Consider the following 45920-nt stretch of genomic DNA (forward strand, 5'->3'; position numbering starts at 1 on the left):
CTCTATAATTATAAGAAGAACTGTTAAAATTTAACCCCAAGGCCACGACAAACTTGTTAAAATAGAGGTTCCACGTGCCAAAACTGTTAAACCTGTTACGGTATTCTTTATTGTCGCTCAGCAAGTCTCCTTGCAGGCTTCCTTGCCCATTGTTTGTTTGGTATAGGTTTTCCCATGTTTTCCAGTTGTAGGTATCCGAGTACAGCTCGGCTCCTAATGTAAATTTGTTTTTTAGGGGGAGGGGAATGCTTCCGTTAAAAGAAGATCTAAAACCATAACTGTTGGTAAATTCATCTAAAATATTAAACGGACGGGGCTCGTAATGGTCTAAATACGAATAAAAAATGGTGGTTGTATTGTTTAGGTTGGAAGAAAAAGTATGCTTGTATGTTATTCCCGTTGTTGTTCCTTTATTGTCTTCGTAGCCTTGTGCATCCTTCCAGTTTGTTGCTGCCTTTTTTGGGTTTTCGTTAAAATCGGTTTCGCCTATGGAGCTTGCAATATGTGCATTGTAATCTATTTGGTTAAAGAGGAATTGTATGGAGTTTTTGTCGTCAAAATCATATCCCATATCCAGTAAAATGGTATTTCTTTTATAACTACTGTTCTCCCGGTATCCATCGGTTTGCAAATGGTCTGAAAGTAAGTTAATGTAAAAGGCTTCATTTCGATAGGCTGCCTGAACACTGTTTTTAAGCATTCCGTAAGAGCCAAAAGTTAAAGCTTCGTTTGCCAAGGAAGTGTTTTTTGCCGGCAATTTGGTTTGCAAAAGCATGGCGCCGCCCAAATTGGCCCCATATATACTGGCTTTAGGGCCTTTTATAATTTCTATTTGCTGAAGGCTTTCCGGGTCGTAAATATTAAAAGTAGACTCGCCTATACCGCTCGTAATAGGAATGCCGTTAAAATAGGTTTGAATTTTATTGGTACCATACGGGGTTCTTGCGCCCATCCCGCGTATGGTAAGCCTGTTGGTGTTTAAGCCTCCCGAAAAAATATACACACTTGGCGTTTCGTTTATTGCAGAAACGATATCGATGGGGGTGTACCTTTTAATTGTCGAAGTTCCAACAATATCGACAGGGGTTATGGTCGGTGGATTTTGAAGGAGTTTCGATTCCAAAACAACTTCAGATAAGGTGTCGTTTTTCTTTTCTTGTGCAACAATAAGGCCAACGGAAAACAATGTGAGCAAAATAGTTTTAAGCATGCCATAAAAATACATGTTTTTACACTAATTGGAATTGTTTTTTCAAGGCTTTCGGAAAAGTTTAAATAAGTACGGCAAAAAAGGGTTTTATGAAAAATTGAACAATACTTCTTTGTGTTTCCAGACTTTAATGATGAAAATTCCCAAAAAAACGATAGCTACTACAAATTTTAAAAAAGTACCGGTTAAAAAGCCCAAAAAAGAACCATAAGCGGCCTTCAATGCTGTTTTGTTATCGGCTTTGTTAATAAGCTCGCCCACAAAAGCGCCCACAAAAGGCCAAATAACAATACCGAACAAGCCCAGCACGGGAAATACAATAGAAACTATTAACCCAACCGTTGTGCCTATCATTCCTGCTTTTGTACCGCCGTAACGTTTGGTGCCGGCAATCGGGATGATATAATCCAGCACGACCACCCCAATGGCAACCACAAGTGTAATGCCCAACAGCCACCAGTTATTTGGAACTGCTTTTGTTAGGTAAAGTAACAAGAGTCCGATCCAGCTTATCGGAGCTCCGGGAAGCACCGGTAAAAAGCTTCCTAAAATGCCAATAATAATGCAGGCAAAACCAAGTACGACCAATAAAATATCCATTTCTTTTTTCTTTATTAGACGAATATAAGGAGTATTTGTTACATTTTTTAACTAAAAAATTAGTTTAAACTAAATATTTAGTTATATTTGTAAAAGCATTCAACTAAAATATTAGTTATAAAATGAAACAACTCACAAAGGCAGAAGAAGAAGTTATGCAAATATTATGGCAGTTAAAAAAAGCCAATGTTGCAGCTATTATAAACGAGTTACCAGAGCCAAAACCGGCATACAATACAGTTTCTACCATTGTTAGAATTCTGGAAAGCAAGGGTTTTGTAAATCATGAGCAGGAAGGAAAAGGTTATTTGTATTTCCCGGTTTTAAAAAAATCGGAATACAGCAATCAATCAATAAACAAATTGGTCGATGGGTACTTTCAAGGCTCCTTTAAAAGCATGGTGTCTTTTTTTGTAAAGAAAAACGATATCAGCTTAAAAGAAATGGAAGCTATTTTGAAAGAAATGGAAAACGAAAACAATAAATAACAAGATTATGTTACGGATAAAAATGATGTTGGCAAGCGTTTTATTAATGCTTATAGGTATTTTAACTTCTTGCGAAAACGAGCAGGATAGTAAAGTTGCAATTTCGGATCAAGCTATATTGGAACAGAAAATTGAGGAAATAGAAAAAGAAATAAAGGAAAACCCAGAACGGTTAACGCCCGAATTAAAGCAAAGATTGCAGTCCTTAACAGAAACTAAAATTGCTTTTAATGGAATAGTGTTAAACAAAGAAGGAAAAGGATTGCCCGGCGTGAATATTTTACTGGGAAACCAACGTGTTGGAGTAACCGATTACGATGGAAATTTCAGTTTAAAAGCTGTTGAAGGACAAAATATTACATTTAGCTATTTAGAATTACCGCAAAAAGATGTTGAAGTGATAAAAACTAAAAAATACAAAATCATTTTATAAGCCTTTCTCTAATTTAAACTTTGTAAAAAATGATGTTTTATATTGTACAAATTATTGCGTTTCAATTGCTGTTTTTAGTGATATACGATTTCTTTTTAAAGAAGGAAACTTTTTTTAATTGGAACCGTTTTTACTTGCTATTTACACCTTTGCTTTCCCTGGGGCTGCCTTTTATAAAATTGGAAAGTTTGCAAACCACTGCACCCGAAACTTTTGTGTTTCTATTGCCCGAAGTAACCGTAAGTGCACAAAAAATGGGAGAGGGCACCATGCAAAATACGGTTTTGCCCAATTGGGGCGTATGGCAATGGTTGTTTTTGGCAGGATGTATTTTAAGCTTTATTTGGTTTGCCTATAAACTTATTCAGATTTTACACCTAAAAAGGAAAGGAAAAATTCACTATTTTAAAAACTATACACGTGTTGAGGTTGAAAAAGAAAATACCGCATTTTCATTCTTTAAAAATATTTTCATAGGAAGTGCCATCCTTCAAAAAGAGCATTCACATATTATTGAGCATGAGTTAATTCATATAAAAGAAAGGCATTCGTGGGATTTACTGTTTTTCGAGTTGTTGCGCATAATTTTTTGGTTCAACCCACTGGTGTATGTCTATCAAAACAGAATAACCGAGCTGCACGAGTTCATCGCCGATGCCAAGACGGTTAATAATAATAAAAAGGAGCATTATAAGCTGTTGTTGCAAGAAGCATTTCAAACAGAAAATATCTCCTTCATCAATCAATTTTTTAATCATTCATTAATCAAAAAACGAATCGTTATGTTACAAAAATCAAAATCAAAAAAAGTACTGCAACTCAAATATCTATCGTTGGTCCCAATGGTTTTAGGAATGTTGCTCTATACTTCATGCGAAAGGGAAGACCCTGCAATTGCAGAACAAAAAATGTCTATTGAAGACCAGGTGCAGGAACTGGAAGTTTCCTTGCAAGGGAATAAAGAAGCTTTAACTCCAGAGTTGAAAGAAAGGATATTGTCATTGACTAAAACAACCCCGGACGTTATCGAAGTTGTTGATGATGGCGAAGAAAGCAATAAAATTATTGAGGTAATAGGAGATGTGCCATATACCAAAATAGCCATGAAGCCTAGGTTTAAAGACTGTAGTGACATACCCGAGAACCAACAATTCGATTGTTTTAAACAACAGATAGACAAGCATGTGCGCGCTACGTTTAAATATCCTGAAGAAGCACAAGCCAATAAAGAACAAGGACGCGTATATATTAATTTTTTGATAAATACTGATGGGTCTGTGGATGTAATAAATCATAAAGGGCCAACCAAAGCATTATCAGAAGAAGCCATTCGCATTATTGAAGCCCTGCCAACATTTATTCCGGGCAAAGATGCCAACGGAAAGGCAGTTCCGGTAAGTTTTGCCTATCCCATTGTTTTTAAGTTGAATTAGTATAAAATGAGGGTTTTTTTGACATGCCAGTTTATATGGAAAGCCGGGGATTGTGTCCCGGCTTTTTCTATTTTAATGTCAATTATGTGTAATCTACTTTAATTAACCTTTTTCAAAATAAAAAACAGTAATACAGCTATTTTATTCCTATTTACTTTAAAAAATTGTAATTTTCGATTTTAAAGTATTTTCATGCAGAAGTATTGGGGATTTCTTATATGCTTAATGTTGGTTTCTTGCGATTTTTTTACATCGCAAAAAGAAGCCAAAGACGAAATTTTAAAAAGAGAACGTAAAGAGATTAACTGGAACGATGTTGACAAGTACCCGCTTTTTGATAAATGCGACGAAACTGCTCCCAGAGACCAACAACGATTGTGTTTCCAAGAAACGTTTACGCTTCATTTTTTAAAAACACTTCAGCAAAAACACTTGGTGGTACATAAAAATCTGAACGATACCATTCGGGTTGAACTGCTTATTGGAAAAGAGGGCAATGTAACCATACTCAACATTAAAAAAAACAAAAAAGTAGCCAAGGAAATCCCCGAAATAGATACTTTAATTGCATATAGCGTAGAAACCTTGCCAAAAGTATACCCGGCATTGAAACGAAATATCCCGGTAAACATAAAAATTCAGTTTCCCATTATTTTAAAGGTTGAAGAATAAGCCGGGAAATTACATACTTTTGAATTACAATACAAATAAAGAGACTTGGCTAAAGAAAGAATTATATTAGGGATAGACCCCGGAACCACGATTATGGGTTTTGGATTGATAAAGTGCGCCGGCCAAAAAATGCAGTTGTTGCAGTTGGACGAGCTGATTTTAAAAAAATATACCGACCATTACTTAAAGCTTCAAAAAATATTCGAGCACACTATTGGGGTCATAGAAGCTCATCACCCCGATGAAATTGCCATTGAAGCTCCCTTTTTTGGCAAAAATGTACAGTCCATGCTTAAATTAGGGCGGGCACAAGGCGTTGCAATGGCAGCAGGCTTGTCCAGGCAAATACCCATTACCGAATATTCCCCGAAAAAAATAAAAATGGCCATAACCGGTAACGGGAATGCCAGTAAAGAGCAAGTGGCAAAAATGTTGCAAAGTTTGCTTGCCTTAAAGCAATTGCCCAAAAACCTCGATGCAACCGATGGTCTGGCGGCGGCTGTTTGCCATTTTTACAACAGCGGTAAGGTTACACTTGGGAAAAGTTATTCGGGATGGGAGTCTTTTGTAAAACAAAACGAATCAAGGGTAAAGAAATGAAGATGACTTTTGAAAACAGTGGCGAATTATTAATAAAGGCTTCAGAAGAAAACCTGTATCAGAATTTAATTATTCAGCTAAACAAAGATTTAAAGTTTGCCAATCTCGATGATGAATTTGAGGTGTCCATTCCTGCCGAAAAATTAAAAAGGGATTTGCATGAGCTTGTTTTTTTATTGATTAACGAAAAATTTGCCGATTACTTAAACCTGCTCTACATTATCGATGTTCCCGAAACCAAAGTAAAGGCACTGGATGGCAACAACGTGGTGAAATTATCAGAAGATGTAGCCTTTCTCATTTTAAAAAGGGAATGGGAAAAGGTTTGGTTTAAAAAGAAATACAGCTAGATGCCAACTTCATTTAAAAATAAAACATAACAAAAGGCATAAACGCACTTGCATAAATACTTTTATCGTCATCATAAAGTACATCATACCGAACGCCCATGGTTACGGGCCCGGTATTGTAGCCAGCGCCCAAAAACAAGGCAGGGTACCAATAATCTTCGGTGATGCTTCCGCCCCCAATAACGTCATAATCCCTATTTACCCGTAATTGTTCAAATTCGGCCGAGAGCTGTATTTCCCTAATTGGGTTAAACAGTGCAATGGCGCTTGCGCCATATACAAAAGCATTGTAATATTCGGCATCCGTATAGGTAAAATCAAGTCCGATACCAGTTGCAAATTGCGGGGTAACCTGATAAATGGCACTGGGCGAAATGGAGCCGCTAAAAAAATCGTCGCCAAAACTTATCCCTAATCCGCCACCAAAGCATACACGTTGCCAAAAATCTGATTGATTGTAATTTTGATTCATTTGTTGTGCCGATGCAAAATGCGTAATTCCTAACACGAAAACCAATAAAGTATATTTTTTGAAACAAGAGTTGTTATAAATATGCATATCAATAATTTTTATCTTATAAATATATTAAAACGATGTATCAATTTTCTCAAATATTGTATTTTTGTATAAATTTTGTCTGAGAAGAGACAGTGAAAAGATAACATGGATAAATATTCCTTTTTAAATGCGGCCAATACCGCTTTTTTTGCGGACTTATACGATCAATATTTAATTAACCCCGACAGTGTTGAACCAAGTTGGAGAGCTTTTTTTCAAGGGTTCGACTTCGGGATGGAAAATGCGGCAGGCGATGGCGCTGCTACCATAACCGAAAACGGAACGGTAAGCATAGAAGTTCCTGCAACCGGGGAAAAACTAGAAGTTTCCCAGGATGTATACAAGGAATTTCAGGTAATCCGTTTAATAGACGGTTACAGGAGCAGGGGGCACTTGTTTACAAAGACAAACCCTGTTAGAGAGCGGCGTAAATATTCCCCAACCTTGGCAATAGAGAATTTCGGTTTGGAAAAAGCCGATCTCCAAACAGTTTTTAATGCCGGGGAAATCCTTGGTATAGGGCCAGCTAAGCTACAAGTGATTATAGATCACCTGGAGGCTATTTATTGCGATGCCGTTGGGATTGAATATATGTACATTAGAAATCCTGAGCGCAAGCAATGGATCCAGGATTGGTTAAACGTAAACGACAACCATCCCCAATATAGTGCAGACGAAAAGAAAAATATTCTTAGAAAACTTAACGAAGCCATTTCTTTTGAAAACTTCTTGCATACCAAATATGTAGGGCAAAAACGTTTCTCATTGGAAGGAAACGAGTCGTTGATTCCAGCATTGGACAAGCTTGTTGAAAAAGCAGCCGATATGGGCGTTCAGCAATTTGTTATGGGAATGGCCCACCGCGGGAGGTTAAATGTACTAACCAATATTTTTGGAAAATCGGCCAAAGATATTTTTAGCGAATTTGACGGAAAGGATTACGAGCAGGCAATTTTTGATGGGGATGTAAAATACCATTTAGGCTGGACAAGCGACCGGAAAACCAGCGGGGGCAAAAAAATTAATATGAATATTGCCCCAAACCCTTCTCACCTAGAAACCGTAGGTGCAGTTGTAGAAGGAATAACCAGGGCAAAGCAAGATAGGCATTATAAAGACGATTTTGCCAAAGTATTGCCAATTGTGGTGCATGGAGATGCTGCCATTGCAGGGCAGGGAATAGCCTACGAAGTAGTGCAAATGGCCCTGTTGGACGGCTACGGTACCGGAGGCACAATACATATTGTTGTAAACAACCAAATAGGGTTTACCACCAATTATCTGGATGCAAGATCTTCTACCTATTGTACCGATGTTGGTAAAGTAACCTTGTCGCCCGTATTGCACGTAAATGCAGATGATGCCGAGGCTGTGGTGCATGCGGCTACTTTTGCTTTGGATTTTAGAATGAAGTTTGGAAGGGACGTTTTTATCGACCTTCTGGGATATAGAAAATATGGGCACAACGAAGGTGATGAACCCCGTTTTACCCAGCCAAAACTCTACAAGGCCATTGCAAAACATAAAAACCCACGTGATATTTATGCCGAAAAATTAATGACCGAAGGGGTCATAGACAAATCGTATGTAAAAAAACTCGAAGACGACTACAAGGCTTCTTTGGAAGAAAAGCTTGAAGACTCGCGCAAAGAAGACAAAACCATCATAACGCCGTTCATGAAGGACGAATGGAAAGGGTTTAACCCATGCCAGGAAGACAAAATGATGGAAGTTGTAGATACCACCTATCCAAAAGATAAATTAACGCAAATAGCAGAATCGATTACCAATCTTCCAAAGGATAAAAAATTCATGCGTAAAATCGAAAAGCTGGTCAAGGAACGTAATAAAATGTTCTTTGAAACCGATAAGCTGGATTGGGCCATGGGAGAATTATTAGCCTACGGAACACTTTTAGAAGAAGGATTTGCCGTGCGCATGTCCGGGCAAGATGTAGAAAGGGGGACTTTCTCACACCGCCATGCGGTAATAAAGGTTGAAGAATCTGAAGAAGAAATCGTGCTGTTGAACGAATTGAAAGAAAATCAAAACGCACATTTTGATGTCTATAACTCCTTACTATCAGAATATGGTGTTGTTGGCTTCGACTATGGTTATGCCATGGCCAGCCCAAATACATTAACTATTTGGGAAGCACAGTTTGGCGACTTTAGCAATGGCGCCCAAATAATGACAGACCAGTATATTTCTGCGGCCGAAGACAAATGGAAGCTTCAAAACGGATTGGTAATGTTGCTTCCGCACGGATACGAAGGGCAGGGTGCAGAACATTCCTCAGCTAGAATGGAACGCTATTTACAGCTGTGTGCAAAAGACAACATGTTTGTGGCAGATGTTACCACGCCGGCAAACTTATTTCATTTGTTCAGAAAGCAAATGAAAGCCGACTATAGAAAGCCACTAATTGTTTTTACTCCAAAAAGCCTTTTAAGGCACCCCAAAGTAGTTTCTTCAGTAGACGAACTTGCAAATGGCAGTTTCCAGACCGTAATAGACGATGCCGATGCCGATGCCAAAAAAATAAAAAGCCTTGTATTCTGTACAGGGAAATTTTATTACGATTTGCTTGCCGCTAAAGAAGAAAAAGGAAGAGACGATGTGGCCTTGGTAAGATTGGAGCAGCTTTTCCCTATACCAACCAAACGGATGCGGGAAATTATAGATAAATACAGCAATGCCGAGGAAGTGGTTTGGGCCCAGGAAGAGCCTAGGAACATGGGGGCATGGAGCCACCTTTTGTTGCATATGGAAGAAGCAAGGACTTTTAGGGTGGCCTCTAGGCGTTTTTATGCTGCCCCGGCAGCCGGAAGCGCTACCAGATCTAAGCGTAGGCATGAGCAGGTTATTGAATATGTTTTTGATAAAACCAAAGACAATATGGAACGAAACGCTAATTAGCACTATATTTATAATTGAGAATTAAGGATAAGACAAAAAATATAAAACTAAATTAAAGCACAATGGTTTTAGAAATGAAAGTTCCCTCTCCCGGGGAATCGATTACAGAAGTAGAAATAGCAGAATGGCTGGTGGAAGATGGCGATTATGTTGAAAAAGATCAGGCAATTGCCGAAGTAGATTCAGATAAAGCTACACTAGAATTGCCGGCCGAGGCAAGCGGAATAATTACGCTTAAAGCCGAAGAAGGAGATGCGGTAGCCGTTGGTGAAGTTGTTTGTTTGATAGATACTTCTGCTGAAAAACCGGCTGGAGGTGATGGTGAAACCAAAGAAGCGCCTAAAGAAGAGGAAAAAGCTACAGAAGCCCCTAAGAAAGAAGAGAAAGCTGCACCAAAAACCGAGAAAGCACCGGAGAAAAAAGAAACATACGCTACCGGAACCGCAAGCCCGGCCGCTAAAAAAATGTTGGCCGAAAAGGGGATCGACCCAAAAGAGGTAAAAGGAACCGGAAAAGATGGGCGGATTACCAAAGAAGATGCCGTAAAGGCAACTCCTTCCATGGGAACCCCAGGACCCGGGAACCGAGGTTCGGAACGTAAAAAACTTTCCATGCTTCGCCGTAAGGTAGCAGAGCGTTTGGTTTCGGTAAAAAATGAAACTGCCATGCTTACTACTTTTAACGAAGTAGACATGAGCCCGATATTTAAATTGAGGGATCAATATAAAGAAGACTTTAAATCTAAGCACGGTGTAGGTCTTGGGTTTATGAGTTTCTTTACAAAGGCCGTTGTTAGGGCATTGGAGATGTATCCTGCAGTAAATTCCATGATAGACGGTAAAGAAATGGTAAGCTATGATTTTTGCGACATCAGTATAGCCGTATCGGGACCAAAAGGATTAATGGTGCCGGTGGTAAGAAATGCCGAAAACTTAAGTTTTAGGGGAATTGAGGCAGAAATTAAACGTTTGGCAATAAGAGCAAGAGAAGGCGAAATTACTGTAGATGAAATGACCGGAGGTACATTTACCATTACCAATGGCGGTGTATTTGGGTCAATGTTGTCCACGCCTATAATCAACCCGCCACAAAGTGCAATTTTAGGAATGCACAACATTGTGGAACGCCCAATTGTAAGAGACGGTGGCATTGCCATTGCGCCAATAATGTACGTGGCATTGTCTTACGATCACAGAATTATAGACGGGAAAGAATCGGTAGGATTTTTAGTGGCAGTAAAAGAAGCCCTTGAAAACCCAACCGAATTATTAATGGATGAGAATGTTAAAAAAGCGCTTGAGCTTTAAAATAAAAAACAAACATACATTTATAAAACCTAGAACGCCCTCCTGAAAATTCAGAGAGGGCGTTCTTTTTTGGCTTTAGTTGGCTAATATTTGAAAGGAATCTAAATCGATAAAACCAAAAAGATGTTAAGAAGAAATGTAATTACTGCCAAAGCAACAATTGCAGAAGCAAGTAACATGTCGTTGTTGTTTTTGATAATTTTATAGTTGGCTGTCGTCTTCATAATCATTTCGCTTTAATTGGTTGATGTAAAAGTCTGATAATTTTAGGCGCATTTCAACAGGGAATTCCCCCTTTTTTTATAGGGTTAACCCGTAACAACCCATTTTTACAATACAAACAAGGTGTAAATATTAAGTGTCAAGGCAGCTACTATTAAGAAAAGCGCTACGGCAAAAAATAAAATAGGGATTTTTTTTTGGAAATAAAGTGGCATCATTACTTTTAGTTTTGGTTGGTTTAACGATGCGTAAAATTATACCCTATTTACAAGATAGGGAATACGTAGTAACTCGTATTTTACAATTGAACCATTTTGTGAATTTTCGAGAATGCATCAAAATAGGGAATAGTGGATGGAAGAAGGTGTCAATTAAAAAAATCATTTTAAAAGTATATCCTGATGGTCTTTTGCCCAAAGCAACAAGGCATTTGTTTTATGCGATACCCCTAGTTTGGTAATAATATTGCTTCGGTGCTTTTCTACGGTCCTAATGGAAATAAAAAGAATTTCGGCAATTTCTTTGTTTGTTTTTTCTTTAGCGATTAGTCGTAGTATTTTTCTTTCGGAAGGAGTTATTGCCTGCAATATTTCTTCGTTTTCAAACTTGTCTTTATTTATTTGATCCATGATGGCAGGGCTGAAATATTGCTCGCCATGCATAACTTTTTCGAGGCATATCTTTATTTCTTCAATGGCATATTCCTTTAAAATATATCCGTTTACATTTAAATCTTTAGCCTGGATAATAAGTTGAGGTTCTTTGTGGAGTGTTATTAAAATTATTTTTGTACCTATTTTGTTGTTCCTACAGGCCAAAGCAATTTCCAGGCCACTCATTTTTGGCATTTCTATGTCCAAAATAGCAATGTCGGGTTGGTATTTAATAATAAGGTTGTATGCCGAGTTTCCATCTTGCGCGCTTGCGAGAACATTAAACTTCCCTTCAACAAGAAAATCATGCAGCCCTTTAAGCAGCAATGGATGGTCGTCGGCAATAATAATTGAAGGATTTATCATACCAATGGAATTACATAAGAAAAAGTTGTCCCTTTGCCTTTTTCTGAATCTACCTTCATGGTACCTTTTAAAAACTTGGTGCGTTCCCGTAGGGTCTTGAGGCCCAAAGACTCAAAATCGTTGTACTTTTCGGCAAAATCAAATCCTTTGCCATGATCTTTTATAACTACCAAGATGCTCTTTGGTCTTTTTAATACAGAGACTTTGGCAGCTTCGGTCCCGGAATGCTTTACAATATTGGATAAGGTTTCCTGTATAATTCTATACAAATGAAGCTCCTGTTCTTGTGTAAGTATATTGGAAATGTCGTCAACATCCGAAGTGATAAAAATATTGGTATTTTCGTCTATGTCTTTCACGGTATTTTTTATGGCTTTTGTTATACCAAGCTTTTCCAGTTGAAAAGGATGCAAGGCCCTGGAAATAGACCGCACTTCTTCTATGGCATTGTTAAACATGGTCTTGGTGTTCTCGTCGGCGTTTAAGGCCACCTTATTTTTTATAAGCAGCAAGCTTTGCCCAACACCATCGTGTAGGTCTTTGGAAATACGCTCGCGTTCCTGTTCTTGAGAAAGCAATAAACGCCTGCTGAAATCTTCCTGCTGTTCTTTGGATTTTTTATGGTGCTGTCTATTTCTATAAAGAAAAACGCATACAAAAAGAAGGCTAATGCCCGCAATGGAAAAGCCAAACAGTCTTTTTTTAGCCTGATTGTCTTTTTCCAGAGAAGTAATTGCAGCGTTTTTTTCCACAATTTGTTTCTCCTTTTTTTCGGTTTCATAAAGTGTTTGGTAGTAGGTAAGCGCATTGGTTTTTTGCACATTGAACAAAGAGTCTTCAAGAAAATTGTATTCTTTGTAGGCATTGTAGGATGCATTTGTATTTCCTGCTTTTTCATATAAGCCAGATAACTGTTGTTTTAAAACTACCAAATCGTCATAGTTTTTACCCTCTTCGGTATATATAATTACTTCCTGTAAAAGGGCAATTGCTTCTGTGTATTTTTTCTGGCTTTCTAGAATAGAAACTGTTGCTTTTTTATAATGGTTGACTAATTGCACTTCATTCTCGAAGTCTTTTTTCTTACTGGCTATACGCTCATAATGTTGGTAAGCTTTTTCATATTCATTTTCTTTTACATACATCCGGGTAAGAGAAGTTTCAATAAAAATGGCACAGTAAAGATCGTTGTTGTTCATCTCGATATTTACTTTTTCGGCCTCCAGTAAGGTTTCTTCTTGTTTTTTTATGTCTCCAAGTTCTTGGTAATGGCTGGCCTTATTATACAAAGATGCAACGGCTGCGTTCCCTTTGTTGTGTTTTTTTGCGTAGGCTATTACTTCATCTTCAATTGTTTGTGCCTTATCATAAAACTTATTCATGCCATAAACAACGGCAATGCCACTTTTAGCATGTATCACATAATCATAATCGCCTAAGGCTTCATAATAAGAAGCTGCGGTTTTATAGTCGTTAATGGCTTCAAGGAATTCACCTTGGTACGATTCTGCTTGCGCCCGGAACAAGTAAGAATCGGCAATATATACAGAGTCGTGAATGCCAAATTTGGAAATGGCCTTGGTGTAGTTTTCTTTGGCCTTTTTAAAATCCACATCGTAATAAGCACCGCCTTTTTTTAGGTAAATACTGCCAATTAAAGAAGAATCTGTTATTTGCCCCTCATATTCTTGGGCTTTATTGATAATGGACAGCGCTTCGTTTTTGTTGTTTTGTATGTTGTTTACATAATAAAATACTTGAACAGATTTATCTATTAACTCCGTGTAGGCTTTCATTTCTTCGGCAAGGGCAATGTATTCTTTGGAATATTCAACAAATTTATCGGGGTAGGTATCCCTGTCAATTTTAGACACAACAGAGTCCAAGTATTGCAATTTTATGGTATTGCTTTTGGTGGTGTCTGCAATTTTTAAAAACCCGGCAATATTTTCCTGTGCGGTAACGGGTATTGCAAAACATATAAGTGCTAACTTAATGAGGTATTTTAATATTTTCAAAGTGGTTGGTTTTTAACACTTTAAAAATAAGTTTTTCTTGTTATAATCTATCACTGCCTTTGCTTTTTTTAGAACATCTGCACCAATTATTCCATGAACGGGCAGGGCATCGTGTATGGTTAAAGCAGAATTTACGTGCGTGAGGTCGAATAAAACAATTTTTACCCTCTTTTTGGACCATGAACCTATTTTGATGGTATTTTTCTTTGAAACCTGGGTAAGCATATTGGTGGCGCCCGCTCCGGCGGCTTTTATTTCAGAATCTTCTGTTTCAAGGTTAAAATGCTCAATACAATCAAATCCAATGCATGTATTAGAAGCCCCCGTGTCGAGGATGAATCTTCCGGTCACGCCATTTATGCTGGCAACGACTTCAAAGTGATTTGTTTTTGTTAAGGTAAGCGGGGCTTTTGTATATCCCTTTTCCGAAAGGAATTTTTTAAGGCTTTGCATGATCTCTTTCTGTTTTATGCAAAGATAGCCGTTTAAACCATTATTTTTGCCGTATGATTTTAACAGACACACATACACATTTATATAGCGAAGCTTTTAACGAAGACCGGGACGAAATGATAAAAAGGGCCATGGAAGCCCAAATAAAACGGTTCTTTGTTCCTGCCATAGATTCTACTTATACCCAAGCCATGTTGCAATTGGAGGCAAAGTACCCCGAAAATGTTTTTTTAATGACGGGCTTGCACCCAACCCATGTAAAGGATAACTTTAAGGAAGAATTAAACCATGTGGAAGAAATGCTTGCCAAAAGAAAGTTTTATGCGGTCGGGGAAATAGGGGTAGACCTTTATTGGGACAAAACGTATTTAAAGGAACAGCAACAGGCGTTTAAGCATCAAATAAAACTGGCAAAAAAATACAAACTGCCCATTGTTATTCATTGCCGTGATGCTTTTGATGAAGTTTTTGAAGTGCTGGAAAGCGAAAAAGGAGAAGGACTTTTTGGGATCTTTCACTGCTTTACCGGAACATTGGAGCAGGCTAAAAAAGCAATTTCGTATAATATGAAGCTGGGAATTGGAGGCGTGGCAACATTTAAAAATGGGAAAATTGATAAGTTTTTAGAACAAATAGACATTTCGAACATTGTTTTAGAAACCGATGCCCCCTATTTGGCACCAGCCCCATACCGCGGTAAGCGTAACGAAAGTTTGTACCTAACAGAAGTAGCGGGTAAATTAGCAGCTATTTATGGGTTGCTATTAAAAGATATTGCAAGAATCACCACAGAGAACTCTAAAGAAGTGTTTGGGGTGTAACGATGCTTTTTAAGCATGTAGCCCCAATATTTTTGGAACTATATTTAGGATAAGCTGTTTTTACCATTTAACTATTAATTATACGTGATAACTCTAGACCATATACGGCCATACCACGACTCGGAAGTAAACCAAGCGCTCCTTGATTATATGGAGCACCCAATGATCATGGCAATGCTGCAATTTACCTTTCCCCTAAAAAGCATGGAAGAAATTGTAGCGATTGTTAAAAGTTGCCGTTCAATCAGGGATTTCCAGACCAAAATTATTTACAACAGTGTAAGGATGGTGTTGGACAAAAGTTCGGAAGGGTTAACAACTTCCGGCTTTGAGAAGCTTCAGACAGGCGAATCCTATCTTTTTATTTCCAATCATAGAGACATTATATTAGATACTTCTTTGTTGAATGTGGCCTTGTACGACCATAATTTGGTCATGACGGCATCGGCTATTGGGGATAATTTGGTGAAAAAGCCCTTTTTAATGGCCTTGTCCAAGCTTAACAGGAGTTTTTTAATAATGCGTAATCTTCCGCCGAGGGAAATGCTCGGTGCCTCCAAGTTGGTTTCAGAATACATACAAAAATTATTGCTGAAAGAAAACCGTTCCGTTTGGATAGCACAAAGAGAAGGGCGCACAAAAGACGGCAACGATAAAACACAACAAGGAGTGCTAAAAATGTTGGCTTTGGCAAATGATGAAGCCGAACAGATGGATTATTTTAAAAAGCTAAAAATAGTCCCGATTTCCATTTCATACGAATTCGACCCTACCGATGTATTGAAAATGCCCGAATTAATGGCAAAACACCATGATATTGAATATGTAAAATCGAGCAACGAGGATTTTAACAGCATATTAAAAGGAGCTACCGGAAAAAAGAAAAGAATTCATGTTTCGGCAGGAAAAGTTATTTCAAACGAATTGGACATCATAAAAAATAGTGGAGAACAGGCCAATGGGCAGCTCCAAATGCTGGCAGATTTACTGGATAAAGCAATTCATAAAAATTATAAACTGTGGCCTTCCAATTACTTGGCGTATGATATGCTGCACAACACCCACACATTTAAAAAGAAATATACAATTAAAGAAAAACGGCAATTCGAGCGGCGTATCAAACGGCGTGTAGAGGCAAACAACAAAGTGGCGTTGCATAATTTTTTAAAAATGTATGCCACGCCGGTTACCAATTGCTTAAATTATGACGAAGAACAAATCTAACATACTGCTTATTTATACAGGGGGGACCATTGGGATGGTCAAGGATTTTGAAACCGGCGCGTTGCATGCCTTTAATTTCGACGAACTGCTGAAGCGCATTCCGGAGCTTTCACAATTAGACTGTAGCATCAATACCATTTCTTTTGAAGAGCCCATGGACTCGTCAAACATGAACCCGGCTTTTTGGGTTCAGATCGTAGAAATTATTGAACAAAATTACGAAGCCTACGATGGCTTTGTCGTATTGCATGGCAGCGATACCATGAGCTATACTGCATCTGCCTTGAGCTTCATGCTCGAAAATCTTGCCAAGCCCGTTATATTTACGGGGTCTCAACTTCCCATAGGCCATTTAAGAACCGATGCAAAGGAAAACTTAATTACGTCTATAGAAATAGCGGCACTTAAAAAAAACGGAAAACCCGTAATTCAAGAAGTAGGCCTGTACTTTGAGTATAAATTGTACCGCGCCAATAGAACTACCAAAATAAACGCAGAGCACTTTCAGGCATTTACGTCGCTAAATTACCCTCCATTGGCAGAAAGTGGAGTACATTTAAAAGTGAACCATGAATATTTGTTGAAGCCCACACGCCGAAAATTCAAGGCACATAAAAAAATGGATGTCAATATTGCATTAATTAAATTGTTCCCGGGAATTACAGAAGAGGTACTGCAATGTCTTTTGATGAATCCAGGTACAAAAGCCATTATATTGGAAACTTATGGAGCTGGAAATGCCCCGACCGAAAAATGGTTTGATAATTTAATAAAACGGGCAATAGATTCGGGGAAAATAATTGTAAATGTTACACAATGTTCGGGCGGAAGTGTCATTATGGGGCGTTACGAAACGAGTTCTCACCTAAAAAAAGTAGGTGTAATTAGCGGAAAAGACATAACTACAGAAGCCGCTCTAACAAAATTAATGCATTTACTTGGTAATAAAATTCAACGTAAAGTGTTCAAAACCATATATGAAACGTCTTTGAGAGGCGAAATGGACTAAAATTAACTACATAAATTTTAACAACTAAAAAAAAATTCGTTATTTGGCGTCCTAAAGCTATTGAAAATACAGAGAGGTGGCCGAGTGGTCGAAGGCGCACGCCTGGAAAGTGTGTATACGTCAAAAGCGTATCGAGGGTTCGAATCCCTTCCTCTCTGCTGTAGTTTTAATGTTTAGTAACATTTTTTTTTTATCTTTAACCCTATTAACGAACAAATTTAAGTTTAGAAGAAATGAAAAGATTATTCTCTATTCTAGCAATTGCTGGATTATTGGCTTTTAATGCAACAACTGCCAACGCTAAGGAATTAACTCCTGCTGTATCTGATCAGATTTCAGAAATTGTTGCTATCGATGATGCTGCTACGGCATTTGTACAAGACGAAACAGACGCAGCAGCGCCTGCCGAAGAAAGCTCAAAAGGTTTTCAACAAGTCCTTAAGGAAAAATTCATCCAAGGGGGTGCTGGCTTTATGGGTATTGTACTATTATGTTTAATATTAGGACTTGCAGTAGCAATTGAAAGAATTATATTCTTGAACATGGCTACCACAAATACTAAAAAGCTTACTCAACAAGTAGAAGATGCTTTGGCATCTGGTGGAGTAGAAGCTGCAAAAGAAGTTTGTAGAAATACAAGAGGTCCTATTGCATCAATTTATTATCAAGGATTGGACAGAGTTGACGAAGGTGTTGATGCTGCCGAAAAAGCTGTTGTGGCTTATGGTGGTGTGCAAATGGGTCAGTTAGAGAAAAACGTTTCTTGGTTGTCTTTATTTATTGCGGTTGCTCCAATGTTAGGATTCATGGGTACGGTAATCGGGATGATTCAGGCATTCGAAAAAATTAGTGCTGCCGGTGGGTTAGACGCTTCATTGATTGCAGGTGATATTCAGGTAGCGTTATTAACAACGGTATTTGGTCTTATCGTGGCTATTATACTTCAAATTTTCTATAACTATATTATCGCAAAAATCGATAGTATTGTAAACAGCATGGAAGATGCTTCTATCATCTTGGTAGATATGTTGGTAGACCACAAAAAATAATAAGCACTAAATTTAGAATTAATTAGATATGTATAAAATAGCTAAAATAATAGCAATAATACTTGGCGTTATCGGATTAGTGCTTTGGGTTCTAATAGCACGGTCAGATGATAACGGAAGTTATATTGACGTAATGTTGAACTTGGGTATTGGCCTTACTATAATTGCAGCTGTAATCACATTACTGTTCTCAATTGTAGGATTGGCTTCTGATACTGACAAATTAAAGAAATCTTTAATTTCACTTGCAGTATTTGCCTTGGTATTGATTGTAAGTTACTTTTTGGCCACTGGAACCGACGTCGACCTTCAAAAAATGGCCGACAGGGGCATTCAAGTAACCGAAGGGACCGTGAAAACCGTTGGAGCTGGTTTAATATCGTTTTATGTATTAACGGTATTGGCTATTCTTGCAATGATTATAGGCGGATTTAAGAAACAATAAATAAAAAAGATATAGTATGGCAAGAAGAGGAGCACCACCTGAGGTTAATGCAGGTTCAATGGCAGACATCGCTTTCCTACTCCTAATCTTTTTCTTGGTAACAACAACCATAGAAACAGATGCAGGGCTAGACCGTAAATTGCCACCAATAGAGCCGCCTGAAAACCCTCCAATTATTAAGCAAAAGAACATCTTTACGGTTGTTGTTAATAAAAACAACCAACTACTTGTAGAAGATGAAGTAATGGAGCTTAAAAATCTTAGGGAGGCTGCTAAGGAGTTTTTAGATAACGGGGCCGGTACTGGAGAAAAAGGAGAACCTTGCGATTATTGCCAAGGATCAAAAAATCCTGAATCTTCCGATCACCCAAATAAAGCTATTATCTCCTTGCAGAACGATAGATTGACAGAGTATGGAACTTATATAGCAGTACAGAACGAATTGGTAGCTGCATATAACGAACTAAGAAACAGAGAAGCGCAACGATTGTATAATAGAGACTTCACAGAAATGAACAATACATATCTGGACCCTAAAACACCAGATAATGTAAAAGATGATTTGAAGCCTAAAATCGAGCGTATACAAGAGATGTACCCTCAAAAATTATCTGAGGCAGAACCAAAAAATAACTAATTAAATTTAGTAAAAGTTATTATGGCAAAATTCACAAAGAAAAAGAAAGGGGATTTACCTGCGGTATCAACCGCATCATTGCCGGATATCGTTTTCATGTTATTGTTCTTTTTCATGACGGTAACCACAATGAAAGATAGTTCCCTAATGATTAAAAATGAATTGCCTTATGCCGATCAAGTTCAAAAGCTTGATAAAAAAGATAGGGTGATTTACATCTATGCCGGAAAACCTAGTCCGCGTTACCAAGACAAATATGGAACTGCTGCAAAAATTCAATTAAACGATAAATTTGCAGATGTTTCTGAGGTAGCCAACTATGTACTGGCAGAAAGGGCTTCAAAACGTGAGGAGTTACAAAATGTACTTACCACTGCCTTGAAGGTGGACAACGAAACCAATATGGGGCTCGTGTCTGATATAAAGCAAGAGTTAAGAAAAGTCAATGCACTTAAAATTAACTATACAACCAGAAATGGTAATGCTTTTCAAAACTTGAAATAAAATACATTTCAGTTAAACTTATATTTAAAAAACGCTTTCTTTTATGGAAAGCGTTTTTTATTTATCCTATAAATAACGTTTTATTTCAGTAATTTTAATCTATTATTATCTTGCCAATCATTAAAAGAAATATAAAATTGTTAAAACGGTATGTCTTTTTTTTGTTAATGCTTGTTTGCAGTTCCATAACTGCTCAACAAGATTCATTGGTCGTGGTTGAAGCCGATGAGAAATATTTTGAAGATCAATTTTATTTTGGCATCAATTATAATATTTTGGTAAGCACGCCACACGATATTAGCCAAAACAGTTTCTCTTATGGTATTATTGGTGGATTTATAAAAGATTTTCCCATTAATAGACGCAGAAATATAGGCTTTGGTCTTGGGGCCGGATTGTCTTTTAACGCTATTTACAGCGATTTAATGGCTACAAAAAATGCAAACGGAACCATAGCTTACCAAGAAGTTCCAGACACCATAGATTACAACAGGAACAAACTTTCCATGAATTTTGTTGAATTCCCTATAGAATTCCGTTGGCGGTCTTCAAAAGCCGAAGATTATCGATTTTGGCGGGTCTATGCTGGGTTTAAATTATCTTATTTGTTTACCGGGCGCTCCAAGTTTGTGACGAGCGATGAACGTATTGTTTTTTCAAACAAGGATATCAGGGACCTTCAATATGGGATTTACCTAAGTTTTGGCTACAATACTTGGAATTTTTATGCTCAATACGATTTAACCAGTATTTTCGAAGATAACGTCTATACGGTAGGTGGAGAGCCAATAGCACCCAGAACACTTAAGGCGGGACTTATTTTTTATATTCTATAACCAATAGTTAAATAATATAAATTGGGGCAGTGTACCTATAAAAACTCCTGCTATTACTTCACTGGTGTTATGCGACTTTAAATAAAGCCTGGCAGTGGCAACACTTCCAATACTAAGAATTAACAAAGCAAGGCCAAAGGTTATATTAATCTCGTAATGAAAGGAGAGTCCCAATACAAAAGTCGTCAAGCCACTAATCCCCATCATATGCATACTGGCCTTAAAATTAAAATAAACCATTATTAGGCAGCTTATAAGTGCGCCCAGAATACCAACAAAATAGTAATACAGTTCGGTGGAATAAGAAGCCGGGGTTATTTTGATTAAGGTTATATAAATAAGGATAATACAAATATACAATGGTATTTTACGCTCCTTGGTATTCGTCATTTTGCTATTGGTTACCCAGCCCAGGTTTTTCAGCAGTAAGAAAAATATAAAGGGGATAATAACCGTAATGATAAAAATTGCCAAAAGGATCAGTTTTTTTGCTTCTGGGGAATTGTACTTTGGGGAAATTAAAAAATACAACAGCGTTCCCGCCAATGGGATAAAGACAGGGTTGAAGATATAACTGATTAATTTTGAAAATACACGCATTAAATTTCTTTTCTTAGACGTGCTACCGGGATGTTTAATTGCTCTCTGTACTTTGCTACAGTTCTTCGGGCAATAGGATATCCTTTTTCTTTTAAAATGGAGGCAAGCTTATCGTCGGTTAAGGGTTTTCTTTTTTCTTCTTCGGTTATTACGGTTTCCAGGATTTTCTTTATCTCGCGGGTAGATACGTCTTCTCCTTCTTCGTTCTTCATGGATTCCGAAAAAAATTCTTTTATCAGTTTTGTGCCATACGGGGTATCAACATATTTGCTGTTGGCAACCCTGGATACGGTAGATACGTCCATGCCAATGGTATCGGCAATATCTTTTAATATCATTGGTTTCAACTTACGTTCGTCACCGGTTAAAAAATATTCTTCCTGATAGTGCATTATGCAGTTCATGGTTACAAACAATGTTTCCTGACGTTGTTTTATGGCTTCTATAAACCATTTGGCGGCATCCAGTTTTTGTTTAATAAACATAACGGCATCTTTTTGCGATTTGGACTTGTTTTTACTGTCCTTATAGCCCTTTAGCATATTGTTGTACTCCCTGGACACATGTAAATCCGGGGCATTTCGTCCGTTTAGGGAAAGTTCCAGTTCGCCATCTGTAATTTTTATGGTGAAATCGGGAACAACATGCTCTACGATCCGGTTATTCCCTGAATAAGAACCGCCCGGTTTTGGGTTCAGGCGTTCTATTTCGTGGATGGCATCCCTTAATTCTTCTTCGGTAATTCCGTGCTTCTGGATCAGTTTTGTATAATGTTTTTTAGTAAACTGTTCAAAAGAGCGGTCCAAAATATCAATGGCAAGTTCTATACTTGGGGTAGGGTCTTTACTTTGCAGTTGAATAAGGAGGCATTCTTGCAAATTTCGGGCACAAACCCCGGATGGGTCGAGCTGCTGGACAAGTTCAAGTACTTTTTCTACTTGGCTTTCGTCTGTAAAAACATTTTGGGTAAAGGCAAGGTCGTCTACAATATCCGAAATATCCCTGCGGATGTAGCCGCTTTCGTCTACGCTTCCCACTAAAAATTCTGCAATATCCCGTTCGTTGTCGTTTAACCTGAATGTATTTAACTGGTTCAGTAGGTATTGATGGAAAGATGTGCCTGCTGCATAAGGAACGGTTTTCTCTTCATCATCGCTGCTGTAATTATTGGATTGTAAACGGTATTCGGGGATTTCGTCATCACTTAAGTATTCATCAACATTAATATCTTCAGCATTAATAGAATCACTGTCGTAATCTTCTTCCATCGAATTGTCAATGTCATCATTGTTAAAGTCGCTTTCTTCCTTTCCGCTTTCGAGCGCAGGGTTTTCTTCAAGCTCTTGTTTTAAGCGTTGCTCAAATGCCTGTGTTGGCAACTGAATCAATTTCATTAACTGAATCTGTTGCGGCGATAACTTTTGTGATAATTTAAATTGTAATTGCTGTTTAAGCATATGCTCTTGTAACCTTTATATAAAAATAAAAAAACTAGCCTTATGAATAGGTGTTCATGGGCTAGTTTTATTACTATATAGTGTTAATATATTCTAAAATTCGGCATTTTGGGGTGTTCTCGGGAACGGAATTACGTCACGAATGTTGGTCATTCCGGTTGTAAAGAGCACCAAACGTTCAAATCCAAGACCAAAACCACTATGAGTTGCAGTCCCGAATTTTCTTAAATCAAGGTACCACCAAAGTTCTTTTTCGTCTATGCCCATTGCCTTTATTTTTTCTTTGAGCACCTCGTAACGTTCTTCCCTTTGTGCCCCGCCAACAATTTCTCCAATTCCTGGGAAAAGTATATCCATGGCCCTTACGGTTTTTCCGTCATCGTTAAGACGCATATAGAAAGCTTTAATTTTGGCAGGATAATCAAACAATATCACTGGGGCTTTAAAGTGTTTTTCTACCAAATAGCGTTCGTGTTCACTTTGTAGGTCGGCGCCCCATTCTTCAATTGTGTAACTGAATTTTTTCTTTTTATTGGGTTTTGAGTTCTTTAATATTTCAATGGCCTCGGTGTAACTTACCCGTTTAAAGTTGTTTTCTAAAACAAAGCGAAGCTTGTCCGTGAGTTTCATTTCGCTTCTTTCGGCTTGTGGCTTTGTTTTTTCTTCCTGCAACAATCTTTGTTCTAAAAACTCAAGGTCGTCCTTGCAATTATCCAGGGCATACCCCACTACATACTTTATAAAGTCTTCGGCAAGATCCATGTTTCCGTCGAGGTCCAGAAAAGCTACTTCGGGTTCGATCATCCAAAATTCTGCCAAGTGCCTTGAAGTGTTTGAGTTTTCGGCCCTAAAAGTTGGTCCAAAAGTATATATTTTTCCAAGACCCATGGCATAGGCTTCGCCTTCAAGTTGCCCCGAAACGGTTAAATTGGTTTCTTTGCCAAAGAAATCTTCTTTGTAATCAATTTCGTTTTCTTCATTTAGGGGAGGTTTTTTTGCGTCCAAGGTAGTTACCCTGAACATCTCTCCGGCACCTTCGGCATCCGATCCGGTAATTATAGGTGTATTTACATAATAAAAACCATTTTGCTGAAAATATTGGTGTACGGCAAACGATAAAGCCGAACGTACACGCATAACAGCACTAAAAGTACTGGTGCGAACACGCAAATGTGCTTTCTCTCTTAAAAACTCCAACGAATGTTTTTTAGGCTGAATGTGATATTCTTCAGGGTTGGCAATCCCCAATATTTCAATGTCCTGAACTTGTATTTCTACATTCTGGCCTTTTCCCTGGCTTTCTACCAAAGTCCCGCTAATGGTAACCGCAGCTCCTGTGTTGATTTGCTTTAAAACATTTTCAGGCGTGTTTTCAAAATCGACTACACATTGTATATTGTTAATTGTAGAGCCATCGTTTAAAGCAATAAACCGATTGCTCCTAAAGGTACGTATCCATCCTTTTACTTTAACTTCTTGAAGGAGTTTTTCTCCGGTTAGCAGTTCTTTTATACTATTTGATTTCATTATGGGTAACTTCAATAATTGAGGGCACAAAGATAAAATTTTAAAGCTACTTTTATAACTAGTCGATGATCTTTAAATGAAATTATAAGAAGATGCTTTTGTTTTACTTAAAAAAATCATAAATTTAATGTGAGAAATTACGTAAGGATAAATAAAAATCCGTACATTTAACATATAAGAAAAAATATTAAGTTTTTTTTAGATAATAAAAAGGGGAAAAACACCCGTGATTATATAGAAAATATAGCTTATATTTGTAAGAGAAATAGCAACGTCGCCTAAATAGGCACTAAAAATATTTAAAAATGTAGGTTTGGGGGAACCTTAAAGTCTGTCTGAAAAACTTGTTTTTCGGCAGACTTTTTTATTTCCAAGATTTTTATTTCAAAAAATAATACATGCAGGCTTCTTATGGCCAATAGCTATAATATAGAGGAGGCCTAGTTTAAGCAATGTTTAATTTTCGTAGGTTTTAAAAAATTCCCGATGAATCCTTTTTATAGGTTTTCCTGTTCTTTCCCACTTTTTGGAAGGACATCTATATTTGGCTTTTTCAATACTTTTTTATTGGCAATATTACGTTCTAGAGCCAATAAAAGTGCCGGCAACAAAATTAAATTAGAGAGCATTGCAATTAATAAGGTAAAAGATACCAAGCCCCCCAATGCTTTGGTGCCACCAAAGCTACTGAGCATGAACACGGAGAAGCCAAAGAACAAAACAATGGAAGTATAAAACATGCTTACACCGGTTTCTCTTAGAGAGTTGTATACGGATTTACGTATGTGCCAATGATTTTTGGTAAGTTCTTGTCTGTATTTTGCAAGAAAATGTATGGTGTCGTCAACAGAAATCCCGAAAGCCACGCTGAAAACTAAAATTGTGGAAGGTTTAATGGGGATGCCTAAAAAGCCCATCATTCCAGCAGTAATAATAAGTGGAAGAATATTTGGAATCAATGAGACTACAATCATTTTAAAAGACCGGAACATATATGCCATAAACAGTGATATTAAAAATATGGCCAATGCTAGGGACATGACCAGGTTTTTCACCAAATATTTGGTTCCTTTCATAAAAACCAAGGCTTTCCCCGTTAGGGTTACATTGTAACGGTCGGGCGGGAGTTCTTTATTTATCTTTTTCCATAAGTCGCTTTCGATCCCTTCCATTTTATCAGTGCCTATATCTTTCATGAAAGTGGTTATGCGCGCTATTTGACCGGTAGAATCTACAAAACTTTTAAGTAAATCAGAATTATTTGCAGACCCTTTGGCATAGGAAAGGATAAAGGTATTTTCTTGATTGTTCGGCAGTTGATAATAATTAGGGTTCCCATTGTAATATGCCTGTTTGGAGTATTTAACCAGGTTTGTAATTGAAATGGGGTCGGAGAGCTCTGGAATTTCTTTAATTAGCTCTTCAAGTTCTTCCATTCTGCGAAGGGTCGAAAGCTTCATTACACCGTTTTTTCTTTTGGTGTCAACCATAATTTCAACTGGCAATATCCCATCAAATTCTTTTTCAAAAAAACGGATATCATCAAAAAAGGCGGCACTTTTGGGCATGTCTTCTATGAGGCTTCCCGATATCCTTATTTGGTAAATTCCTATAATACTTCCAATCATGGCAAATAAGGCAACTATAAAAACCGCTATTCTGTGGTTTCTTACCGTATTCTCCATCCAGCCAACAAATGTCCCGATCCATTTTTTATTTAAATGTTTAAGGTGCTTTGTTTTTGGCAAAGGCATGAAACTGTATATAATTGGGATTATTAATAAAGACAGTACAAAAATTGCAAAAATGTTTATGGAGGCAACAATACCAAATTCTTTTAATAGTTTACTTTCTGTAATTATAAAAGTTGCAAAACCTGCCGCGGTTGTTATGTTGGTCATTAAAGTGGCATTTCCGACATTTGATATAACGCGTTGCAATGATTTTGCCTGATTGCCGTGTTTTTGTACTTCCTGTTGATATTTATTGATAAGAAAAATACAATTGGGGATACCAATTACAATAATCAACGGTGGAATTAATGCTGTTAGTACGGTTATTTCGTAATGAAGCAAACCAAGAATGCCGAAAGCCCACATAACACCAATAATAACAACGATCATTGAAATAAATGTTGCCCTGAACGACCTAAAGAAGAAAAAGAATATCAACGAAGTTACGCCAAGGGCTGCTCCAATAAACATGCTTATTTCGTCAATAATGCTTTGAGAATTTAATGTTCGTATATAGGGCATTCCGGAAACCCTTATATCGAGCCCTGTTTTTGCTTCAAAATCGTTTATAACTGGAATAAAGTCGTTTAAAACAAAATCTTTTCTTACGCTGGTATTAACAATTTCCTTGTCAAGATAAATGGCGCTTCTAATGGTGTGGGTATCTTTGTTGTATAATAAACTTTGGTAAAAGGGAAGCTTTAAAAATATTTCGTCTTTAATGCTATCTACTTCTGCTTTTGTTTTTAATTTACCTTTAATAAGGGGGGTAAGCTCAAACTTGTGCGTTGCTTCATTTTTGACAATTTTTTGCAAATTATCGGTAGATACCACAAGGTTTACCTCTGGTTTTGCCTGTAGCTGTTTACTAAGTTTGTTCCAGGCATTAAAATTGTTGGGGGTAAATAAATTAGTATCCTTAATAGCAACAACAATAAGGTTGCCTTCTTCGCCAAACGTTTTAAGGAACTTATTGTATTCAATATTAATGGGGTGATGATCGGGTAATAAATTGGCCTCGGTAAAGGTAAAACGCATATTTTTCCATTGCATGGCAAGAAAAACCGTAACTCCAAGCAGCATTATTAGAATTAATATGCGATTGCGTAGAATGATTCTAGCGGTCTTCTTCCAAAAGCCTTTGCCGATCTTGTTTTTCATTTAAATAAATTTCCGTGCAAAGGTAGAAAACCTATGCGAATGTGCCTAGAATCCTAAACTAAAATAGTACGTAAACTTAAAGGAGACATTGTCCTCAAAATTAGGTAAATGATATGCTCCATACCGGTACATAAAATTAAGTCCGAAGCCTTTGAGTATTTTGTTTATTTCCAGTCCGCTTTCTAGATATCCATTTTCCAGAGAGCTAAACTCGATTCCCTCATGCTGTTGTTTTTCTGATACGTTTCCAATTGCAAACCGTGAAATTAAAACGAGCTCTGGCCTAAATTTTTGAGTAATGTTAAAGCGTTTAAAAAAATGTTTGGCCTGCAAAATGGCATACCTGTCAGAAAAAAATTCATTGAAATACATGGTTTCAAAGCTATCCCTTCCGGCCACCGAAAACCTGTTCATTATTTTTTCCCCATCGGGCTGGTTGGGAGATGCATTGTACAATTCCGTAATGGGCAAATCGCCAAAACTTATACCGCCTATAAAAAGAAACGTTGTTTTGCCTTTGTTAAGTGGCTGTATTTCATGTCTTACCCTTAATGCTATTTTGGAGAAACTTAAATCGCTGTCAAAAATATTTCTAAGTGCTTGCGATGCCTGAATGGTAAACTGAGGATATTTATTGTCTATAATAACTTTTCCCTCGTTTGTTTGCATGTACTTATTAAAGGGATTCCATTGAAACGAAGCTGTTATAAAACTTGATTGGTATGTGGTGTATGTCTTGCCGTCGTTTGTGTAGGTATAATCGTAAGTTGGTTTTACGTCCTGATGCGATAACTGGAATTTTGAGCTTAATTTTGGCGTGAAATCATGGGTAAGATATGTGCTTATATCTTTTACTTTTTGAAACTGGCTTAAGTTGAACAACCTGGGTTCGAAAAGATAAAAAGCCCTTCCGTCGGTAATAAAAGTTAGGCTTCCCGTTTCTACCAGATCATCTTTGTAGTTAATTCCAATACGGGTGTCGTCATATTTATCGAGTCTGCTTTCTGCCCCAAAACCGTATTTAAAATCCTTGTCCTTTGTTCCATAGGCCCCGTACGCATGAAGCTTGTATTTTCTGGAGAAGGTATTGTTGGTAACGGCGCTCATGCCAATTCTAAAACCTTCGTACCTGTTAAACTTTAAAAGGGATTTATAATCAAAATCGATATATTTTGTGCTTACATAACCTACCATTACTTTTCTTATGAATGAAATCTTTTTTTCAAAATTTCTGGCATCCACAAGGCTGTCCACGGCTTTATAGGTTTCTTCTTCTTTTTGTGTAATGGGAGCCTTGCGGTATTGGTTCCAAAACTCTTCATCCCTTTTTGGTGCGGCATCCAGCAATTCTATGGCGGTACCACGGCGTTCTATGGTAACGGGTTTGTTTAAGGCAATATCAAAATTGTTTATTTCAGAAGTAAGATAAATGTGTTTTGTAATATCGTCAGGATTTGTTCCAACAAAAGTTGAATCTTCCATTTTGCTGCTTGTTGCAATTCTAAGTTTTCCAAATAATGTAACTACATTGTCGTTTTGCCCTTTTCCAACTATTAATTTATTGCTGGTTGGAAACCAAATGTCGTTTTCGGGGAAGTATTTGTAATCTTGAACGGCTTGTACGTCAATGGTGGCATTTAGTTGGGAAATTATTTTTTGTACGGCAAAACTTTTTGTATCAATATAAAGTACCCCTTCCAGAGCTATTTGCTCTTTATTTTTTTTGGGAAAATAATGTACCATATACCCTTTTCTATTTTGCTCGGCTATGGTGTCTATCAACATGTAATTATAGGTTGAAAGCGCTTTACTGCCAAGGGGGCTAATAAATTCGGTACCAAAGACCTTATATCTGTCTTTGTAAAAAGAAAACGATTGCATCTCTAAGGTGAGAATTTCGTAAATGGGCTTTTTAAAGCCTGCCATTTTTGTTCCTAGAATAGTTTCTCGTTTTTCTTTTTCCTTGGAATAAGCAAAATTTGAAACTTTCTCAGTAATGTACAGATGCGATTTACGTAATTGTTTTTTTAGCTCGTAACTGGTAGAATCTACCTTTTTAAACTTTAAGCCCTTTCTTTTAACCTTAAAAATGGAATCGATGGCACCATTTATGGAGTCGGGATTTGCTGTAATGATAAGTTTGCTGTAACTGTTAAAGCTATATGTGTTTAGGGCGTCATCGGGATTGTTGTTTTTTTTCTTTGCTATTGCATTTTTAATAATTGTTTGGGCAAAGTTATGCTGCTCCAATACCACCTCGTTTAACGCTTCGATACTTTTATCGAGTAAAATATTGAGGTGTTCTTGGTTGTCGACAGCAATTATTTTTGACTGGTATCCAATATAGCTTATTTCTATGCTGGAAAGGCCATTGTTTGCGTTTAATGAAAAATCGCCGTTGCGGTCGGTAATGGTATTGTCTCCATCTTCTGTAGTTATGGTTGCAAAAGATAGGGGTACATGTGTTTCGCTGTCTTTCACGTTTCCGGTAATTATTACCTTTTGGGCAACACATATTTTTGCCGAAAATATAAAAATAAGGACCGCTAGATATTTCATCTTACAAATAAAGTTGTTGCTTAAAAATGTATGTAATGTTACAAAAAATAAAAGCGACTAGTTTTAGCCGCTTAAAAAATTTAGTGAAAGTTTAACGAAGCACGTTAAACGGTCATGATTTCTTTTTCTTTGACAGCTAAGGTATCGTCTACTTTTTTGATGTATATATCGGTGAGTTCTTGCATGTCAACTTCGGCATTGGCTTTTAAATCTTCTGATGCATCCAACTTTTTTATGTCTTTATTGCCGTCTTGTCTTGCATTTCTTACCGATACTTTTGCATCTTCTGCTTCTGCTTTGGCCTGTTTTACCAGTTCCTTTCTTCGTTCTTCGGTTAATGGCGGCACATTTATTATTACCATTTCCCCGTTGTTCATAGGGTTAAAGCCTAGATTGGCAACCATAATGCCCTTTTCTATTTCCTGTAACATTGACTTTTCCCATGGTTGAATGGAAATTGTCCTGCCGTCCGGGGTATTAACGTTTGCTACCTGGCTAAGTGGGGTAGGAGCCCCGTAATAATCTACCATAACACTGGCAACCATTGCCGGGCTGGCCTTACCGGCACGTATGTTTGCAAATTCTTTTTCAAGGTGCTTTAAGGCACCATCCATTGCTTCTTTGGAGGTATCTAATATAAATTTAATCTCGTCGTTCATAACTATTATAGTTTTTAAAACAGTTTAGCTAATTGTATGCCAATTTAATTAAAGATTCACTTTTGTGCCAATTTTTTCTCCCGATACAACTTTTAACAGGTTCCCTGGTTTGTTCATGTCAAATACAACAATAGGCAACTCGTTTTCCTGGCTTAAGGTAAAAGCTGTTGTGTCCATTACCTTGAGCCCTTTGTTGAGCACATCCTTAAAGGTGATATCGTCGAACTTGGTGGCGTCTTTGTTTTTTTCTGGGTCAGAAGTATAAATGCCATCTACACGGGTGCCTTTTAAAATTACATTGGCATCTATTTCTATGGCACGCAACACGGCTGCCGAATCTGTTGTAAAATAAGGGTTTCCGGTGCCTCCTCCAAAAATAACAACACGGCCTTTCTCTAAATGCCTTACTGCTCTTCTTCTTATAAAGGGTTCTGCAACTTCATTGATTTTTATGGCCGACTGAAGCCTTGTTTCTATGCCTTCGTCTTCTAAAGCCGATTGAAGGGCAAGGCCGTTGATAACGGTTGCCAGCATTCCCATATGGTCGCCTTGAACCCTGTCCATGCCATTGCTGGCCCCGGCCACGCCTCTAAAAATATTTCCGCCTCCAATAACAATTGCTACTTCTACACCTTTGTCGGTTACCGATTTTATTTCTTCGGCATATTCCTTAAGCCTTTTTGGGTCGATCCCATATTGGCGTTCTCCCATAAGGGCTTCTCCGCTTAGTTTTAGAAGTATTCTTTTGTACTGCATATTTTTTTGTTGAAGGATTATTTGAATAATTTCCGAAGCAAAAATAAGCAAAATTATTAAGTAGCGAAGCGGGAATTTTAATGCAAAAAACCACTTCCGAAAATAAATCCGAAAGTGGTCTTTAATATATATTGTGTTTGCTTATCCTAAAGCAACTCTTTCAAAAGCTGTAACGGTAAGGTCGCCGTTAATAGACTTAACGTAACCGGCAACGCTTTGTTTGCTGTCTTTAATAAAATCTTGGTTTACCAAAGTGTTGTCTTTAAAGAAACGCTTTAATTTACCTTTAGCGATGTTATCCAGCATAGCTTCTGGTTTTCCTTCGGCTCTTAAGGTGTCTTTGGCAATCTCGATTTCTTTATCGATTACTTCTTGGTCTACGCCAGACTCGTCTAAGGCCACCGGGTTCATGGCAGCAGCCTGCATAGCAACATCCTTGGCGGCAATATCTGCACCTTCTACATTGGCAGAAAGACCAACTAAAGTGGCAATTTTATTGCCTGCGTGGATGTAAGATCCTACAAATGGAGCTTTTAATGTTCTAAAATCGCCGATTTCTATTTTTTCGCCGATAACTCCTGTTTGCTCGATTAATTTATCGGAAACTTTGATTCCTTTGTAATCTGCATCCAAAAGTTCTTCTTTAGAATTGTAGTTTAAGGCCAATTCGGCAAGGTCGTTTGCAAGGGTTACAAAAGAGTCGTTTTTAGCAACAAAATCGGTTTCACAGTTTAAGGAAACGATTACGCCTTTTGAGCTGGCATCGTTTACTTTTGCGATAACAGCACCTTCGGTAGACTCCCTGTCGGCTCTTTTTGCTGCAACCTTTTGTCCTTTTTTACGAAGTATTTCTACTGCTGTATCAAAATCGCCTTCAGCTTCAACCAATGCATTTTTACAATCCATCATGCCGGCACCGGTAGCTTTTCTTAGCTTATTAACTTCAGCGGCTGTAATTTTTGCCATTTTATTTATCAGTTTTAATTAGTAAAGTCGTTAACCTTTATTTTCCGTACAAAAGTAAAGAAGATAAAAGGATAACGACTTTATGAAATTATTATTTATTCGTTTTCTTCAGCTTCTAAGGCTTTAGCTTTTTTTTCTTTAGCCTCTTGTTCTGCTTTTTTATCTTCCTCTTCTTCAGCTTGCTTTTCAGCGGCTTTGTCGGCTTTTCTTTCCGAAAGGCCATCGGCAATAGCACCTGTAACGTGAGAAAGTACTTTTTCTATGGATTTTGAAGCATCGTCGTTTGATGGGATTACGTACTCAACCTCTCTTGGGTCTGAGTTTGTATCTACCATCGCAAAGATTGGAATGTTTAATTTTTGTGCTTCTTTCACGGCGATGTGCTCGCGCATGGTATCTACAATAAACAATGCTCCGGGTAAGCGGGTCATGTCTGCAATAGAACCTAAGTTTTTCTCAAGCTTGGCTCTTAAACGATCTACCTGTAGTTTTTCTTTTTTGGAAAGCGTGTCAAAAGTACCGTCTTTTTTCATTCGGTCGATAGACGCCATTTTCTTAACGGCTTTACGAATAGTTACAAAGTTGGTAAGCATACCGCCCGGCCATCTTTCGGTAATGTAAGGCATGTTTACTGCGCCTGCTTTGTCTGCAACGATATCTTTTGCTTGTTTCTTGGTAGCTACAAATAGTATTTTTCTACCGGATGCTGCTATTTTTTTAAGGGCTTCGTTTGCCTCTTCGATTTTAGCAGCAGTTTTGTATAAATTGATAACGTGGATCCCGTTACGCTCCATGTAAATGTAAGGAGCCATGTTTGGATTCCATTTTCTGGTAAGGTGACCAAAGTGTACACCTGCTTCCAGTAAATCTTTAACTTCTATGTTATTTGCCATTTTTGTAATAGTTTACGTTCCGTTGCCCATACAATGGGTTTTGTTTATTTAGCAATGATAAAGTGGTCACGGTTTCTCGATTGCCTTTACCATTTGGATGCTAAACCAATCTTCTTTTCTTTTTAAGGAAAAGAAGCAACGACATGTTAATTTTTTGCTGAATTTTTTTCAGCATCTTTTTTCAATAATTGAAAATTCCAATTTGTTTCAAAAAATAATTTCGTTAAGAAAATTGCATATTCTGAAACAAATAGTTCAGAATTGAAATTAACGTTTTGAGAATTGGAATTTCTTACGTGCTTTCTTCTGACCGAATTTTTTACGTTCTACCATTCTTGGATCTCTTGTAAGCAATCCTTCTGGTTTTAAGGTTCCTCTGTTTTCTACATCTACTTCGCAAAGTGCTCTGGAAATAGCCAAGCGTATTGCTTCTGCCTGTCCTGTAACACCTCCACCGTACACATTTACTTTAATGTCAAAGTTCTCGGCATTCTCTGTTAATGTAAGAGGCTGTTGTACTTTGTACTGTAATGTTGGTGTTGGGAAGTATTGCGTAAATTCTTTTTTGTTGATAGTGATGTTTCCTTTACCTTCAGAAACATACACCCTTGCAACGGCGGTTTTTCTTCTACCGATTTTGTGAATTACTTCCATTATTTAAGATCGTTTAAGTTAATTGCAGTTGGTTTTTGAGCTCCTTGAGCGTGCTCTGCACCAGCGTACACTTTTAGATTACGGAATAAATCTGCGCCTAATTTGTTTTTAGGGAGCATTCCTTTAATAGATTTCTCTAACAAACGAGCAGGATCTTTTTGGAAAAGTTCTGTAGCTGTTGTTATTTTTTGACCGCCTGGGTAACCGGTATGGCGCACATATTCTTTGGTGTTCCATTTATTTCCGGTTAAGTTGATTTTTTCTGCGTTGATGATAACTACGTTATCTCCACAGTCAACATGCGGTGTGTAATTAGGCTTGTACTTACCTCTAAGTAGTTTGGCTACCTTAGAAGAAAGACGTCCTAGCGTCTGACCATCGGCATCAACCAAAACCCACTGTTTGTTTACAGTAGCCTTGTTTGCCGAAATTGTTTTGTAGCTTAATGTATCCACACTAACTTTTTTTAAAAAATTAAACATTCCATTCCCATCCCCAAAAGTCCCGATAGCTATCGGGATTGGGATAATGGGGTGCAAAAGTACAATTATTTCTATTATTTACAAACAGCGGGTGTTAATAATTTGTTGAATAAAACAAATTGGTTTTAAGTGGGTTATGTTAATGCGCCTCTAACCAATTTTTGCCCAAACCTACTTCTACATCCAAAGGAACACTTAATTTATAAGCATTTTCCATTTCGGTTTTAATAAGCTCTTTTACAGTATCGAGTTCTTCTTTGTAGGCGTCAAATACCAATTCGTCATGAACTTGTAGCAACATTTTGGTTTTAAAATTGCCTTCTTTTAATTTTTTCTGAAGGTTTAGCATGGCAATTTTAATAATATCTGCGGCGCTTCCCTGAATGGGTGCATTTACGGCATTCCGCTCGGCGGCACCTCTTACTACTTGGTTTCGGGAATTAATGTCTTTTAAATACCGGCGCCTGCCCAAAATGGTTTCTACATAGCCATGGTCTTGCGCAAAATGTACTTGTTTGCTTATATAGGCTTTTAGTTTCGGGTAGGTTTGGTAATAGGTGTCAATGAGTTCTTTGGCCTCTGTCCTGTTCAAGGTAGTTTGATTGCTCAACCCAAAGGCAGAAACCCCATAAATAATTCCAAAGTTTACTGTTTTGGCATTGCTCCGCTGTTCGCGGGTTACTTTATCGATATCGACTTTAAATACCTGTGCTGCCGTAGATGCATGGATGTCTTCTCCGTTTTTGAAGGCTTTAATCATATTATCTTCTTCGCTTAAAGCGGCAATAATCCGTAGTTCTATTTGAGAATAATCTGCGGCCAGCAGTGTATAATCTTCATTTCTTGGCACAAAGGCCTTTCGTACTTGCCGGCCTCTTTCTGTACGGATCGGGATATTCTGTAGATTAGGGTTGTTGGAGCTCAATCTTCCCGTGGCTGCCACTGCTTGGCTGTATACCGTATGTACATGACCCGTTTTTGGATTGATCTCATTTGGCAGAGCATCTACATAGGTGCTTTTTAATTTGTTGAGTTGGCGCCATTCCAATATATCGGCTATTATTTTATGGTCTTTTGCTAGGTAAGAAAGCACGTCTTCTGCAGTTGAATATTGCCCGGTTTTGGTTTTCTTGGGTTTGTCTACCAGTTTTAATTTGTCGAACAAAATAGGCCCCAATTGTTTTGGCGATGCAATATTGAATTCTTCTCCGGCTTGTTCGTAGATGTCTTTTTCTAACCGGAGGATATCATCAACAAGGTCTTTTGTGAGGGAATGTAGGAATTTTTCATCCAAATTGATGCCTTCAATTTCCATTTCGGCCAACACTTTTACCAATGGGGCTTCAATTTCTTCGAACAATTTTTTTGCATTTCGATTGGGCAGTTCCTGTTCGAATAAGTTTTTAAGCTGAAGGGTAATATCGGCATCTTCTACCGCATACTCGGTTTGTTGTTCTATAGGAACGGTTCGCATGGAGCGCTGGTTTTTCCCTTTTTTACCAATAAGGGTTTCAATGGAAACGGGCGAATAGCTTAAATAGGTTTCGGCCAACACGTCCATATTGTGGCGCATATCGGGATTGATAAGATAATGCGCAATCATGGTATCAAAAATAGGCCCCTCAACGGGCATGTTGTAATTGGACAATACTTTGATATCGTATTTTAAGTTCTGCCCAATTTTTTGAATGTCCTTATGTTCAAAAAAAGGTCTAAATTCTTCTAAAATAGCTTTGGTTTCTTCTTGATTTTCGGGAAAGGATACATAAAATCCGGTGCCGGGCTCCCACGAAAAAGCACAGCCCACCAATTTGGCCTGCAACGATTTTATGCTGGTGGTTTCGGTATCAAAGCATACGCTTTTTTGTTGTAATAATTTTTGAAGCAATAGTTTTCTGGCAAGCGGTGTATTGGCATGCTGATAAAAATGCGGTACTTGTTCAATGGTTTTGTAGCCCGAAATGGCAGTCGTGTTTTCTTCAGCTGCTTCATTATTGCCAAAAAGGTCGTATTGTACGTCCAGGCTGTTGTTTACTTTACCTTTGTTGGTTTCGGCAGGGGTTTCTTCAGTTGAAGCTTCCTGGCCGAAAGTTTTCAATAGGTTTTCGGCAAGCCTTCTAAATTCCAGTTCCTGAAAAATTTCCTGCACTTTGGGTAAGTCGGGCGTGTTGAGTTCAAAGTCTTCCTCATGAAATGCTACCGGAACATCGAGCATAATGCGGGCCAATTTTTTTGAAAGCAGTCCTTGCTCGGCATTGGCTTCTACTTTTTCTTTCATTTTCCCTTTTAGCTGATCGGTATTGGCCAAAAGGTTTTCCATGCTGCCAAATTGCTGAAGGAATTTTTTGGCCGTTTTTTCACCCACACCGGGCAGGCCGGGAATATTATCAACGGCATCGCCCATCATCCCCAAAAAATCGATTACTTGGTCGGGGGTTTCAACCTCAAACTTTTTTTGCACTTCGGGAATGCCCCATATTTCAATGCCGTTGCCCATGCGTGCGGGACGGTACATAAAAATATTTTCAGAAACCAGCTGCGCAAAATCTTTATCGGGCGTTACCATATATACTTTATAATTGGCTTTTTCGGCTTGTTTGGCCAGAGTTCCAATAATGTCGTCGGCCTCGTAGCCGGGTTTTTCAATGCACGGAATGTGCATGGCCTTGAGGATTTCCTGAATAATCGGCACGGCAATGCGGATGGCCTCCGGGGTTTCATCTCGGTTGGCTTTGTAGGCTTCAAACATTTCCACACGGTCCTTGCTGCCTTCTTTGTCGAATGCAACGGCCAAATGATCGGGCTTTTCTCTTTTGATGACATCCAGCAACGAATTCATAAACCCCATAATTGCCGATGTGTCCATGCCTTTGGAATTAATTCTCGGGTTTTTAATAAATGCGTAATATCCTCTAAAAATCAATGCATACGCATCTAAAAGAAAAAGTCTTTTCTGGTCAGACATGTTTTTTGTGTTTGAAGTTGAAAGTTGTAAAGTTAAAAAAGTTATATGAGTTTAAGCTGAAGCATTGCTAAGTTAATGCCACTTTAGTCGATGTTTAATAAAATAAATATATAAAACCGCGATAATACCTACAAGGTCTGAAAAAAACCTTGCAGGAAAACAGAAAACTCAAAATGATTTAATTACAAATTGGTTCTTGATCATTTTTGGCGAATAGAGATTATTTCTTTACAAAAGAACCCGATGGATTATCGCTTTGTCCCGCTCCGTTGTATTTGCTGTAACTAAACCCTGGATGAATACAATAAGCCCCGGTTTCCCCATTTTTATTAATGGCTAGAAAACCTATTTGAAAATCGTTGTAATTTTTGTTTTTTGATACAATACGATTTACGGCTTCTTCGCAAGCTTCTTGTGGCGATTTCCCTTGCCGCATTAACTCCACAATTAAAAAAGAGCCCACGGTTTTCACTACTTCCTCGCCAACACCGGTTGCTGTGGCGCCGCCTACTTCATTATCTATAAAAAGTCCGGCACCAACCAAGGGCGAATCGCCCACACGTCCACCCACTTTATAGGCCATGCCGCTGGTGGTACACGCTCCAGAAATATCGCCGCTTTCATCAATGGCAAGCATACCAATGGTGTCGTGGTTTTCAATATTAATGATGGTTTCGTATTTCGATTCCTTTTTCCATTCCAGCCATTCTTTTTTCGACTGTTCGGTAAGCAAGTTTTCCTTTTCAAACCCTTTTTCGTAAGCAAACTGCTCGGCACCCTTTCCGGCAAGCATTACATGGGGCGTGTCTTCCATCACCTTTCGGGCTACCGATATGGCGTGGGTTATGTTTTGCAGGTATACAACCGAACCGCAATTCCCTTCTTTGTTCATAATACAGGCATCGAGCGTTACGTTCCCGTCCCTGTCCGGACGGCCGCCTTTTCCCACCGTTTGGTTGGTAACATCGGCTTCTTCAATCATTACGCCTTGTTCTACCGCATCGAGGGCGTTTCCTCCGCTATTTAAAATTTCCCATGCTTTTGAAGTGGCATTGTGGAAATTCCATGTGCACACAACAATGGGCCTTACAGCTTTTTTTATGGTTTTCGGTTGGATTTCACCTATAGGTTTTGACCAAGATGATAAAAAAGGGATGGAGGCAAGACCCGTTGCGCCTAATCCGGTCTTTTTCAGGAAATTTCTTCGTTGCATACCTTATTGTTGATTATTTTTACGGTTTAAATATAAGGAATATGATTGTAGAAATATGTTCCAATTCTGTAGAATCTGCCTGCAATGCCCAAAAGGGGGGTGCCGATAGAATTGAACTTTGTGCAGAATTGGAAGTTGGGGGAATTACACCTTCTTATGGGGTGATTAAAAGAGTGGTTGAAAAACTTTCCATTCCCGTTTTTGTACTGATACGGCCGAGAAGCGGAAATTTTACCTATACCCATGCCGAATTTGAGGTAATGAAAGAAGATATAAAATTTTGTAGGGAAATTGGTTGTAAAGGAATTGTGTCCGGGGTTTTAAACGAAGATAATACGTTGGATGCAGAGCGGACCAAAGAATTAATTGAATTAGCAAAACCCCTTTCATTTACATTTCACAGGGCTTTCGATTGGGTGCCGAATCCAGATGAAACCATGAAAAACCTAATTGGCCTAGGTTGCGACCGGCTGTTAACGAGCGGACAGCAGCCCAAAGCGTTAGATGGTTTGCCGCTTTTAACAGTGCTTCAAAATAAATATGGAAAGAATATAAAAATCATGCCGGGAAGTGGGGTCGACGAACAGAATGTCTTGAATTTTAAGGAAAAAGGCTTTGCAGAGATTCATTTTTCGGCATCGGTACCTGTCAAGGTTTTAAAAGCGCCACCTCCCATATCCTTCAACAACAATGCTTTTGACGAAAGTTTTGTGAAAAAATCCGACCAAAATAGGATACGGCAAATTGTAAATAAAGTTAAATAAACTCTAAAATATCTGTAAGTTGCTGTATATAAGATATTTTTGTTGAAAAAGTTCGAGAAAGAAAAATATGTCGCGTTTTTTTATTGTTTTAGGAATTATCTACCTCATTGGAGCCTTTTATGGCTTTCAAGCCTTTAGAACCTTAGTTAGAAACCCATATCTGCAAATAGCTTATGCACTTGCATTTGTAGCCGTTTTGGTGAATGTATATCTTCAATTTAACCATTTTGATAGATCTCAGGGAATGTCTCATGCCATGGGAATTTCGGTAGGGCTCTTTTTGGCGTTTATGACGCTGGGTTTTTTCTCCGGAATTTTTATGCTGATTGAAGATTTGGGGCGTTTGTTTGGATGGTTGTTTGGTAAAATTTTTCAATCGGGTGCCGTTGCTTCAAATACTTTTCCGTCAAGGAGAAAATTTATAAGCCGTATTGCGCTGGGCGTTGCCGCAGTTCCCTTTTTGTCGTTGCTTTATGGAATGTACAAAGGAAAATACGATTACCAAGTGTTGAAATATACATTAGAGTTTGATGACCTTCCCGACGCTTTTGATGGTTACCGGATTACACAAATATCAGATATCCACAGCGGAAGCTTCGACAATAAAAAGAAAATAGAATATGCAGTAGACCTTATTAACAAGCAGGCCTCGGATGTGTTATTGTTTACCGGAGATTTGGTAAACAACGTTGCTACCGAGATGCATCCGTGGAAGGAAACTTTTTCAAGATTGCATGCCACAGACGGGGTTTTTTCGGTATTAGGGAATCACGATTATGGCGATTATGCCGAGTGGCCTTCAGAAGAAGCAAAAAAAGAAAACCTTGACGAATTGAAGAAAATTCAAAAGGATATGGGCTTCGACCTCTTACTGAACGAAAGCCGTTACCTGGAAAAAGACGGACAACGAATTGCTTTAATTGGTGTTGAGAATTGGGGCGAAGGCGGATTTAAAAAAGCAGGAGACCTTGAAAAGGCAATAAAAAATATTAAGCCAGAAGATTTTAAAATTTTAATGAGCCACGATCCTTCGCATTGGCAATATCAGGTTTTAGAACATCCGTACCATTACCATTTAACCTTGAGCGGGCACACGCACGGAATGCAGTTTGGGGTAGAAATCCCGGGCGTAATTAAATGGAGTCCTGTAAAATACAGGTATAAATATTGGGCCGGGGTTTACGAAAAAATGGGGCAGTTTATAAACGTTAACCGTGGGCTGGGCTTTATAGGCTATCCGGGGCGTGTAGGAATTTGGCCGGAGATTACGGTAATTGAATTAAAGAAGAAAATTAAACCAGTAGTATAGTACATGCGGCCAAAAAAGCTGTCAAACAGTTAGTTTGGCGTATTTTATTACTTTTTTTATTACATTTGATTAATAAAGATGTTAAAATTGAACATTTATGTCAAAGTTTGGAGAGTTAATTGCCGGTAGTATTCCGGTTCTTTTAGACTTTTATACCGATTGGAACGAATCGTCTACAGCTATGCACCCGGTACTTCGGGACGTGGCCGCGGCACTTGGGGATAAAGCGAGAGTTATAAAAATAGATATCGATAAAAATCAGGAACTTGCCGAAGCATTAAGGGTTAAGGGCTTGCCAACCTTGATGATCTACAAAAGTGGTGAAATGGTATGGCGCCAAAGTGGCGAGCAAGATGCCAATACGCTTATTGGTTTGTTGCAAGAGTACGTTTAGTGTTTTTACAAAGCACGGCAATTGTAATTTTCTTTAGACAAAGAACTTAAAACTTCAGGAAGTACTTTTTTTAGGATTGGAAAGGACTTTTTGCTGTCGTGAAAAACGATAATACTTCCGGGCTTTATATGTTTCTGCACATTTTCAATACATTTTTTAGCTGAATTGGTCAAGTCGAAATCGGCGCTCAAAACATCCCACATAATAATTTTGTAGCCTTGTTTTATTAATTCTTTTGATGCTTTTCTGGAAATCCGCCCATATGGTGGCCTGAACAATTTTGGCGCATTTGGGGTCAAAAATCCGGCAAGGGATTTATCAGCAAATAAAACATTGCCTATATAATCTTTAAGAAGATGCTTTTTACAGTTTAAATGATTGTGTGTGTGATTTCCTATGGAGTGGCCTTCAGAAATAATTTGTTTGCATATATCGGGGTGCCTGTCAATATTTTTTCCGATACAAAAAAAAGTTGCTTTAGCCTGATGTTTTTTTAATTCATCGAGAACGAAATTGGTAACAATGGGGGTCGGACCGTCATCAAAAGTTAAAAAAACCTCCTTTTTGCCGGTTTCCAGTTCCCATATATAATCCTTATAAAGCGATTTGATCACTTGTGGGGTTTTTACCAAATATGCTTTCATAAGATATAATTAACAAAGCCACTAAGCATACTTAGCGGCTTTGCCTTTTTTTTAGTTGTTTTCCACGGGAAGTGAATCTACTTCCATTTGAGGGGTAACGTCTTTGGTTTCGTTCATCGCGGCCGAATCTATATTGGTTTCGGTTGGATTTCCGTCTATTATGGGATCTCCTTCTGGAACCTGTGTTGGTTGAGCACTTCCGGGTCTTCTGTAAAAATGACTAAAGCGCTCTAGGTATTGGTTAAAGGTCTGTGTCTCTGGCAATGCAAAATCTTTTTCGTCGTGCGCTACCACAATATCGAGCAGGCTCCTGTAACGCTCTATATCGCTTACAATATCTGATGCATACGAATATTGATCGTCTATATCAAGATTGCTATAATAGTTGAGGCTTTCTTGATATTTTTTGGCGACTTCTTGGTAGAGTTCCCTTGCCTTTTCTTTTTCATCGACCTCGTAATAACCTTGTACATACGGCTCAAGGAAAACATAATAACCAAAATAACCAAATGGCATTTTTTCCATGGCAAGGTTAAGAATGTCTTTGGCTTTATCTTTTTTGTTGGTATTTATCAATTTTTCTGACAGCCTTGCCAAATTGCCCCGATACGAAATACTATTTTTTCTGGTTTCGGGGTCATGGTAAATATTAGGCGATTCAGAATTGCCCCAATCCCATTCCGTAACAATATTATACATGAGGTCTTCGTCTATTCTGCCCATTTCATATGGATTGTTCTTGTCGATAGGAGTCTTTATTGGAACGAGCTTGTATACAAGTCCGTCTAGTTGCAAGTAGTCCTTCATCCATAAATATTCGGCAGGGTCAAAACTACCGCCCGTAAAATAGATAGGCCTTTCCCAGTTGTTGTTTGCGAGAAGGTCCAACATGAGCAATCTGTTTTTTGGCAAAGCAGATTTTGGAAGATCAATATCTATATAATCAACAATATCGGCAGCATCTTTTTCTTTCACCAAACCAGTTTCCAAAACATTTTTCTTGTTTACGGGAACCCTGATTTTATTGGTAGGGTAGAACGGTAAATTTAAATAGCTTTCTGGATATTGGCTTGGATCACCACCACGTTTTTTAATAAGGTTCCTTATGGTATTATCATCGTTGGCAATCCAATCCATAAAGCGTTTAATATCCCAACGCTCATCGGTTAATTGCTGGTAATAAACCACATCCCTGACGCCATAGGCATACTTATCGTGTGTTAATTGAGACGGGATAGGTTTGCTTTCGTATGCGGCCCGCTTCATTTGGTCGATGTACCAGTCGGTAGCGAACAAGCTGGTGTTTATGGTCCTTACATCGGTGCGGTAGCCTTCAATTTCCTGAGCGTACCACAAAGAGAAGGTGTCGTTATCGCCAATGGTAAAGAGCATGGCCCCGGCATCTTCTTCAATAGAATCGAGATACGATTTTGCCATGGACTGTGCCGTGTACCTGTCCGATCGGTCATGGTCGTTCCAGTTCTGGTAAGCCATTACAGATGGAACTGCAAGCAGGCATATAGCCGTAATAATAGGTGCCAATGTTTTTGGGGAAAGGTATTTTTTAAATTCATCAAAAAGCGCATAAACGCCCATGCCGATCCACATAGAGAACACAAAGAAAGAACCCACCAGGGCATAGTCTCTCTCGCGTGGTTCAAAGGGGCGTTCGTTTAGGTATATTTTTAAGGCCAGTCCCATAAAGAGAAAAAGGGCGAACAGCACCCAAAATTGCTGTTTACTGCTTTTCACCAAGAAAATAAAGCCAATAAGGCCAAGAATTAAAGGTAAAAAGAAGTACGTGTTTCTGGCTTTGTTGTTTAAAACATCCGATGGCAGATTGTCTTGAGAACCCAAGCGCCACTCGTCTATAAATTTAATACCACTTAACCAATTTCCGTGGTTGTCCAGTTTTCCTTGTATGTCGTCTTGCCTCCCCACAAAATTCCACATAAAGTAACGCCAGTACATATATCCCATCTGGAACTCAAACAGGTAATGCATATTTTGCCAAAAACTGGGTTTCTCAACTATAAGGAATTCGTTAAACTGTTTAATAAAGTTAAGGTATTCATCGGCATCGATAGTACCGTTTTCCAGTTCTCTTTTATATTGGCTTACGGCATCGGTTAATTGTTTTTCACTTCTGTATTGAGGCTTTACCATAATATTTACGGGGCCGGTTATCCTCATATAGTTGGCCGCGTGCTCGCTGCTCCACATTCTCGGCATGAAACCTTCTTGGGCATGGTTTGGCCCGGGCCTGGCATCTTTGTAATTGTTTACAATTACATATTTTTTGGTTTTATAGTCCCTTTCGTATTTTGGTTTATCATCTATATATGGGTCATCAGGATCCTGGCCCGCAAAGGCATCGGTAAACATAGGTCCGTAAAACAAATGCGTTTCGGGGTACTGTTCCAAGTTGTAATATGCCAATAACTGGCGGGCATCGGTAGGGCTGTTCTCGTTAATAACGGTTCCAGCATTGGCACGTATGGGCACCATCATCCAAGTGGAAAAACCTATAAGGATGAACAGGATGCTTAAAATTACCGTATTTATTAATTTGTAGTTCTTTTTTCGGGTGTAATTCAGGCCGAAATAAAACAATACCACAATAATAATTCCGGCAATGATTGTTCCCGAATTGAACGGAAGCCCAATGCTGTTTACAAAAAACACTTCCAAATAACCAAAAACTTTTAGCACATTGGGCAGTAAAAGCTTGAAGATAAACAATAAAATGGCTATTGAAATTACATTGGCGGATATAAAAGATTTTGCATTATATTCTTTATAATTTTTAAAATAATAAATCATCCCGAGTGAAGGAATGGTTAACAAGGCCATGAAATGGACCCCAAAAGATAGTCCAACCACTAATGATATTAAAATAAGCCAGCGGTGCCCTCTTGGGTTGTGCATATCGTCTGCCCACTTGAGTCCAAGCCAAACCATAAGCGATGTAAGGAGCATGGCCATGGCATAAACTTCGGCTTCAAGAGCATTAAACCAGAAACTGTCGGTATATGTAAAAGTTAATGCCCCAACAAGACCACTGCCAAGTATGGCCATATATTTCCCGGAAGTCAATTCTCCCGATTTCAAGGCTAATTTTCGGGTAATATTGGTAATAGACCAAAACATGAACAAAATGGTAAAGGCACTTGAAAAAACCGACATATGGTTAACCGTAATGGCTACCGATTCTGCATTAGGGGCAAACATGGCAAAAAAGGCGCCTATCATCTGGAAAAAAGGTGCTCCAGGAGGGTGCCCCACTTGTAATTTGGCCGAAGTTGCTAAGTATTCCCCCGCATCCCAGAAGCTGGATGTTGGCTCTACCGTTAAGTGATATGTAATTAATGCGATTAAAAAAACTATCCATCCAAGGATAGTATCCCATTTTTTATACTGAGTTGCGGTCATGTTTTTAATTATATAATGCAGGCGAATTTAATAAATAATAAGTGAAACTGGCTTACTTTTGAAAAATGTTAACAGGGGAGCGGTAAAAGAACAAAAAATTATTTAAAAAAATATTTGTGCATCTAAAAGTTTGTTATAAATTTGCACCTGCTTTTACGGGCAAGACCCCTGATGAAGCATATTTTACTGGCCTATGGTGTAATTGGTAACACAGCTGATTTTGGTTCAGTCGTTCAAGGTTCGAGTCCTTGTAGGCCAACATAAAAACCCTTAAAAACATTCGTTTTTAAGGGTTTTTGGTTTTTGAAGGGAATATAAGAGGGGTGTTTTAATTTCATTTTTTGCATTAATCAAAGTGTTATATTCCAATAATCCTCCTCCCAGTACAATTACTGAAAATGTTGCGTCCATTTTTGTTGATTTTATCTTTTCGTGATAAAAATGAAGTTTGCATATAGCAATCTATTACTTAAATAAATCAGGCTTTATATGGAATTCCCAATTGTTTTTATAATTTCCCTTAAGTCTGTGAGGTTTCATGGTTATTGGAATACCATCGATACCTTTCTCTTTAAGAATTTCTAACACTATAAAAATTATGTCAAGATTTTCAGAGCTTTGTTTAATTACCTTTTTTAAATTTTCTTGTTTCAAGTAATTTACACATCTTCTTTTAATAATCTTTCTTTATAGACTTTTAGGTTGTCTGTAGAAGATAGGTTTTTGGTGTTTTCTGCATCTTGTATGGCTTGTATTGTTTCATCATTGGGGATGTCACCTACAACTTGATACAAAATATATTCAATATAGTTGTTGAGGCTTCTTTTTTGAGCCCTAGCCTTTTTTTTAATGCTTCTACTAAATTTTCGTCTAGTCTAAATACTGTTTGTACTTTCATTATTTTAACGTGAGTTCGATATAAAAAAAGTAAAGTTTTCCCATAC

Annotated in this window: 41 protein-coding genes and 2 tRNA genes (1 of these 43 only partly in view); 21 read left to right on the plus strand and 22 right to left on the minus strand. The window is 38.1% G+C overall.

Annotation, left to right across the window (positions count from 1 at the left end; genetic code table 11):
- Both UXI14_RS11675 and UXI14_RS11680 read right to left on the minus strand, forming a co-directional pair.
- Positions 1-1210 carry the 5' portion of a TonB-dependent receptor gene (locus tag UXI14_RS11675; RefSeq protein WP_335966278.1) on the minus strand. The gene continues 845 nt to the left of window position 1, outside the view, so the window shows 1210 of its 2055 coding nt (coding positions 1-1210); its start codon is at positions 1208-1210; its stop codon lies beyond the left edge, outside the window.
- 87 nt (positions 1211-1297) lie between these two features.
- Positions 1298-1810: a DUF456 domain-containing protein gene (locus UXI14_RS11680; RefSeq protein ID WP_335966279.1), complete on the minus strand. Its 513-nt coding sequence runs from the start codon at positions 1808-1810 to the stop codon at positions 1298-1300.
- A 122-nt stretch (positions 1811-1932) separates the two neighbouring features.
- Here UXI14_RS11680 and UXI14_RS11685 point away from each other — a divergent pair, with 122 nt between their 5' ends.
- The 6 genes from UXI14_RS11685 to UXI14_RS11710 all read left to right on the plus strand — a co-directional run bounded on the left by UXI14_RS11685 (position 1933) and on the right by UXI14_RS11710 (position 5786).
- Positions 1933-2298 carry a BlaI/MecI/CopY family transcriptional regulator gene (locus UXI14_RS11685; RefSeq protein ID WP_277900328.1) on the plus strand — a complete coding sequence of 122 codons (366 nt, stop codon included), beginning with the start codon at positions 1933-1935 and terminating at the stop codon, positions 2296-2298.
- Between the two features lie 7 nt (positions 2299-2305).
- Entirely contained in the window at positions 2306-2731 is a 426-nt protein-coding gene (locus UXI14_RS11690; protein ID WP_335966280.1) for a hypothetical protein, read from the plus strand.
- A gap of 29 nt (positions 2732-2760) precedes the next feature.
- Positions 2761-4164: a M56 family metallopeptidase gene (locus UXI14_RS11695; RefSeq protein ID WP_335966281.1), complete on the plus strand. Its 1404-nt coding sequence runs from the start codon at positions 2761-2763 to the stop codon at positions 4162-4164.
- Between the two features lie 192 nt (positions 4165-4356).
- Entirely contained in the window at positions 4357-4836 is a 480-nt protein-coding gene (locus tag UXI14_RS11700; protein WP_335966282.1) for a hypothetical protein, read from the plus strand.
- Between the two features lie 45 nt (positions 4837-4881).
- Positions 4882-5436, plus strand: coding sequence for a crossover junction endodeoxyribonuclease RuvC (gene ruvC, locus UXI14_RS11705; RefSeq protein WP_277900324.1), 555 nt, complete (start codon positions 4882-4884; stop codon positions 5434-5436).
- Positions 5433-5786 (plus strand): hypothetical protein, encoded by a 354-nt coding sequence (locus UXI14_RS11710; RefSeq protein WP_277900323.1) that lies wholly within the window; start codon positions 5433-5435, stop codon positions 5784-5786. Before ruvC ends, UXI14_RS11710 begins: the two co-directional genes overlap by 4 nt.
- Positions 5787-5799: 13 nt before the next feature.
- On the opposite strand, the gene UXI14_RS11715 is transcribed toward UXI14_RS11710, so the two are convergent.
- On the minus strand, positions 5800-6294 hold the full coding sequence (locus UXI14_RS11715; protein ID WP_335966314.1) for an alpha-ketoglutarate decarboxylase: 495 nt from the start codon (positions 6292-6294) through the stop codon (positions 5800-5802).
- 156 nt (positions 6295-6450) lie between these two features.
- Here UXI14_RS11715 and UXI14_RS11720 point away from each other — a divergent pair, with 156 nt between their 5' ends.
- Both UXI14_RS11720 and odhB read left to right on the plus strand, forming a co-directional pair.
- Positions 6451-9264: a 2-oxoglutarate dehydrogenase E1 component gene (locus tag UXI14_RS11720; protein ID WP_335966283.1), complete on the plus strand. Its 2814-nt coding sequence runs from the start codon at positions 6451-6453 to the stop codon at positions 9262-9264.
- Between the two features lie 62 nt (positions 9265-9326).
- On the plus strand, positions 9327-10571 hold the full coding sequence (gene odhB / locus UXI14_RS11725; RefSeq protein ID WP_335966284.1) for a 2-oxoglutarate dehydrogenase complex dihydrolipoyllysine-residue succinyltransferase: 1245 nt from the start codon (positions 9327-9329) through the stop codon (positions 10569-10571).
- Between the two features lie 602 nt (positions 10572-11173).
- Here odhB and UXI14_RS11730 read toward each other — a convergent pair.
- The 3 genes from UXI14_RS11730 to UXI14_RS11740 are packed head-to-tail and all read right to left on the minus strand — an operon-like array spanning position 11174 to position 14283.
- On the minus strand, positions 11174-11812 hold the full coding sequence (locus tag UXI14_RS11730; RefSeq protein ID WP_335966285.1) for a response regulator transcription factor: 639 nt from the start codon (positions 11810-11812) through the stop codon (positions 11174-11176).
- Positions 11809-13830 carry an ATP-binding protein gene (locus tag UXI14_RS11735; RefSeq protein WP_335966286.1) on the minus strand — a complete coding sequence of 674 codons (2022 nt, stop codon included), beginning with the start codon at positions 13828-13830 and terminating at the stop codon, positions 11809-11811. The genes UXI14_RS11730 and UXI14_RS11735 overlap by 4 nt, the downstream gene beginning before the upstream one ends.
- A gap of 12 nt (positions 13831-13842) precedes the next feature.
- Positions 13843-14283: a retropepsin-like aspartic protease gene (locus tag UXI14_RS11740; protein ID WP_335966287.1), complete on the minus strand. Its 441-nt coding sequence runs from the start codon at positions 14281-14283 to the stop codon at positions 13843-13845.
- A 53-nt stretch (positions 14284-14336) separates the two neighbouring features.
- Between UXI14_RS11740 and UXI14_RS11745 the strand changes: the two genes are divergently transcribed.
- The 9 genes from UXI14_RS11745 to UXI14_RS11785 all read left to right on the plus strand — a co-directional run bounded on the left by UXI14_RS11745 (position 14337) and on the right by UXI14_RS11785 (position 20808).
- The gene (locus UXI14_RS11745) at positions 14337-15104 is read left to right on the plus strand and encodes a TatD family hydrolase (RefSeq protein ID WP_335966288.1); all 768 of its coding nucleotides are present in this window, start codon (positions 14337-14339) and stop codon (positions 15102-15104) included.
- 84 nt (positions 15105-15188) lie between these two features.
- On the plus strand, positions 15189-16328 hold the full coding sequence (locus UXI14_RS11750; protein WP_335966289.1) for a 1-acyl-sn-glycerol-3-phosphate acyltransferase: 1140 nt from the start codon (positions 15189-15191) through the stop codon (positions 16326-16328).
- Complete coding sequence (locus UXI14_RS11755) at positions 16309-17337, plus strand: asparaginase (RefSeq protein WP_335966290.1); 1029 nt, start codon at positions 16309-16311, stop codon at positions 17335-17337. The genes UXI14_RS11750 and UXI14_RS11755 overlap by 20 nt, the downstream gene beginning before the upstream one ends.
- 70 nt (positions 17338-17407) lie before the next feature.
- Positions 17408-17495 (plus strand) — tRNA-Ser (locus UXI14_RS11760).
- Positions 17496-17570: 75 nt separating this feature from the next.
- Positions 17571-18386, plus strand: a complete 816-nt coding sequence (locus tag UXI14_RS11765; protein WP_335966291.1) for a MotA/TolQ/ExbB proton channel family protein — start codon at positions 17571-17573, stop codon at positions 18384-18386.
- Between the two features lie 28 nt (positions 18387-18414).
- Positions 18415-18831 carry a hypothetical protein gene (locus tag UXI14_RS11770; protein WP_335966292.1) on the plus strand — a complete coding sequence of 139 codons (417 nt, stop codon included), beginning with the start codon at positions 18415-18417 and terminating at the stop codon, positions 18829-18831.
- Between the two features lie 16 nt (positions 18832-18847).
- Entirely contained in the window at positions 18848-19468 is a 621-nt protein-coding gene (locus UXI14_RS11775) for a biopolymer transporter ExbD (RefSeq protein WP_335966293.1), read from the plus strand.
- Between the two features lie 21 nt (positions 19469-19489).
- On the plus strand, positions 19490-19972 hold the full coding sequence (locus UXI14_RS11780; protein WP_277900312.1) for a biopolymer transporter ExbD: 483 nt from the start codon (positions 19490-19492) through the stop codon (positions 19970-19972).
- Between the two features lie 167 nt (positions 19973-20139).
- Positions 20140-20808 carry a porin family protein gene (locus UXI14_RS11785; RefSeq protein ID WP_335966315.1) on the plus strand — a complete coding sequence of 223 codons (669 nt, stop codon included), beginning with the start codon at positions 20140-20142 and terminating at the stop codon, positions 20806-20808.
- Here the strand turns inward: UXI14_RS11785 and UXI14_RS11790 are convergent.
- From UXI14_RS11790 to UXI14_RS11850, 13 genes are all read right to left on the minus strand, one after another.
- Positions 20803-21408 (minus strand): hypothetical protein, encoded by a 606-nt coding sequence (locus UXI14_RS11790; protein WP_335966294.1) that lies wholly within the window; start codon positions 21406-21408, stop codon positions 20803-20805. The two genes, UXI14_RS11785 and UXI14_RS11790, sit on opposite strands and share 6 nt — an antisense overlap.
- Positions 21408-22865 (minus strand): RNA polymerase factor sigma-54, encoded by a 1458-nt coding sequence (gene rpoN / locus UXI14_RS11795; protein ID WP_335966295.1) that lies wholly within the window; start codon positions 22863-22865, stop codon positions 21408-21410. Before rpoN ends, UXI14_RS11790 begins: the two co-directional genes overlap by 1 nt.
- 93 nt (positions 22866-22958) lie before the next feature.
- Complete coding sequence (gene asnS / locus UXI14_RS11800) at positions 22959-24392, minus strand: asparagine--tRNA ligase (protein WP_335966296.1); 1434 nt, start codon at positions 24390-24392, stop codon at positions 22959-22961.
- Positions 24393-24889: 497 nt separating this feature from the next.
- Entirely contained in the window at positions 24890-27286 is a 2397-nt protein-coding gene (locus UXI14_RS11805) for an efflux RND transporter permease subunit (RefSeq protein ID WP_335966297.1), read from the minus strand.
- 45 nt (positions 27287-27331) lie between these two features.
- On the minus strand, positions 27332-29845 hold the full coding sequence (locus tag UXI14_RS11810) for a DUF5686 family protein (RefSeq protein WP_335966298.1): 2514 nt from the start codon (positions 29843-29845) through the stop codon (positions 27332-27334).
- Between the two features lie 104 nt (positions 29846-29949).
- Positions 29950-30504, minus strand: coding sequence for a ribosome recycling factor (gene frr, locus UXI14_RS11815; RefSeq protein WP_335966299.1), 555 nt, complete (start codon positions 30502-30504; stop codon positions 29950-29952).
- 48 nt (positions 30505-30552) lie between these two features.
- Positions 30553-31260: a UMP kinase gene (pyrH, locus tag UXI14_RS11820; protein WP_335966300.1), complete on the minus strand. Its 708-nt coding sequence runs from the start codon at positions 31258-31260 to the stop codon at positions 30553-30555.
- Between the two features lie 141 nt (positions 31261-31401).
- The gene (gene tsf / locus UXI14_RS11825) at positions 31402-32226 is read right to left on the minus strand and encodes a translation elongation factor Ts (RefSeq protein ID WP_335966301.1); all 825 of its coding nucleotides are present in this window, start codon (positions 32224-32226) and stop codon (positions 31402-31404) included.
- Positions 32227-32321: 95 nt separating this feature from the next.
- Positions 32322-33119 carry a 30S ribosomal protein S2 gene (rpsB, locus tag UXI14_RS11830; protein WP_335966302.1) on the minus strand — a complete coding sequence of 266 codons (798 nt, stop codon included), beginning with the start codon at positions 33117-33119 and terminating at the stop codon, positions 32322-32324.
- A gap of 267 nt (positions 33120-33386) precedes the next feature.
- Positions 33387-33773 (minus strand): 30S ribosomal protein S9, encoded by a 387-nt coding sequence (gene rpsI / locus UXI14_RS11835; RefSeq protein ID WP_277900302.1) that lies wholly within the window; start codon positions 33771-33773, stop codon positions 33387-33389.
- Positions 33773-34228, minus strand: a complete 456-nt coding sequence (gene rplM, locus UXI14_RS11840; RefSeq protein WP_277900301.1) for a 50S ribosomal protein L13 — start codon at positions 34226-34228, stop codon at positions 33773-33775. The genes rpsI and rplM overlap by 1 nt, the downstream gene beginning before the upstream one ends.
- Positions 34229-34394: 166 nt before the next feature.
- Complete coding sequence (polA, locus tag UXI14_RS11845) at positions 34395-37220, minus strand: DNA polymerase I (protein ID WP_335966303.1); 2826 nt, start codon at positions 37218-37220, stop codon at positions 34395-34397.
- A 220-nt stretch (positions 37221-37440) separates the two neighbouring features.
- Entirely contained in the window at positions 37441-38433 is a 993-nt protein-coding gene (locus UXI14_RS11850) for a N(4)-(beta-N-acetylglucosaminyl)-L-asparaginase (RefSeq protein WP_335966305.1), read from the minus strand.
- A 41-nt stretch (positions 38434-38474) separates the two neighbouring features.
- Here UXI14_RS11850 and UXI14_RS11855 point away from each other — a divergent pair, with 41 nt between their 5' ends.
- From UXI14_RS11855 to UXI14_RS11865, 3 genes are all read left to right on the plus strand, one after another.
- A complete protein-coding gene (locus UXI14_RS11855; protein WP_335966306.1) occupies positions 38475-39197 on the plus strand; it encodes a copper homeostasis protein CutC in 723 nt (240 codons plus the stop codon).
- Between the two features lie 67 nt (positions 39198-39264).
- Complete coding sequence (locus tag UXI14_RS11860) at positions 39265-40506, plus strand: metallophosphoesterase (protein ID WP_335966307.1); 1242 nt, start codon at positions 39265-39267, stop codon at positions 40504-40506.
- A 97-nt stretch (positions 40507-40603) separates the two neighbouring features.
- The gene (locus UXI14_RS11865) at positions 40604-40900 is read left to right on the plus strand and encodes a thioredoxin family protein (RefSeq protein WP_277900296.1); all 297 of its coding nucleotides are present in this window, start codon (positions 40604-40606) and stop codon (positions 40898-40900) included.
- 5 nt (positions 40901-40905) lie between these two features.
- Here the strand turns inward: UXI14_RS11865 and UXI14_RS11870 are convergent, their stop codons facing one another.
- Positions 40906-41544: a polysaccharide deacetylase family protein gene (locus UXI14_RS11870; RefSeq protein ID WP_335966308.1), complete on the minus strand. Its 639-nt coding sequence runs from the start codon at positions 41542-41544 to the stop codon at positions 40906-40908.
- Positions 41545-41595: 51 nt separating this feature from the next.
- Positions 41596-44976 (minus strand): DUF2723 domain-containing protein, encoded by a 3381-nt coding sequence (locus tag UXI14_RS11875; protein ID WP_335966309.1) that lies wholly within the window; start codon positions 44974-44976, stop codon positions 41596-41598.
- Between the two features lie 187 nt (positions 44977-45163).
- On the opposite strand from UXI14_RS11875, the gene UXI14_RS11880 reads away from it, so the two are divergent.
- Positions 45164-45235, plus strand: a tRNA-Gln gene (locus tag UXI14_RS11880).
- A 400-nt stretch (positions 45236-45635) separates the two neighbouring features.
- Here UXI14_RS11880 and UXI14_RS11885 read toward each other — a convergent pair.
- Complete coding sequence (locus UXI14_RS11885; RefSeq protein WP_335966310.1) at positions 45636-45770, minus strand: hypothetical protein; 135 nt, start codon at positions 45768-45770, stop codon at positions 45636-45638.
- Between the last annotated feature and the right edge of the window lie 150 nt (positions 45771-45920).

Source organism: Galbibacter sp. PAP.153, assembly GCF_037029175.1.
GTDB lineage: Bacteria > Bacteroidota > Bacteroidia > Flavobacteriales > Flavobacteriaceae > Galbibacter > Galbibacter pacificus.

What these genes read in the sequence shown, in the direction of transcription:
- UXI14_RS11680 (WP_335966279.1), bottom strand. Translation starts at nt 1,810, where the DNA reads ATGGATATTTTATTGGTCGTACTTGGTTTTGCCTGCATTATTATTGGC.
- UXI14_RS11685 (WP_277900328.1), top strand. Translation starts at nt 1,933, where the DNA reads ATGAAACAACTCACAAAGGCAGAAGAAGAAGTTATGCAAATATTATGG.
- UXI14_RS11690 (WP_335966280.1), top strand. Translation starts at nt 2,306, where the DNA reads ATGTTACGGATAAAAATGATGTTGGCAAGCGTTTTATTAATGCTTATA.
- UXI14_RS11695 (WP_335966281.1), top strand. Translation starts at nt 2,761, where the DNA reads ATGATGTTTTATATTGTACAAATTATTGCGTTTCAATTGCTGTTTTTA.
- UXI14_RS11700 (WP_335966282.1), top strand. Translation starts at nt 4,357, where the DNA reads ATGCAGAAGTATTGGGGATTTCTTATATGCTTAATGTTGGTTTCTTGC.
- UXI14_RS11710 (WP_277900323.1), top strand. Translation starts at nt 5,433, where the DNA reads ATGAAGATGACTTTTGAAAACAGTGGCGAATTATTAATAAAGGCTTCA.
- UXI14_RS11720 (WP_335966283.1), top strand. Translation starts at nt 6,451, where the DNA reads ATGGATAAATATTCCTTTTTAAATGCGGCCAATACCGCTTTTTTTGCG.
- odhB (WP_335966284.1), top strand. Translation starts at nt 9,327, where the DNA reads ATGGTTTTAGAAATGAAAGTTCCCTCTCCCGGGGAATCGATTACAGAA.
- UXI14_RS11730 (WP_335966285.1), bottom strand. Translation starts at nt 11,812, where the DNA reads ATGATAAATCCTTCAATTATTATTGCCGACGACCATCCATTGCTGCTT.
- UXI14_RS11740 (WP_335966287.1), bottom strand. Translation starts at nt 14,283, where the DNA reads ATGCAAAGCCTTAAAAAATTCCTTTCGGAAAAGGGATATACAAAAGCC.
- UXI14_RS11745 (WP_335966288.1), top strand. Translation starts at nt 14,337, where the DNA reads ATGATTTTAACAGACACACATACACATTTATATAGCGAAGCTTTTAAC.
- UXI14_RS11755 (WP_335966290.1), top strand. Translation starts at nt 16,309, where the DNA reads ATGACGAAGAACAAATCTAACATACTGCTTATTTATACAGGGGGGACC.
- UXI14_RS11765 (WP_335966291.1), top strand. Translation starts at nt 17,571, where the DNA reads ATGAAAAGATTATTCTCTATTCTAGCAATTGCTGGATTATTGGCTTTT.
- UXI14_RS11770 (WP_335966292.1), top strand. Translation starts at nt 18,415, where the DNA reads ATGTATAAAATAGCTAAAATAATAGCAATAATACTTGGCGTTATCGGA.
- UXI14_RS11775 (WP_335966293.1), top strand. Translation starts at nt 18,848, where the DNA reads ATGGCAAGAAGAGGAGCACCACCTGAGGTTAATGCAGGTTCAATGGCA.
- UXI14_RS11780 (WP_277900312.1), top strand. Translation starts at nt 19,490, where the DNA reads ATGGCAAAATTCACAAAGAAAAAGAAAGGGGATTTACCTGCGGTATCA.
- UXI14_RS11785 (WP_335966315.1), top strand. Translation starts at nt 20,140, where the DNA reads ATGCTTGTTTGCAGTTCCATAACTGCTCAACAAGATTCATTGGTCGTG.
- UXI14_RS11790 (WP_335966294.1), bottom strand. Translation starts at nt 21,408, where the DNA reads ATGCGTGTATTTTCAAAATTAATCAGTTATATCTTCAACCCTGTCTTT.
- rpoN (WP_335966295.1), bottom strand. Translation starts at nt 22,865, where the DNA reads ATGCTTAAACAGCAATTACAATTTAAATTATCACAAAAGTTATCGCCG.
- asnS (WP_335966296.1), bottom strand. Translation starts at nt 24,392, where the DNA reads ATGAAATCAAATAGTATAAAAGAACTGCTAACCGGAGAAAAACTCCTT.
- UXI14_RS11805 (WP_335966297.1), bottom strand. Translation starts at nt 27,286, where the DNA reads ATGAAAAACAAGATCGGCAAAGGCTTTTGGAAGAAGACCGCTAGAATC.
- UXI14_RS11810 (WP_335966298.1), bottom strand. Translation starts at nt 29,845, where the DNA reads ATGAAATATCTAGCGGTCCTTATTTTTATATTTTCGGCAAAAATATGT.
- frr (WP_335966299.1), bottom strand. Translation starts at nt 30,504, where the DNA reads ATGAACGACGAGATTAAATTTATATTAGATACCTCCAAAGAAGCAATG.
- pyrH (WP_335966300.1), bottom strand. Translation starts at nt 31,260, where the DNA reads ATGCAGTACAAAAGAATACTTCTAAAACTAAGCGGAGAAGCCCTTATG.
- tsf (WP_335966301.1), bottom strand. Translation starts at nt 32,226, where the DNA reads ATGGCAAAAATTACAGCCGCTGAAGTTAATAAGCTAAGAAAAGCTACC.
- rpsB (WP_335966302.1), bottom strand. Translation starts at nt 33,119, where the DNA reads ATGGCAAATAACATAGAAGTTAAAGATTTACTGGAAGCAGGTGTACAC.
- rpsI (WP_277900302.1), bottom strand. Translation starts at nt 33,773, where the DNA reads ATGGAAGTAATTCACAAAATCGGTAGAAGAAAAACCGCCGTTGCAAGG.
- polA (WP_335966303.1), bottom strand. Translation starts at nt 37,220, where the DNA reads ATGTCTGACCAGAAAAGACTTTTTCTTTTAGATGCGTATGCATTGATT.
- UXI14_RS11850 (WP_335966305.1), bottom strand. Translation starts at nt 38,433, where the DNA reads ATGCAACGAAGAAATTTCCTGAAAAAGACCGGATTAGGCGCAACGGGT.
- UXI14_RS11855 (WP_335966306.1), top strand. Translation starts at nt 38,475, where the DNA reads ATGATTGTAGAAATATGTTCCAATTCTGTAGAATCTGCCTGCAATGCC.
- UXI14_RS11860 (WP_335966307.1), top strand. Translation starts at nt 39,265, where the DNA reads ATGTCGCGTTTTTTTATTGTTTTAGGAATTATCTACCTCATTGGAGCC.
- UXI14_RS11865 (WP_277900296.1), top strand. Translation starts at nt 40,604, where the DNA reads ATGTCAAAGTTTGGAGAGTTAATTGCCGGTAGTATTCCGGTTCTTTTA.
- UXI14_RS11870 (WP_335966308.1), bottom strand. Translation starts at nt 41,544, where the DNA reads ATGAAAGCATATTTGGTAAAAACCCCACAAGTGATCAAATCGCTTTAT.
- UXI14_RS11875 (WP_335966309.1), bottom strand. Translation starts at nt 44,976, where the DNA reads ATGACCGCAACTCAGTATAAAAAATGGGATACTATCCTTGGATGGATA.